The organism is Paenibacillus taichungensis, from assembly GCF_013359905.1.
GTDB lineage: Bacteria > Bacillota > Bacilli > Paenibacillales > Paenibacillaceae > Paenibacillus > Paenibacillus taichungensis.
In genome coordinates, this window is the sequence record NZ_JABMCC010000094.1 from 57,672 (window position 1) to 115,342 (window position 57,671).

The following is a 57,671-nucleotide window of genomic DNA, read 5'->3' on the forward strand; positions in this document are numbered from 1 at the left end:
CTGGCATGAGTGAACAAACCATTGGATATCTTTCGAATTTGATCATGGTGTTATTTATAGCTGTGGTCTCCATACTGGCCAATTTTATAGCCAAAAAAATCGTACTGAAGATTATTATCCAAATCATCAACAACAATCGGTACACGTGGGATAAAATCATCGTGGAGAAAAAAGTGTTCCACAACCTATCGCATCTGGTACCGGCGATAATCATCTATTATTCTGCGTATGTCTTCCCGTCCTATCAAGCTTTGATTGAAAAAGCAGCTTTAACTTATATGATCGTCATAACCATCACGGTATTAAATGCGTTACTTAATGCCTTTGATACCATATATCGTTCTTATGAAGTTTCCAAGATCAGACCCATTAAGGGATACATTCAGGTAGCCAAGATCATTCTTTTCATTATTGGAGGCATTATCGTCATCTCGAGCCTCATTGGACAGAATCCATTGATTATTCTCAGTGGACTCGGCGCTTTATCAGCTGTTCTGATGCTCGTCTTCAAGGACTCCATATTGGGACTGGTGGCGGGCGTGCAATTATCATCGAATGACATGGTGCGTGTTGGTGACTGGATTGAAATGCCCAAATATAATGCCGACGGCGACGTCATCGATATTACATTAAATACGGTAAAGGTTATGAATTTCGATAAAACGATCACGATGATTCCGAGCTACGCGCTCATCTCGGATTCTTTTAAAAATTGGAGAGGCATGCAGGTATCTGGTGGCAGAAGGATTAAGCGAAGCGTCTATATTGATACAAGCAGCATAAGCTTCTGCACCAAGGAAATGATTGGGGAATTTCAGAAGATCCACTATCTTACGGATTATCTCGCGACAAAATTAAATGAAATTAACGAATATAATATGGAACACCATATTAATACGGAAAGCATTGTGAACGGTAGACAGCTTACGAATGTGGGTGTATTCCGAGAATATATCCATCAATATTTGAGGAATCATCCGAAAATTCATAAAGATATGACGTTGATCGTGAGACAGTTAGCGCCTGGTGATAATGGTCTACCACTTGAAATCTATGCCTTCAGCAATGATATCACCTGGGGTGTGTATGAATCTGTTCAAGCGGATATTTTTGACCACATCTTCGCCGTTGCGCCGACATTTGGCCTTCGTGCTTTCCAAAATCCAACAGGTCATGATATCGTGCAACTAAAAGAAAACCCCCAGTATTCGAGAGGATATTGAGATATGTTATTTACCTAATCCAAAATGAATATCAACAGAGGAAGCACCGTAAAGGTGCTTTTTTTGTTCAAAAAGTGACATATACACTATTTACAAAAATGGAAATAATTAATAGTATATTTATATGGGCATGATTTCCAGATTTTATTTTTGAAGCTATATAAAATCGAACTAAATATTTACACGAGAACGTAGAGGACAGAAATAATCTGAAGAAGCGGAGCGTTCGCCTTTATCCCCGGATTTTCCCCTTTGAAAAAGGGAATCCAAAAAAATCTGGGGATAACAGCGATCGGAAGGTTATTCTGTCATCGGAGTGGCAAGTGTAAATTTTTTTAGTTCAATTTATATAGAAATAAAATGTCCGCTTTGAAGATTGGAAAATTTAATGGAGGTGAATTTCGTGGCACGTGTATTAGTTGTAATGATGCCTGCAGAAGGTCATATCAATCCGACGCTCGGAATAATCAAGGAACTGATAGAGAACGGAGATGAAGTCGTCTACTGTTGTACGGAAAAATATCGGACGAAGATTGAAGCGTTAGGCGCACAATTTAAAGCATACTCCTTCAACGAGGCAACCCTGCTTAACAACCCAGATATGAAGCCATTTGAAATCAAGCACCCTTATCAATTTTTATATATGGTTTTGAAAAAAATTATTCAACGGTTTATTCCAGATGTTCTGAATCTGATCGAAAATGAAACCTATGATTATTTAATTTTTGACTCCTTAATAGGCTGGGGAGGACAAATTTTAGGTGAAAAGCTGGGTATCCCAGCGGTATGCTCAACCACCACTTTTGTTTTTGTGGAGCCTCTCGGATTCGGTAATAAAAATCAACTGAAGGATGACGATGAGGAGGTCAAGAAGCTATATAACGGCATCATCGAGATGTCCCAGCAATTAGCTTCCCAGTTCAATGTAGCTGTTCCTTCTCTGTCAGAACTTTCTGGGCATCCAGGACAACTGAAGATTGTTTATACAAGCCGCTATTTTCAACCCATGGGGGACAAGCTGGACGAAAGCTTTGTGTTCACGGGCCCATCTATTACACCTCGTAAGGATGCACCATCCTTCGCAAAGGAATCTCTGCATGCCGTTTATAAACAGGCGGTTTATATTTCGATGGGAACCATTTTAAATAAGGATCTTGATTTTTATAGGCTGTGCTTTACGGCTTTCGGTGATTTGCCTGTGCAGTTTATATTGTCTTCAGGGAAGGACACTGATTTGGAGCCGATTGCTGATCTCATTCCTGACAATTTCATCATCAGACCCTATCTCCCACAATTGGAAGTGTTGCAGGGTGTAGATGCTTTTCTGACACATGCGGGCATGAACAGTACAAGCGAAGCATTGTATTATAATGTACCCTTGGTCATGCTCCCGTTAACCTCGGATCAGCCGCGTGTAGCAGGCCGGGTGCAGGAGCTCGGAGCAGGGGTCATCGTGGATAAAAATAACCTTACACCCGACGTACTGAGAAACGCGGTATTAGAAGTGCTCGGCAATGCCTCCTACAAAGAACATGCTGAGGTTATTGGGAAAACGTTACGCGATGCTGGTGGGTACAAGCAGGCTGCTATGGCCATTCAGAACTTTATGGGTAATCGGTCGTTATCGGCCACGCCGATCTCTTCGCATGAATAAAGAGGCAACTTGCCTCTATTAAAATTAGACGAGAAAGCCACCACCCGGTAGAACGGGTTGGTGGCTTATATTTGATTCATCTGCGTATAGAGGGGTAGAATAAACGAGAGGGCATATCACCTTTTCCATATCGTTTTAGTATATCTTTCGCAAAGGAGAGTTTACCAGATGAATCATACAATTCCGGAATATACGTTGAATGATGGCTTAAACGTACCTGCCATTGGCTTCGGTACCTATAGCTTAAAAGGCGAAAAAGGCGTTAAATCCATAGCGTCCGCAATGGATGCAGGTTATCGACTGATTGACACAGCGTATAACTATGAGAACGAGGCGACTGTCGGGAAGGCCATTAAGCAGAGCTCCGTTTCCAGAGAAGACCTGCTCATTTCATCTAAACTGCCAGGGCGTTACCATGCTTTTGAAAAGGCGATTGTAGCCATCCAAGAATCTCTATACAGAGCAGATCTGGATTATTATGATCTATATCTGATTCACTGGCCGAATCCCAAGCAGGATATGTATGTGGAAGCGTGGCAGGCACTCATTGAGGCGAAAAAACGCGGATATATCCGTTCCATCGGAGTTAGCAATTTCCTTCCGGAACACAATGAACGCCTGATTAAGGAGACGGGAATAGCGCCAAGTCTGAATCAGATTGAGCTGCATCCATTCTTTGACCAAGCGGATCAACGGGAGAAGGATTCGCAGCATGGCATTATTAACGAATCGTGGAGTCCAATTGGTCGTGGTAATGATGCTGTACAAGATATCGTAAAAGATGAGCAGATCCTTCGTATTGCCGAAGCTCATGGCAAAACGGGTACGCAGATTATTTTGCGCTGGCATACCCAGCTTGGGTCAATTCCTATTCCTAAAGCTGGCTCGCTTCAACACCAGCAAGAAAATATCGATATTTTCGATTTCGAGCTGAGCGAGAAAGAGATGGAAGTCATTTCTTCATATAATCGTAAAGATGGACGACTGTGGAATCAGGACCCGAGTGAATACGAAGAATTTTAAATTGCTGAATTTGAATACGTGCCATACACCGTAAGGTGGGGAAAATGAGTATAAAGGAAACATAGCCTCCTATTCTACAGAGATGTAGATAGGAGGCTTTTTGTTGTATTAAAAAAGTGGATGCAATTGGAGCAGGAGTAATATGGGCGAAGTTAGTGATACAGCTAACTACTCAACCAATTCCTTAGATCTCTGCGCCATATCCTGTAAAACGCGAGCCACCCGACTTTTTCTGCCTTTTGCTTTTCTCTGTATTCTTGCGAGCGATCTTTTATACGCTTCCACATCTGTTTGAAGCGCGAAGTGTTTGGCAGCAATCCGCAATGTTTTCTTTAACAATCGTGCGGAAGAACGTGTTGTTCTGGACCGGAAGCCTCTGCGCAAGATTCGCAGCGTTTTTTTGTAGGTTTGGAGGTCAGCTGATGGTGGTACTACGCAGAATAAATTTAGTGCGGAATCATTGAATCCATAGGTTTCGAGCATGATTTTCAGATTTTCTGTATTGAGCACTTCCCCTCGGAAATGTGTAGGATGTTCTTGATGATAACCTACGACCTCCTTCATACAGTAGAAGGGCACTTTCAAACGATGCAGTCTGTAGCCCAGATCCCAGTCTTCAAGCCCATACAGTACAAACCTTTCATTGAAACCTCCAACTCGATTCAGAAGGCTTCGGCGAATGGAAACACACCGCGTGACGAGCAGCATCCATGGAGCCACATCGGTGCTGGCAAATTGTTTGATGACACCAGGCGGTATTTTGGTTGGGAAAATCACTTTGGACAATGTATCTGTCTGATGAATGATATCTTCCGGTGTGACCAGTGGGACGATTTCATTCGCTGCATCAAATTCAGGACGCCATAAGTTTGAAGGGGTAAGGATTGAACGGCAATGATCTTTTTCCGATGGCGAGAAGTCTGGATAGTAGTGGGTATAAGCATCGGCAAAGGAATGTGGAAAACCCGAAACGACGGCTCTGGGATTTTTACGATGATATTGACGCACGGTTCGAATAAATTCGGGTAATGCCAGAAAGTCAGCATCACAGAAGATAACATATAGCCCTTTGGCATGCTGAAGTCCCAAATTCCGGATCGCTGATCTGCCACGTTGCTCCGTCTGCGATACGTAGGTCAAAGGATATGAAGACTGGAATGCTTGGATCTGTTCTTTCGTTCCATCAGTGGAACCGTCATCAGCTACGATGACTTCGAAAAGGTGCTTCGGGTAGGTTTGTGTCTCTAAGGCTGCCAGAGTAAGCGATAACTGATGGGCCCGATTATAGGTTGGGATAATGATGCTGTAGCGGATCGCCATTCCTGTTTCCTCCTTCACGTTGTTGGACGCTCCTTATGAAAAAAACGAACACGCTCAATTAAGAAGTGATATTAGTTTATTCCATATATGTGGCAGCGACTGGTCAAACACCTTATGATTTTGGAAACGGGCTTGATCGATCTCCTTCTTGCGCTCACGCTCACCGTTCAATCTGGAAATATGATCTTGATCTCTTGCATTCATGTGCAAATCCTGCGCAGCATAAGGAAATATCAAATTTTGGATATGTCGGCAAGAATGGACGATAGCCAATATAGCGGGCAAACGGTAACTTTATGGAGAGCGATGACAGAGCTGCTTATCCACGATACACATTCAATGGGGGGACGTGAAGTGATGAAAAGGTCATGGAGAAAACGACTGACAATTGGTATCTGCCTAATGATGAGTATTGCTGCTCTTGGGGGCTGTTCAGGGGGAAATGGAAGTACAGGTGAAGCAGGAGGAGATGGACCTACCCCCATTTCAATCTGGATGTCGATGAATACCAATGCTTCCATCACACTCAAGAGCATGAATGAAATTACGGCGATTAAGGAATGGGAGAAGAAAACCAATACCAAAATCGAATTCCAGCATCCCGCTGTGGGTGCCGAGACCGAACAGTTCAATGTCATGATAGCCTCAAATCAGCTGCCTGATGCCATGTTTGTCAATGGAGATTACGCCAAGCTATTCAATGATGGTATCATCATTCGACTTAACGAACTCATTGATGAATACGCTCCCAATTTGAAAAAGATCCTGGAAGAGAATCCTGAGGTTGCCAAACAGTTAAAAGCCGACAACGGAGATATCTATGCAATACCGCATCTGCGTCTAGGGGAATACAAAACCTTCGGCGGTACGTTCATCCGTCAGGATTGGTTGGATGAGCTAAAGCTGGAGAAACCGGAAACGCTGGAGGAGTGGGAGACGGTACTCAAGGCCTTCAAGGAGAAAAAAGGCGTAGCAGCGCCGCTATTGTTTGGCGCACCACCCAAAATGAGCACGATGGGACCAGCCGCACCGACATATCTGGAGGCTTACGGCATCACTAATAGTACGTTCATGAAAGATGGCAAGGTGGTCTATGGGCCAATCGAGCCGGAATATAAGGAATTTCTCACGATGTTCCATCGCTGGTATCAGGAGGGATTGGTTGATCCCGATTTTGCTACTAATGACCAGAAAACATACGACGCCAAAATTTTGAGCAGTCAAGCTGGTGCATTTTTCACCTTTATTGGTGGAGGTGTAGGCCGCTACCTGCCCGCTCTGCAGGAAACGGATCCGAACGCCAACCTGACTGCCACACAATATCCGGTGCTGAATAAGGGCGATGAACCACTGTTTACCGGACGTTCCTGGGAGTGGAGCAGTAGCGGTGTTGTGCTCACCAATAGCAACAAACATCCGGAGGAAACGGTCAAAGCACTCGATTATTTCTTCAGTGAAGAAGGACATATGCTGAAAAATTTCGGTGTGGAGGGCCTCACCTACACGATGAAGGACGGTTACCCGACCTATACTGATGAGATTTTGAAAAATCCGGACGGCCTGTCGGTTGCTCAAGCCATGGCCAAACATTTTATTGCGAACTATCCCTTCGTTGGGGAGGATGACGATCGGTACAACGAGCAATATTACCAGCTCCAACAGCAGAAGGATGCGGCAGTTCTGTTCTCGAAATACAGCGAGAATACATTGAAGGTGGGCCTTCCTCCGACAAGTCTGACAACAGAAGAATCTACGGAGTACAGCAAGATTATGAGTGATATTGGAACCTACCGGGACGAGATGTTCGTCAAGTTTGTCATTGGGGTTGAGCCGATTGAGAACTTTGACAAGTTTGTAGATCAGATCAACAAGTTTAACGTGAAACGGGCTATTGAAATTCAGCAAGCTGCCCTGGATCGGTATAACGCCAGATAAGGAAGAGATGTCTAAGGGTAATGAAGCCTTTTTACGGCTTTGCTGCCCTGGACGCCCTCTTTGGAATGAAAAAGGAAGGGGATGAAGGAGTTGTCGCACAAGTTTTCCTTGTTATGGCTCAATTACAAAAAGAATAAAGCCATCTATTGGATGGCTCTCCCCGTCGTTTTATATTTTCTCGTCTTCAAATACCTGCCGATGTACGGAGCCATCATTGCGTTCAAAGACTACTCGGTGGGCAAAGGCATATGGGGCAGTGATTGGGTCGGATTGCAGCATTTTCGTGATTTCTTTCAGAGCTATTATTTCTGGCGAATTCTGAAGAATACTCTTTTGCTAAGCTTTTATCAGCTGTTGTTCGGTTTTCCGGCTCCCATTCTTCTTGCTCTTCTGCTTAATGAGCTCAGACATGAAATCTTCAAACGTACGGTGCAGACGATCTCGTACATTCCTCACTTTATTTCCATTGTTGTCATCTGCGGCATGATTGTTGACTTTTCTTCCCGAGATGGACTGTTTAACACTATCATTGGTTATTTTGGCGGTCAGAGCAGTGCGCTTCTCAGTGATCCTGCCAATTTTCGTACCATATATACCGCCTCATCGATCTGGCAGGAGCTTGGTTTCTCCAGCATCATTTATTTGGCTGCGCTTAGCGGCATTAACCCCGAGCTCTACGATGCTGCCAACGTGGACGGAGCGAGTCGGCTTCGCCAGGTGTGGCATATCACGCTTCCCGGCATCATCCCGATGATTATGATTCTCCTTATACTCCGCATTGGAGGATTGATGGAGATTGGGTTCGAGAAAATTATTCTGCTCTATAATCCGAATGTGTATGATACAGCAGATGTAATCTCGACGTTTGTCTACCGCAAAGGGATTAGTGAAAGTGCTGAATTTAGCTATACAACCGCGGTGGGTCTCTTCCAGTCGGTCATTAACTTTGCGCTGCTAATCGGTGCCAACCGTCTGTCCAAGGTGATATCCAATACGAAACTGTTCTAGCCAAGAACGAGGTGAAAGGAGGGATTTCTTTTGCGAATGAAAAGGTCCATTGGAGAGCGGTTGTTTGGCGGTGCGAACGCAATTCTGATGACAGGGCTGATTATCGTAACCTTGTATCCGCTGCTGCATGTGCTGAATGCATCGCTTAGCGACTCAGGTCAACTCATGGCCCATAGAGGCCTGCTGCTTTTCCCCAAAGGAATTACAATGGAGAGCTACAAGCTGGTGCTAAGCAACCCCAATATTCTGTCCGGATACCGGAATACGATATTCATTGTGGTGGTGGGCACAGCGCTTAATCTGCTGTTCACCATTCTGGGGGCGTACACGTTATCCCGCAAAAGCTTTATGCTCCGTAACCCGATTATGCTGGCGATTGTGTTTACGATGTTTTTCAACGGCGGAATCATACCATCTTATCTGTTGATCAATAACACGCTCCATATGGGGAACAGCCTCTGGGCTCTGATTGTACCCGGTCTGATCAGCAGCTATAATCTGATTATTATGCGAACTTCCTTTGCGGAAATCTCGGAAAGTCTACTAGAGTCGGCCCGTATAGACGGGGCAGGAGAGATGCTCATTCTGTGGCGGATCGTCGTACCATTGTCCATGCCCGTCATTGCGGTGATGATTCTCTTTTATGGCGTCGGTCACTGGAATTCATGGTTCAGTGCGATCCTGTATATTCGGGACCGGAACCTGTTTCCACTTCAACTGGTGCTGCGAGAAATTCTGATTCAGAACAGTACAGACTCGATGACCACAGGAGCGACCGCTATGGACAAAGAGGCCATCGGGGAAAGTGTAAAATACGCAACCGTCATGGTAGCGACCCTGCCTATATTGTTCATCTATCCGTTTCTGCAGAAATACTTTGTTAAAGGTGTTATGATCGGAGCAATCAAAGAATAGAGTTGCCTTATCAAGCCATACCAAATAACAAACGGTGAGGAGGAGACGCATGAAGAGAAAAAGCATCCTGTTATCCTGGGGCATTTCTTACATGGTCATTCTGCTCATACCGATTGTGATCGGTGCTGCTGTTTTTGCCGAGTCTCGCATGTTGCTTGAGGAAGAAGTTAATCGTTCCAACATGGTGCTGTTATCTCAGGTACAGGAAACCATTGATAACCAGATTGGTGATATTGGCAGCATTAGCAATCAATTAATGGCTGACTCTCAACTCATGAGCTTCATTAATCATGCATCTGAACAGGATGCCCGCTGGAGAGTCATGGGGATTGATCTGATCAAAAACCTGAAATCTACACGCGTCGGAAACGGCTTGATTAGTGAACTATACATTTATATCAAACAACCCGATATCGCGTTGTCCTCGTCTTCACTTATTCAAAAAAATTATCTATACGACATGTTCTATCAGGGCACCAATGTAACCGAGGAAGCATGGACCCGGCTTATGCATGATTCCGGTAAGAGCATGTACCGAAAGATGGAGGTTCGGAGTGAAGATCGACGGATTGAAGACACGCTGGTCTATATTCAGCCGTTTCCTATTCAGAATGGCGCTGACAGCCCTGCGACCTTCGTTGTTAACCTGGACCCCAATCGATTCCAGCAAGCCATTGATAACGTACGTTTGGAAAAAGAGAGCACCGTGTTCATTCTGGATCACGACGGTCAAACGTTATTTTCTACCGGATCACTTGAAACCCCTTACATGAATGGGGAGGACCTTAATCTTTTCGATGATGCTGGGAAAAGAACGGAAACGATCGATTGGAACGGAGAATCCGTGACCATATCGCAGATTTCTTCCAAGATCCAGGACTGGAAGTATGTATCCATCATACCTACCCGAATCTATGCCAAGAAGCTGACGGTAATCCGCGATATTACGCTTGGAGGCGTTGCTGCAGGACTTATCCTTGGCGGGGTGGCAGCCTGGTGGTTCACCAGACGGAATTACCGTCCGCTGGGACGGATCATGAACATTATCTCGGATAAGGTCAAATGGAAACTGGAGCAGCCAGACGATGAATATGGCATTTTGCAATCTGTTCTGATCCAAGCCTGGGAAGAGCAGGATCAATTTGCGAACAGGCTTAAGGATCAGCAAAGCGTTATACGGAGCAGTCTGCTCTCCAAATTGATGAAGGGAAGGGTACAGGTGGGTGAGGAGTTTGCATCGACCTTGGAACGTTCAGGTATTCGATTTGAGTCGGAGTCGTTTGCTGTATTGCTCCTGCATATTGAGGATGTTGAAGGGCTGTTCCGTTCCAGAGTACGTGAGCAGGACCAGGAGGAGAAGCACCAATTTGTGCACCTGATTCTGACCAATGTACTGGAGGAGATGATCGGTTCAATCGGTCATGTATATTCTGCGGACATTGATGGAAGAATTGCATTCCTGATCAATATTCGGGAGTGTGAGGAGGATACCAGTCATCGGTTAATTCGTGCAGTCGAAGAAGCTCAGCGTTTCATCGGCTCCCGATTCTGCGTGTATTTCTCTGTTGGCGTTAGCCATGTTCATCACCGTATTGCGGAGATCGCAGATTGTTTCCGGGAATCGGAAGAAGCGCTGGAATACAGGCTGATTCTGGGGATCGGTCAAATTATTGACCCGAACCGAATTCGTCGGCCCAAGGAGGAGCTGTATTACCCTCTTGATCTGGAGAGACAGCTCATCAATTATATCGCTACAGGCAATTATGCCCGTTCCACGGAAGTGATGAACGAAATTCTCATGACTAATTTTGCGGGAGAGCCCTTGTCTGTTGAACTGGCTCGCTGTCTAATGTTTGAGTTGATTGGTACCTTTCTGAAAGCTACCGAACAGATCAAGACAGATGACCAGAACGAGATGACACAGCGCAACGATCTGATTCGGCAATTGTTTGCATGTGAGACCTTTGAGGAGATCGAGTCCGAATTGCTGCGGATACTGGAGACGGTATGCCAGACGGTGCATGAGCGCAAGCGTTCCCGCAGTGAGGAATTGAGGGATCAACTGGTGGAATTCATTCATGAGAGTTATGCAGATGTCAATTTGGGCTTGACCCATTTATCTGAGCGGTTTCGTTTTCATCCAACCTATGTCTCCAAGTACTTCAAGGAACAGACAGGGGTCAACGTAATCGATTACATCAACCAATATCGAATTGAGCAATCTAAGAAAATTCTACAGGCAGAGGAACTGACGATCCAGGACGTATCCGAGCGGGTGGGTTTCTTGAACAGCAATTCGTTCATTCGTGTCTTTAAGAAATATGAGGGAATTACACCCGGCCAATATAAGCAAAATAGCAGACTCGTCCAGCAAGAGGGTTGAAGAATATGACTTGCCTAGAGGAGGAACTGGTTCCATGTGGAAAAAAGCTATTGAAGATGCACTTCATGTCACCCGACGTAATATAGATCGATATGATGGGCGCTTTCCCCATGTTAGTAATGGGGATGAGCATTATGTGCTTAACGATAATACGGAGTGGACGGCAGGGTTCTGGTCAGGCATCCTGTGGTTATGCACGGAGTATACTCAGGACCAGAGGTTTCGTGAGGCTGCCGTGGATAGCGTCGATAACTTCCGTCGACGAATGGAGCAGAAAATCATTTTCGATCATCATGATATTGGCTTCCTTTATTCGTTGTCTTCTAAGGCACAATGGATTGTGGAGCATGACGCCGCTGCAAGGAAACTCACGCTGGAAGCAGCTGATATGCTGATGAAACGCTGGCGGGAGGATGCTGGACTGATTCAGGCTTGGGGGCGGAAAGGTGATGTGAATAACGGAGGGCGAATTATTATCGATTGCCTGCTCAATCTTCCGCTGCTGTTCTGGGCGTATGAGCAGACCAATAACGAGGAGTATCGCCGCGTCGCCGAGCTGCATGCGCTGAAAAGCCGCCGTTTCCTCGTTCGTGGAGACGACTCTAGTTACCATACCTTTTATTTTGACCAAGCTACCGGAGAGGCCATTCGAGGGGGGACGCATCAAGGCTACAATGACGGTTCTACCTGGACTCGCGGACAGGCATGGGGGATATATGGTTTTGCACTGTGCAGCCGCTATCTGCAAAGTGCAGAGATGCTGGAGACAGCCAAACGTCTTGCCCGTTATTTCATTGCCCATCTTCCGGAGGATGAAGTAGCGTATTGGGATTTTGATGTCCCGCAAACGTCAGATACGAAACGGGACAGTTCTGCATCGGCTATTGTTGCCTGTGGTCTGCTGGAAATTGCCGGGCGGCTTGATGAAGCCGATCCTGAGCGGGAGGTTTTTCAGAACGCAGCGGAATCGTCCATGAAATCCTTAATTAATCACTACTCCACGCAGGGCTCGGATACAGCCGAGGGTCTGCTGAAGCATGGTTCATACTCCGTAAGAGGTGGAGATTCACCTGATGATTACACGATCTGGGGCGATTATTTTTATCTTGAAGCGTTGATGCGTCTGGAACGAGGTATTCCTGGCTATTGGTACGATCGTCCATAAAGTGATTATGAACAAGTTCCTTGCCGATGAATCAAAATATTCTGGCCCAAAAGAAAAAGCAGCGATTCTTCCGTGACGACAGAATCGCTGCTTTTTAATCTTTATATGTGAATACGTGCTGTTAAATTTGTGCTTTGGGCGCAAGCTCAATGGCGGAACGGATGGCGGCCAACATGCTTTTGTCATCGGCAATGTTTTTGCCTGCGATGTCAAAGGCTGTTCCATGGTCTACAGAAGTACGGATAATGCCGCCTTTGAGACCTACCGTAATGTTCACACCTTCTTCAATGCCCATGACCTTAATTGGTGCATGTCCCTGATCGTGATAACAAGCCACAACGATATCAAAATCACCACGGCCAGCGCGGAAGAATAACGTGTCCGCTGGAAGTGGACCAACGACGTTAATGCCTTCCTGTTGCGCACGTTCGATGCCGGGCTGCAGTTTTTCTTCCTCTTCACCATTACCGAACAGTCCGTTCTCACCTGCATGCGGGTTGATACCACAAACAGCTACACGCGGATTTTCGAAGCCGGCTTTTTTCAACGTATCATGAGCAAGTTTAACCACAGTGTATGTTCTTTCCGGGTTGATGCTCGTAATGGCATCAATCAGGCCCATATGTGTCGTAAGGTGAATTACTCGCAGATTGGGTGTAGTCAGCATCATGGAGAAATCTTCTGTATCGGTCAGATCGGCCAAAATCTCGGTGTGACCTGGATACAAGTGCCCACCCAGATGCAGGGCTTCCTTGTTCAGAGGCGCCGTGCAGATGGAGTGAATGTGCTGTTTTTTCGCTAGATCAATGGCTTTCGCCAGATACTGAAATGCTGCATCTCCCGCAACGGCAGATACTTTTCCATACTCCAGATCGGCAGGAATGAGATCCAGATCAATAACGTCCACAGTACCGAATTCATACTTGGCTTCGGATGGCTCATGAATAGCATTTACCTTCAGGCTCGATCCGATGACAGGCAGGACACGCTCCAATATTTTTGCATCGCCAATGACGAGTGGATTGCAATTGTAGTAGACCTCCTGATGGCCCAATGCTTTCATAATGATCTCGGGTCCAATACCTGCTGCATCGCCCATTGTAATTCCTACAGTTGGTTTCATACGGTAACTCCTCCTTTTAATTTCTCAATCGCATGGATGAAGACGTCGGGCTTGCCGAACCCGCCTGCTTTGGTGATCACGTGCAGATCCTCAATTCCAATAAATTTCGATATCGGTACACCAATTTCAAGCTCATCAAGCAGCTCAAAACCGCTGATATTCCACTTCATACAGATTTGCTTAGCTGTATCTCCGCCCGTCATGGATACACCTTTGAAGTACCCATTCTCCAGCAGCGTGGCACAGATTTCACCTATGGCCCGTACAATTTCATTGCTGACCTCGGTGTGATTAAGTCCTCTGACTTCACCCGTAGCACGGGCTAGTTCAATATCTACCTGTTCGGCGGTCGAATAGAGGACAACGTCATTGCCTTCTACGGCTTTGGCCATCACTTCCTCATACACACGATCGATTTCTTGCTCACGATCTGCCGATCCCGATACGGCTTTGAACGAGTGGAACGGGATGGATGATACGTTGGTTTTCTGTAGCAACTGCTTGAGCTGCTCACGAGAGTTTTTGTTCACACTCCCTACAACAGTGAGGATCGGACCTGGATTTGCCGGAATGTTTAATTCCGCAGACTTGGCTCCCAAACCGTAATGAGTGGGAAGGTAGTTCGCGATCCCTGCTGAGCCTGCCCAGGCAAATGAATAATCCAGCTCACTGGTGATACTCAGAACCTGCTCCAAGTGCACCTCATCCGTCGAGTCGACGAGAATATAAGGAACGCCGTTTGCCTTAAAGGTTTCCAGCTGCGTCTTCACATGATCTGCACCCGATTCAAGATCACTCACCGTAATCTCGCCAACTTCATACTTGGTCTGGAGCTTGAGCAAATCCGGAAGATATGAAAGAGTCACAGGTGTCTTCGGATCATTCGCAATCTCGGTATCGGCCAGTGGAACCCCGTTCAGATAATGTGTGCCATTAAGAATGGTGCGGTTGTTCTTGGGATAGCCCGGGGCAATCATCATGAAGTCCGGTTTGACCACATCGTACAAAGCGTCGATCTCGATCCCGATGTTTCCGCGCATGGTTGAATCCATTTTTTTGAAAATGGTGCCAAATCCGTTCCTTAACAGCAGTTCTGCTGCTCGACTAACCCGCTGATACGCATCCTCCGGTGTGATGGAACGGCTATCGGTATCAAACACGACCGCATCGTAATTACGAATGTTATCTTCGTCCATGTTGAATAGTACGCTTGTCTTTAATCCATGACGGGCAAGCTGCACCCCGCTGTCATTGGCGCCGGTCAAATCATCTGCAATAATGGCTAATTTCATGCAGTCATCCCTCCTTGAAAATCCAAATTAAATATAAGTCCGGTCAGCTAAATTCAATGCATTTATGTGGATGGTCTTTGATTGTATTTCTCGACACCGCCTGATTTCTCCAGCCTTTTGGAAAGGAATCCGATGAAGATCGGCAGTAGAATGGCAGTCGTCACAACACTTGCAGCAATTTGTACTGTAGCAATCTCGGCAATAGGGGCAAAAGAAGCATTTGCCGCCACGATGGCAGCAGGTGTACCTACAGCGTTACCGGCTGTGGAACCTTCCGAAGCTCCGACAATGGGATTCCAGCCAATGGCTTTGAAGAGCAGGTAACCGACGCCGCCAGTAATCAATACAGTAATTACACCCAGCATAATGCCGCTAAGTCCGCCTTGAATGATGGACGAGAAGTTGATTCCCATACCCAGTGAAAAGGCGAAGAATGGAACGAGCTTGTCGCTGCCTTTGTGCAGCCATTCAGCAAGGTTGCGATCCAGGTTACCGATAACAACACCGACGATCAGTGGAAGCAGTACGGCTACAAAAGCCATCGGGGAGAACATGCCGTTGGCGAAGCCCATCGCACCGAAAATAGAGAGTGCAACCATGGTGAGGAACGGTCCATCGCTGAGTGCGAGGAATGGATAAGCAGCCTTGTCATCCTCTTTGCCGTATTGTCCGGCCAGCGCGATGTACAATCCACCATTGGAATTCGTCATTGCAGCGATAATAGCAAGCGGTGCCAAACCAAGGAATAAACCATTGGAATCCGCAAAATAGATGGCGATCAAACCTAATATTGCACCAACTGCCCACTTGAACACAAGCAATGTAACGCCTTTACCAACCGAAGAACCGGCTGTCTTGAACGTAATTTGTGTACCAGCAATCAACAGGAACAGGGCGATCAATGTACTTGAGCTATTCACGAACAGGGCTTCTGTGAAACCCCCGATTCGCAAAGCATTCGGAAAGAATGTGTTAATGGTTGCACCGAGCAACAGGGGAACAACCATCATACCGCCAGGAATACGATCTAATGTTGCTTTAATGTTCATAGTAGTGGCTCCTTATGAAGTAATCGTTTTTATAAAGCGTTTGCAGGGACTATGTTATCCCATATTGTTTATTTTAGCAACACTTAATTATTGTAAATTTCAAGAAATAGTTATAAGTGTTTAAATATGCAACACATATAATCGTAAAAAAAGCGTAAACCTAAAGTTACTCTTTAAGTTTACGCCATAACGTGGCACGGTTAATCCCTAAGCGTTCGGCCGCCTTGGATTGATTATTGTTTTCCTCATGTAGAACGAGTTGAATAATCTCTTTTTCGATTTCTTTCAGCGTACCACTGAGTTTCATCGTATTGGATGAGGGTTGTTCACCGAGCAGATGTGATAAGGTCTCAGCTGAGATCACGTAGTCCTGTTCGTTCAATGCAGCCTGTTTGATAAGATGCCTCAACTGGTTCACTGTCATATACGGAACTTGATTTCTAATTAGCTGCAACGCATCCTCTTTCATCTTCACCGCAACCGTTCCATACTTCTGGTAGTAATCACTGAGGAAATGCTGGATTAGTGGCGCAAGATCCTCCTGCCTGTCTACAAGGCTCGGCATAATGATCGTATTCAGCTCGACATCCAGCGTTCTGTTTGGATTCAATCCCTTTTCCCCCAGGATGAATACCCCGATCTGCCTCTGTAGACAGGTCTGAATGAATGAGATCAATTCCTCATCCTTCGAGCCATCTTCCAAATGATTAATTTCCACGTTGCGAACTTTGGAGAGGGGAATTTTGTGCAAATGGCCTGGAGGAACCTGAGCAAGCTCGATTTGGAGCATCAGCCCACCGCTGGAGTACATCTGATGAATATGTTTTACCAGAAAAGACTTGCCCGAATCCGCTTCACCTAGTAGATAAATGGGTTCATGGTTCTCGTAAACCGCCCGGATATTTTTCAATACGGCCTGCATGGCAGGGGATTCGGCAACGATCGGCTCCATGGATATATCGGTATATGCCGTTATGCCGAATTGTGCAAAAGCATAGGGCTGTCCTTTTTCAAGGGAGTATACTTTATAGGTTTTGTTATTTAACGTTGTTTCATAGGCCGTTACCGTAAGTTGGTAATCATCCACGATGAACACATTCTGAACTTGGGATTGATGGAAATCCAGGTTGGTATTGGTGAGATAAATGTGATTATCAGTGAGTGGATTCTGCTCAAAATCGGTCAAATTCTCAAATACAACCTCGCTCTGCTCGTTTAAAACAAGAAGATTAGGATGCTCTTGGGTAACCAGATTGTTCAGTATGACGGATATCGCGTGATTTTTACTTAAGTACCGATATACCAACTGTGCATCTTCAAGCGCTCTGAGGATGGATTCCTTGCCAGACTGGATCAGCAATCCTTCCATTCCATAGGTTTTGGCTGTATTCACGGTGATAACATCGCCAACAATCTGACGGTACCCTGACGCTTTCAGCTCCAGTAACAGCCGTGCCACATCCTCGGAACTGCGTATAGTATACACCTTTAAAGGCAGTTCCATTAGATCGATAATCGACTGTGCCCCTGAAGTAATGTTGGCAAAGCCAACGATAGCGGTTTGGCCGTTGAACTGGCTTGCGAGCGTTAGCGAACGAATCATGTCATATCCGGACAGCTGCACATCAATGACGGGAATGGTTACGGCTTCCTTGATTAGTTGGGCAGTACCGCCGCGGCTAATCATAATCTCCGCTCCGTTTCGTTCAGCCTGTGCCGCCAATTCGGCGCCTTTCATCAGGTCGCCCACCTCATATTGAATGGCCAACTGGGGGAATAGCGGAATACATTCTTCTATAATAGTAGTCATGGATTCGTAAGGGGCGATAATATGAACTCGTGTACGCATAATTTTCCTGCCTTTTATAAAAATCATTCATAGTTCCTGCTGGTACATCAGACCAGAGGGCTTTCCTTATTATAGCCAACTTGCAGAGGAATGGCATCCCTGCGCCAGCGGAGTTAGTAAAGCAACCCAACAAAGCGCGAGAAAATATTTATTTGCTTTGCGCAAACAAATAAATTATGATCAGATTGGAGGTGATCATTTTTGGCAAGTAATCGAGATGAGCTGGAGAAGTTGGCTTACGGTACGTTAAGAATAGTTAAAGAATTTACGCATGCACAAAATCTTCGGTCAGATCTGGACCGTCTAACGTTTGAGATTCTATTGTTTGTCAAGGAACAAGGAGCTGTGAGGATCACCGATATTGCCAGCAAACTAGATTTGAATCCCTCATCAATCACCCGGAGAATTCAGGGATTGAAACTGTCTGGTCATATCGTTGCGGTCTCAGATCCGAATGATTTACGGTCCAGTTTGGTTACCTTATCTCCATTGGGAGAAGAGGTATTATCTGATTTCCTGAAAGTGAGTATTGATGGTTTGGCACATATCTTGCGCGATTGGAACGACAGTGAGGTTCAGATGTTTGCCGAACAATTATTAAACTATGCGGATTCCATGCGTACATGGCGCCTGGCTAAAGGAGCGGACTCAAATGTCGGCCAAAAATGAAAACCCTGACCAAAGTAAGCAATATGCTAATTCGGGTAAATTCAACGCGAGAATTCATTTGCATAAAACATACAGCACGAATCCATATCCCTGGCCTCTTTGGGTCTTTGATCAATTTCCAAAGAAGGATTATCTCAGGGTTTTAGAGTTGGGTGGTGGAAACGGATTATTGTGGATGGCCAATGCCGAGCGCATTCCTGATCATTGGGATATAACCATTACAGACAAATCGTCGGGGATGCTTCAGGACGCCCAGCGCAATCTTGCTCATCTTGGGGAACGTGCCCAATGGAGTGTCATGGATGCAGAGAAAATTCATTATCCCGATGAAAGCTTTGATATTGTAATTGCGAATCATATGTTATATCATCTTGGGAATTTGGAGAGGGCATTGTCCGAAATCGGGAGAGTGCTTAAGAAGAGCGGGACCTTTTATGCAAGTACCATCGGTTCACGAAATATGGCCGAGATGAAAGAGTTGGTAAAAGAATTTAATCCTGATAGCCAATATGACCGTGTTCTTGGCATGATTGAGTCGAAATTTTCCATGGAGAACGGAAAGCAACAACTTGAACATGCCTTTACTGATGTGCAATTACATGTGTATGAAGACTCGCTTTCCATAACAGACTCAGACGCAATAGTCGAATATGTATTATCCATGAACGGGTTGGAAGGAAATGAACAAGTCATGAGTCTTCAGGAAGCGCAAGCGTTTAAAGTCTTTTTGGATGGGAAAATGAAAGAATCAGATGGGAAGATACACATTAGCAAGGCTTCTGGAATGTTCTCTTGTACAAATGCCAGAATTGTTCATTCTTCAACTAATCCATCCTAATTTATGAATTGAGTTCTAAAGACGGCGTTCTCCGAAAAGCGGGGGGCGCCATTATTGTATTTTGGGAATAAGGGAAATGAAACCTTCAACCTCATATTCATGTATTATAGTACATATGAACTGATCGAAGGAGGAACGAATGATGGGAATCTTATCGAGGTTTAGGGACGTGATGAAAGCGAATGTGAACCATGTGCTGGCTCGGACGCAAGATCCGGAGAAGACGGTGAATGAATATATGCGGAGCTTGAGCAGTGATCTGGGTCAGGTGAAGGCAGAGACGGCTGCGGTTCTCTCGGATGAGAGCCGGGCGAAGAGGGCTTTGGACGAATGCAGTGCAGAGATTAAGAAATTACAGCGGTATGCAGAGAAATCTGCGGAGTCCGGTGATGAAGACAAGGCACGTAGTTTTCTGGAAAAGAAGGCAGAGCAGGCTGAGAAACGGAATGAATTACAAGCTGCCTATGATCGGGCTTCTGCCAAAGCCAAAATGATGAAGCATATGCACGAGAAGCTGGTTGCGGATATGGGGCAATTGGAAGCTCGGCATACGGAGCTGAAGGGCAAAATGGCTGCTGCCAATGCGCAACAACAGGCCAATGAACGGAACGCTTCCGCTGCCAATGCGAGTGCTGCTCTAAAGGCGATGGAAGACAAGGCGAATCAGGCGCTTAACGAAGCTGAGGCTTTGGCTGAACTTCGTGCTGGGGCACAGGAAGATGATTTGGATGTACTAATTGCGCAGTTGGAGCAGCAAATGAATGCCGAAGCGGGTAATAATGCACAGGTGACGCCGACTCCAGAGGAAGAGCTTGCAGCAATTCAGAAGAAATTGGAAGATAAATAAAGATATATTAAGATAATACATTTCGTTAAACATTGAGGTGAGCAAATGCCGGTAATCGAGTACAAGTGTCCCAACTGCGGCAGTGGAATGCTTTTTGATAGTGCAACTGGAGCGTTGTCCTGCCCCAGCTGCGGACGCCAGGATAACATCGAACAGATCCCCGATCCGCTGAAGAAACAGGTGTTCACGGAGAATGAGGTCAAGGAGTATCACTGTAACAGCTGCGGCGCGGATATTGTAACTGAGCCGGAGACAAGTGCAACGACATGCAGCTTCTGTGGAGCCGCCGTTGTTCTGAGTGATCGACTGACGGGAGATCTGGCACCGGCCATGGTCTTACCCTTTTCGATCAGTAAGGATGAGGCCAAGCAAGCGTTCAAAAAATGGTGCAGAAACGGCTTACTGACACCTAGCGGATTCATGACAGCTGACCGGGTCAAGAGCATTACCGGGATATACGTGCCCTTCTGGTTATATGAGTTACATAACAAAATCGAAGTTCATGGCCGTGGCACAAAAATTAGAACCTACACGCAGGGTGATTATCATTACACGGAAACACAGCATTTTGATATTTACCGGAGAATCCGGCTGAACTATGTGAATCTGCCCATTGATGCATCGGAGAAAATGAAAGATGAACTGATGGATAAGCTGGAGCCATTTCCGTATAACCAGTTAAAGCTTTTCAAAACCCCGTATCTCGCCGGGTATATTGCGGAAAAATATAGTTATACGGATGAGGAGCTGTACCCACGCGCCAAGGAAAAAACGAGCTCTTATATCGATTCTTATATTGCATCAACGGTTTCAGGTTATAACAGTGTCAGTTACACAGATAAACAGATCGATACTACGTTAAAAAATGCAGACTATGTGCTGCTCCCGGTATGGATGGTTTACTATGACTACAATCGTTCGCAGTATACCTTTGCCATGAATGGTCAGACAGGTAAAGTGGTGGGTATACCGCCTATTAGCAAAGCTAAAGTTGCCGGATGGTTTGCAGGGATTTCAGCCGTTTCCTTGTTGTCATTGAAACTGGTCTCCTGGATGATGGGAGGTGGATTCCTGTGAGAAAAGGAAAACATTTGGCATGGATGGCAACACTCATTTTATTTGTGATTACCCTCGCTTCTCCATTGATTCCAATGTCAGTAGCATCGGCAGCAGATAGCAAAAACCTGATTTACGATGAAGCTAATCTGCTGAACGAGCAGGAGAAAAGTGAACTGAACGCATTGGCGAATGAGTATGGGGCGGAGAGGCAGACGGATTTTGTTATTCTGACAACGAATAATACACAGAATCAGGATGTACAGCTGCTGACCGAGGATTTCTATGATGAGCACGCTCTTGGGTATGACAAAGCGAATGGAAATGCGGTCATTCTGACGATGGACATGAATAATCGGGAAGTGTATTTGGCTGGATTCTATAAAGCTGAAGATTATCTCGACAACGGTCGGTTGCAATCAATCCGAAGCAGGATTACCTCTGAATTATCTAGTGGGGATTACAAACTCGCTTTTGAGAAATATATTAAGCTTTCCTATAAATATATGGGGTATGAACCTGGTGTGAACCCGAACAATATTTTATTTAACGGTTGGATCCAATTAGGAGTATCTGTATTAATCGGAGGCGTTGTTGTTGGGATTATGACTTACCGTTCTGGCGGACGTGTGACGGTCAACCGGGCGACCTATGAAGATTCAAGTACTTCCAGTGTAATCGATCGTCAGGATCGGTATATTCGTACTACTGTAACCAAACGCAAAATTGAGAAGAACAACAATAACGGTGGCGGAGGAGGCGGTGGGGGCGGAGGTACCAGCCGAGGCGGTCATTCGCACAGTGGTAGTAGAGGATCTTTCTAGCAGGAAAAACAACAACTCAACTTATGTCATGATGATGCAATATACTTACTATAGAAGGGATGGGAACGAGTATGGGATTTTTCAAAAATCAATTTTCAAATGTGGTGGAATGGGAAGAGTTCAGAGATGATATGATTTTCTGGAAGTGGAGTAACCGTGAGATCAAGAAGGGAAGTAAATTGATTATCCGTTCGGGGCAAGATGCGATCTTCCTGAATAACGGCAAGGTGGAAGGGATTTTTGAGGACGAAGGGTCGTTTAATATCGATTCCGAGATCATTCCGTTTCTGTCTACCTTAAAAGGATTCAAGTTCGGATTCAACAGCGGCATGCGGGTCGAAGTGCTATTTGTGAATACGAAGGAGTTTACGGTTCGGTGGGGTACGCAAAGTCCGGTATTGATTCCAACTCCTCAACTTCCAGGTGGAATGCCGGTTCGTGCGAATGGTACGTTTAATTTTAAAGTGAGTGACTATGTTACATTGATCGATAAAATTGCGGGTATCAAGCAGAGCTATCTGGTCGAGGATGTTAAGATCCGGATCACGTCTGTGCTGGATCAGTTGCTAATGAAATGGATTAGCCGTGAGGGTAAGGATATGTTCAACCTGCAGGCGAATGCTTCGGATATTGCCAAAGGAATTCAGGAAGATCTGGATATGCAAATGATGGACATCGGGATCGGAATTACAGGCTTCCAGGTGATGAGCTTCAATTACCCGCAGGAGATCCAGGATATGATTACGAAGACCGCTTCACATGAAATGATCGGCAATTTGCAAAAATATCAGCAGGTCAGCATGACTGATGGCATCTCATCCGGTAAAGTTAAAGGCGGCGGCGCTGCTTCGGATATGGCGGGCATGATGATGGGCATGAACATGGCGAATGAAATGATGAAGAACATGAATCAGAACCAGAACAACCAGAATCAGAATTCGGATCAAAAACCTGCGGCTAATCAAAACAGCGATGCAGGTGCATCTTCTTCGTCTGGAGACAATAAAAAGCCGAACTTCTGTCCAAACTGTGGCGCCAAGAATGAAGGTGCAAACTTCTGTCCAAACTGTGGTCAGAAGTTGGGTTAACCTATATCTAAATATAAGAAGGGCTTACTCTAAGATCATACTTTGGAGTAGGCCCTTTTTTTCATTCTATTTTAAATGGTAGAAAACGGTTGACAACGGAGCATAAATCATTTATCTTTAAATTAAGATATTTAATTTGTATATAAATTACACTCAAAAAACAAATATCTTAATTCCGATTACGAGGAGAGATCAAGATGATGATTCCAACATTGACCAGAATAAATGAACTTTCAAGAAAAGCCAACGCGGCAGGGTTGACGGAGATGGAGAAAGCAGAACAAATTCGTCTGCGCCAGGAATATCTGCAAACCTTTCGCGGTTCGATCAACGATATTCTGCTAAATGTAACCATCTATGATCCGAACGGCGATGACGTCACTCCGGATAAACTGAAACAGGAACAGGCCCAACAAAATAATAACTGAATCAGTTCGGTATATTATCTTAATATTAAGATTAAGATAATATACGTCTATAAATATAAATAAAACACCTATAAGACGATCTACAAATAACCCTTCCCATACAAAAATGATCTATAAACCTAGGAGGAAATGATGATGACAATTCAAACTGCAGGTATTCACCATATTACAGCTTTTGCGGGAGATCCGCAGGCTAATGTCGACTTTTATGCTGGTGTCTTGGGACTTCGGCTTGTGAAAAAAACAATCAACTTCGATGCACCAGACGTTTACCATCTGTACTTTGGGGATGAGAACGGAAGTCCAGGTACCATTATCACATTCTTCCCATCAGCCGGATCACCGCGAGGCAAAATTGGTGGCGGTCAAGTTGGCATCACCTCATATGTGATTCCACCTGGGACTATTGGCTTCTGGCAGGATCGGCTGGAGCAGTATAACATTGAGGTAACCAAAACAAGTCGTTTTAACGAAGAGCTGCTGCAATTCGAAGACAGCGAGGGCTTGCGTCTGGAACTGGTTGAACGTGAAGAGGGCCCAGCCAGCACCTGGGTGCATGAAGGCATTCCAGTGGATAAAGCCATCAAAGGATTTGGAGGTGCCGTGCTGTTCAGCGTCAATCCGCAGAGAACGATGGATGCGCTGAACAAAATACTCGGATTCACCAAAGTAGATGAAAATGAGGAGTATGTACGATTCCGTTCCGTCGGAGATATCGGTAATGTCGTGGATGTTCCTGTCACCCGGATGGCTTTGGGGGCAGGCGGAGCAGGGACGGTCCACCATATTGCGTGGCGTGCCAAAGATTTTACAGAGCACGAGCAGTGGAGAGAAGCTGTACAACAGTACGGCTATCAACCAACCCCAGTTCGGGACCGTCAATATTTTAACGCAATCTACTTCAGAGAAGCGGGCGGAATCCTGTTCGAAATTGCTACCGATCCTCCTGGATTCGCGAAAGATGAGCCTGCGGAGTCGCTTGGACAGAAACTCATGCTGCCTGAGTGGTTTGAGCCATATCGCGCCCAAATTGAAGGCAATTTGCAGCCCATCCAGGTAAGAACGGTAGAGCCTTCGCATTCTATGATGGCACGTTAAAAAAGAGGCAAGAACAAGCAATCTTTTTGATAAGAGTTTAACCAAAAGGAGCATTGAAGGATGATGGAGAAAAAGGTTACCTGGCTGGAGCTGTTCTATGATTTGCTTTTTGTAGCAGCGGTCTCCAAAGCGGGACATGTCCTGCTGCATGCCGAACACGGCGTGATTTCGTTTGAATATTTGATGAAATTTGTTTTAATTTTTATTCCTGTCTGGTGGGCATGGGTCGGTCAGACCCTATTTATTAACCGTTATGGTCAGGATATCTTCATTCATCGAGTATTCCTCATCCTTCAACTCCTGTCTGTTCTGGTGATGACGGCGAGTCTCTCGGTTGATTTTGATCAATACTATCTTCCCTTCTTTGCGGGTTATATCGGTTCGAGGGCATTGACAGCCATTCAATATTTTATGATTCACAATTCCAAAAGCGAACATCAACAAAAAGCCGCCCGTTATCTGGGTGTATGCTTCATCATCGGCATCTTGATCTCAACAGGTTCCCTGTTCTTTGATTCGTGGCTGCGATATGCGATTTTGTACGTGGGAATTGCCGTGGATATCATTCTCCCGCTCATTGGGCGCAAAAATCTGGTGAAGGTGCCGATACACACCCATCATTTATTGGAACGTTTCGCTCTGTTTACGCTTATCCTGCTCGGTGAGTCGGTTGTCAGTATCATTGCCGTGCTGCAAATGGATCACTGGGATGTACGATCTGTTCTGTTCGCGGCATTTACATCCATATTTGTGATTGCGATATGGTGGCAGTATTTTGATAATGTTGAGAAAAAGGTCAGCAAAGAGATCCAGACCGCCGGGCAAGCAATCATCTACGGCCATTTGTTCATCTATATATCCATGAGCATGATTGCCGCCTCCATTCAGCTGTTATACCTGGATGAACTTAATTATGGTTTCATGTTGGCCTTTGTATTTGGTTCAGTTCTGCTGTATTTTCTGTCCACCTCGCTGGTGTTCCACCGATACAGGCATGCTCATCTGCGGCTGCGTCCACGTCACTTGGTGTTTATGCTGGGGATAATGGCTGCGTTTATCGTTGTGGATCTGATCTATCGGGTGCCTAATTATGCAATCGTGGGAGAGAACATGGTGTTCTTCCTTGTCTACGCCAAATTAACGACCTAATGCATAGGTCACACAAGATTAAAAGTCACGGACGAATAACGTTCGTGGCTTTTTTAGTTGGATAATTACAAAATCATGTCCACTGTGAGAAAAAACGTTTAACCTGATTTATTTTCTACTATAGAATCTGTTAATATGAGACTAGATACAAGTGAATCTACCAGATTAACGAATATACATAGTGATTCGTGGAGATGGAGATGACAATCAGGAGGGAAATCATTGAGCACACATCAAATCGGAGTTCCATTGGAAGGGTTTGCAGAGTTTAGCCGCACGGTTGCCGCTGAAGGCGCAGTGCTTTTGAAGAATGAAGGACAAGCGCTTCCAATCCAAAAAGACGAAAACGTTTCAGTGTTTGGACGGATTCAAGTCAACTATTATCGCAGTGGTACAGGCTCAGGCGGCAGCGTTCATGTGGCGTATACAACCAATTTGCTGGATGGTCTGCGTAGCAAAATAGGACTTACAGTTAATGAAGAATTGGCAGCTGTCTATGAAAAATGGATTGAAGAAAACCCGTTTGATGACGGTGGAAAAGTATGGGCGGCAGAGCCTTGGAATCAGAAGGAAATGCCTTTAACGGACGAAGTGGTATCCCAAGCCAGAAGTAAATCCAGCAAAGCAATTGTGGTGATTGGACGAACAGCAGGCGAAGATCAGGATAATGTGGATGCACCAGGCAGCTACCGGTTGACGGAAGATGAAAAAGCGATGCTGAAGCAGGTCACGAATCATTTTGAACAAACGATCGTCGTGCTGAATGTTTCGAACATCATGGACATGAGCTGGTTGAATGATGAAAGTTACGTTCATCCGATCCAAAGTGTCATTTACTCGTGGCATGGCGGTATGGAGGGTGGTAATGCGATCGCCGATGTACTGGCCGGAGACGTTACACCAAGTGGTAAATTGACTGATACGATTGCATATTCCATTGAAGATTATCCTTCCACAAGCAATTACGGGAATGAGTTTAAGAACCTTTATCAAGAAGATATCTACGTAGGCTATCGTTATTTCGAAACGTTTCGACCTGAAAAAGTACAATTTGAATTTGGATACGGCTTGTCCTATACCACATTCACAACCAAGGCTGAAGACGCAAAATTGATCTCTCAAGACGGAGAAAATAGCATTAAGGTGAATGTAACCGTAACCAATACGGGCACGACCTATGCCGGTAAAGAAGTAGTGCAGATCTATTATGAAGCCCCACAAGGTCAATTGGGGAAACCTGCAAAAGCTTTGGTGGCATTCGGCAAAACGAATCTGCTTCAGCCGGGTGAGTCTCAGCGTCTGACTGTGAGCTTCCCTGTAGATTCCATGGCTTCCTATGATGATGCTGGCGTAACAGGACATGCATCGGCGTATGTACTTGAGGCAGGAACATATCGTTTGTACGTGGGAACCAGTGTCAAAAATGTGGAGCATGTCAGCATTGATGGCCAAGATGGCTACGTCGTAGAAACGATTCAACTCGTGGAACAGCTCCAGGAGGCAATGGCACCGACTGAAGGCTTTACGAGAATGAAGCCGGGAGCGCGCAAAGATGATGGTTCTTACGAGTTGATCTTTGCAGATGTACCTACACGTCAAGTATCCATGGCTGAACGAATTGAACAAAGCTTGCCACAAACGCTGGAGCAAACCGGCAATCAGGGCTACAAGCTGAGAGATGTGAAGGCTGGCAAGGTTAGCCTGGAAGCGTTTATCGCCCAATTAAGTGATCAGGATCTGGCAGCAATCGTAAGAGGCGAAGGTATGAGCAGCCCACTCGTTACATCGGGTACAGCTTCCGCATTTGGCGGCGTGAGTGACAGTCTGTTCAATTACGGAATCCCTGTTGCATGTACTGCGGATGGCCCATCCGGTATTCGTATGGATAGCGGGGAGAAGGCTACACAAGTTTCCATTGGAACTTTGCTGGCCGCAACATGGAATGCAGAACTCGTTGAAGAGCTGTATGTGATGGAAGGCCAGGAATTGCTGAGAAATCAGGTGGATGCACTGCTCGGGCCTGGATTGAATATTCGTCGTAGTCCGATGAACGGACGTAACTTTGAGTATTTCTCAGAAGATCCGCTGATTTCCGGTGTATTTGCTGCTGCTTGCACAAGAGGAATCATGAAGGGTGGCTCTAATGCTACGCTGAAGCATTTCGCCTGCAATAATCAGGAGAAACATCGCAGTAAAGTGGATGCCGTTGTATCTGAACGTGCATTGCGTGAGATCTATCTGAAAGGGTTCGAGATTGCCGTGAAAGAAGGCGGTGCGAACTCGATCATGACTTCATACAATCCGATTAATGGACATTGGGCGGCTTCGAACTATGATCTGAACACGACCATTCTTCGTGGGGAGTGGGGCTTCCAAGGTATCGTGATGACCGACTGGTGGGCTATTATGAACGATGGCGTTGAAGGTGGACCAGCAGATCGGAAAAACACCAACTGGATGGTTCGCGCTCAAAACGATTTGTACATGGTTGTACCTAACTATGGCGCAGAAATCAACGGCTGGGATGATAACACGATCGAATCTCTGGAAAATGGGACGTTGACACGTGGCGAGCTTCAGCGCTCGGCTATGAATATTTGTGAGTTCATCATGAATGCACCTGTCTTCTCCAGAAAACATGAGATTGTAGAGAATGTCGCTTCATTCCAAGCGAATGCTTCACTTTCCTCAGAGCAGGCACAAGCGCTGGCTGATAATGCACAGGTCAAACCGGTTGTGGGCGAACCTGTTTACATGAAAGTGGATGAAGCAGGTCAATACCGGATTATTGTACAGATCATGTCTCCTGAGCCGGAATTGGCTCAAAGTGCATGTAATGTCATTCTCAATGATCAATTGATGACGACCATTCAAACCAATGGTACTGAAGGTAAATGGATCAGACAAAAACTTGTTAAAGTGGATTTGGAAGCAGGTTTGTACGAATTGAAGCTGGACTTCACCAAACCAGGTCTGCAGATCGACTGGATCGAATTCAAACAAGTGTAACGCAGGATCGTCTGATCTGTTGTAACTGAACATGACGACTGTTATGATTGTGTTATGAGATCCGGAATTTCTGAACAATCTGGTCAGGAGTGTTGCGAAGGATGAGAAGGTATAATTTTTGGAGCCCCATTCTGCTGATTGCGGTTGCGCTGATTGTCAGAGGCCTGGTTACGAATCTGGGCGTTCTGTTCGGCATGTCGCATGATGCAGCAAGTAATATCGCAATTGTTGCCATGTTGATTGCTGCACTGATCATGTTTAATCGAATGACAAAGGCAAAGCGAAAGTGAACTTATAATATTCGATATCGATCAAGAGAGAGGCACCCTTAGGGGTGTCTTTTTTGTGTATTGACGTTTCATTCATAACGTCTTAGACTGTTTATGAATAAAAACAATAACATTTTTATGATAACGAAAATAACAAATGTGATTACTCCAATGGCTAACCCATCATTTTCCGAAAGGAGACCCATTCATGAAGGTTATGGCGGCATGGTTTGTAGGCAAGCATGAAAAGGCAATGGATGTGTTGAGCAGGATGTGGGGAAAGCAGGAGGGTTCGTGGATCGTTCCGCTGAGATTGGTGAAGTCTTCGTGGAACAGGGATCGAATTGCAATCAGAAAGCTGACTTTCAACGACAGATGAACATAATTAAGGACCGCTGGAGATGCTGTGCTCTGTCGGTCCTTTATGGCATTTGACGGAAAGCGGACAGAGAACCAGCATGAGAGGAGAGGAATCCAGTAAATACAACCGATTGGGTGAAGGCAGCAGCACAGGTCGTGCCATCAGAACGTCAGCTGAAATGGCAGGAGATGGGGTTCTATGCATTTATTCATTTTACCATGAATACGTTTACAGATCAGGAGTGGGGAACCGGGAATGAAGATCCCGATATCTTTAACCCTTCTCATCTGAGTGCCCGGCAATGGGTTCAGGCGTGCAAATCTGCCGGTATGACCGGATTAATCCTCACATGCAAGCATCATGACGGGTTTTGTTTATGGCCAAGCCAGTACACGAATCATTCGGTAGCCGCCAGCCCTTGGCGAGATGGTGCGGGTGATCTGGTGAAAGAGGTTGCCGATGCCTGCCGTGAAGGCGGGTTGAAGTTCGGTATCTATCTGTCTCCTTGGGACCGTCATGAAGCATCCTACGGAGATTCAGAGCGATACAACGAATTTTTCAATAATCAGTTGCGTGAGCTGTTAACCCAATATGGTGAACTTTTCTGCGTATGGTTCGACGGAGCATGCGGAGAGGGGCCAAATGGGAAAAGGCAGATCTACGATTGGGATTCCTATTATGCACTGATCCGTGAGTTGCAGCCAGAGGCTGTAATCTCGGTATGTGGACCGGATGTTCGCTGGTGCGGCAATGAGGCAGGTCACACCCGGACTTCGGAATGGAGCGTCGTACCTGCCTACTTGCAAGATAATGAGAAGATCCAGGAGCAATCGCAGCGGGTGGATGATGGTGAGTTTGCCAGCAGAATTAATACACAGGATGCCGATTTGGGGAGTCGGGAAGTGATCCGGCAGCACGAGGGCAAGCTCATCTGGTATCCCGCAGAAGTGAACACATCCATCCGTCCGGGTTGGTTCTATCATGCGAGCGAGGACGATCAAGTCAAATCGCTGGAGGAACTGCTTAGCATCTATGATGGAGCGGTTGGGGGCAACGCTAATTTTCTACTAAACCTTCCACCAGATCGAAGCGGCCTTATTCACGAACAGGATGTTGAGCGGCTGCAGCAACTCGGAGACTTTTTGCGCAGTACTTATCGGCAAAGTTTGGCTGTTGGGGCGAGCATTCGCGCATCGGATACCATGGGTCAAGAACATGCCGCTACCCAGGTATTGCGTGAGGAATCGGATACTTTTTGGTGCCCATCTGAAGGAACTGAACTGGCTTGGCTGGAGGTAGAACTGCCGGAGGAAACGCGGTTCGACCGAGTCGTTCTCATGGAGCATATCCGTTTAGGTCAGCGAATTGAACGCTTTACGCTGGAGGCAAAGGAAGAGAGTGGTGATTGGCAGGAGCTGTATCGCGGTACGATTGTTGGTCACAAACGAATCTGTAGTTTCGAACCTTTTACCGCCAGAACCATTCGTCTGACCATTCATGAATCCAGATGGTATCCAACGTTGTCCTGGCTGGGTGTATATCTGAGCAAACAAGAGGTGCATGAAGCTGGCGATTGAGCCGTAACATTTGTAGATAAGCCGATTTTGGATTCATCCCATGGAAAATAGAGTAGCAAACGATTATTGGTAATTGTATGATCTTATGGAAAAAGGTATATGTAAGGTAGAGCCACACACCAGCAGGAGAGGATGAGAGGATATGAAAGTAGGACTCAGCACATACAGTCTGCAACAGGCACTGGATGCCAAGGAACTGACTGTACCCGACGCCATCCGTTACATCGCCGAGCAGGGCGGAGAACATGTGGAGATTGTTCCGATCGGGTACAGCCTGATCGACCAGCCGGAATTAATTGACCAGATTCGAGAGGCTGCGCAAGACGTGGGAATTGATATTTCCAATTACGCAATAGGTGCTAACTTCGTTACAGGAGAAGGCCCGGATGCACTTGGAAATGAGATTGCTACTGTTATGAAGCATGTAGATGTCGCTGCCGCACTTGGCGTTACGAGAATGCGCCATGATGTTGCGTTTCGTCCTGCACAGGAAGGTACTGTCGCCCAGTTTGAGGCCGATCTGCCTGTTCTGGTGAAGGCCTGTCAGCGAATTGCTGATTACGCTGCGAGTCACGGCATTACCACAAGTGTGGAGAATCATGGTTACTATGTGCAGTCCAGTGAGCGTGTCCGGCGGTTGGTGCATGAGACGGCACGTGAAAACTTCAGGACAACGTTGGATATCGGCAATTTCCTGTGTGTGGATGAAGACCCGGTTAGCGCTGTGAAAAACAACATTCCTTATGCATCCATGGTGCACGCCAAAGATTTCTATCGGAGACCTTCCTATCGCAATCCCGGAGAGGGCTGGTTCCAGACCGCACACGGCAATTACCTGCGCGGAGCGATTGTGGGCCATGGGGATATCGACATGCCGGAAGTATTCCGTGTGTTGAAGCAGTCCGGTTACGACGGATATATCTCTGTAGAGTTTGAAGGTATGGAAAATTGCAAAACAGCATCCCGAATCGCGATGGATAACGTCCGCCGCTTCTGGGAGGAAGCATAAACTGCTACTGTCCCACTATATAAGTGGAATCAATTTTTATATGTAAGGCTGAAGTAACAGGGGGGGAGTTTGGAACTGTAGGAGCGGTAGCGCCCGCCTTTGTCTGCGGATTTCAACTGCTGAGAGCGGTTGATACAAGAAATTTGTAGACAACAGCGGCCGAAAGTCCAAACATTCACCGTAGTTACGTTAAGCCGATTATCATATGTTTTGAATCAACTGATATGACCATCATTCAACTTATTATGGAGGGGAAAATCCATGTCCAAACTTAAAATTGCCGTTATCGGTGCAGGATCAATTTCCGATTTTCATTTACAAGCGTATGACAGTAATCCTGAAGTTGAAATATACGCCATATGCGACCTGAACGAGGCACGTGCCCAGGAAGCGGCGAAAAAATATAACGCTACTCATGTATTCACGGATTATAAGGAGCTCCTGGCACTACCTGAAATCCATTCGGTCAGCATATGTACCTGGAATGATACACATGCCGAGATCAGCATTGCAGCTCTGGATGCGGGGAAAAACGTACTTTGCGAGAAGCCGCTCTGTCAGACGGTAGAAGATGCGTTAGAGGTAGAGAAGGCTGTTCACCGCAGTGGAAAGCTGCTTCAGGTTGGCTTTGTACGCCGCTATAGCGACAATGCGCAGATTCTGAAGAAGTTCATTGATGAAGGCGAGCTTGGAGAGATCTATTATGCCAAGGCATCCTGTCTGCGGCGTTTGGGCAATCCGGGCGGATGGTTTGCAGATGTGGACCGTTCTGGCGGCGGTCCGTTGATCGATATTGGCGTTCATATTATTGATATCTCCTGGTATCTGATGGGCAAACCGAAAGTGAAAACCGTGTCTGCGAATGTCTCCAATCGATTAGGTAACCGTGCCAATATCCGTAATCTATCGTTCTACCAGGCTGCGGATTATGATGCGAACAAAAACACCGTGGAGGATATGGCCAACGCACTGATTCGTTTCGAGAACGGGGCAAGCCTGCTGGTGGATGTAAGCTTCACACTGCACGCGAAGCAGGATGAAACTTCGGTCAGACTCTATGGCGATAAAGGTGGCGCTGAACTGGAACCGGAAATTTCACTGATCGGTGAGAAATTCGATACCATTTTGAACATGACGCCACAGGTGGATTTCAAATCCCTTGATTTCGCAGGTTCTTTCCGTAATGAAGTCAATCATTTTATCGACAGTGCCCAAGGGCGCAAAGAGACGCTAAGCCCCGTTGAGGATGGCGTTGAAATCATGAAAATCCTCTGTGCCATCTACGAGTCCGCACGAGAAGGACGCGAGATTTCACTGTAGATATGCTGTTTCGATCCGAAAATGGCAACACCGCTCGAAGTAGTGAGGTCTAACAAGTCTATACTTGTTGAACCAAACATTTCGCCAAAACGGACTTAGAACCAATCTGAAGAATGCACTGCTATCGAAATGACTGGGCTAAATATGTCTTTCTTAGTTGAACGAAACATTTACACAATAACGGAGAGGGCAGAACGAATCTGAAGAAGCGAAGCGCTCGCCTTTATCCCCGGATTTTCCCCTTAGGAAAGGGAATCAAAAAAATCTGGGGATAACAGCGATCGGAAGATTGTTGTGACCGCGCAGTGGTCCAGTGTAATGCTATTTATTCAGCGTATGACATCCAATCCAAAGGAGATGAACGGGATGAGCGAAACCAAAGATACGGTGCTGGAACAGGAAGAGCAGGTGGTCGAAGCCGGGGTGCACAACTTTAGCAAAGAAGAGGAATGGGTGAAGCCTGAAGATCCATTGCTGAATGAACGCCTGGAGTGGTTCAAGGATCAGAAGCTGGGGCTGATGATGCATTGGGGGCCCTATTCTCAGCTTGGACTCGTGGAGTCCTGGGCGCTAAGTGACGAGGATGGCGATTGGTCACGCGATGATATCGACTGGACTGACGACATGGAGCATTTCAAGCAAGAATACTTTGATCTCAACAAAACCTTCAATCCGATTCGCTTTCAGCCTGAAGAGTGGGCACAGATGGCCGCTGATAATGGGTTCAAATATTTCCTGTTCACCACCAAACATCATGATGGTTTCTGCATGTGGGATACACATACCACCGATTATCGCATCACGGGCAAAGATACTCCTTTTCATACCCATAAGTATGCGGATATTTGTCGGGCGCTTTTTGACGCTTTTCGTGCCAAGGGGCTCGGGATCTCGGCTTACTTCTCCAAAGCGGACTGGCATACGCCATATTACTGGACACCTGGCATGGAGCGGGGAAGCCATATGTGGCGTGGACCATCCTATGATCCGAAAGCGTATCCATGGCTGTGGGAGAAATTCGTGGAGTTCACGCATGAGCAAATTATGGAGCTGCTGACCAACTATGGACGAATCGAATGTCTATGGCTGGATGCAGGCTGGGTACGTGAAGGCCGTCACGGTCAGGATATCCGATTGGGCGAAGTGGTGGAGCGGGCACGTCAGACAACTCAGCCGTGGCTCCTCGCAGCAGATCGCACAGTAGGCGGACCGTATGAGAATATCGTAACTCCGGAACAGACCATCCCTGAGCATCCAATGAATATTCCTTGGGAGAGCTGTATCACGGTGGGCAATTCCTTTGCGTTTGGATATGATGATCAGTACAAGTCAGCAAGACAGCTGGCACATATACTGCTTGAGGTAGTATCCAAGGGTGGTAACCTAGCGCTGAATGTTGGACCACAACCGGACGGGCGTCTTCCAAAGGGGGCAGTACGAAGTATTAAAGCCCTCGGAGAATGGATCGGTACTCACGGTGAGGGCATCTATGGCACGCGAATTTGCGGACCATACTTCACAGGAGATTGGGCCTTTACACGTAAGGAAGATCTCAACGTATCGTATGCCTTCCGTTTGTATAGAAACGAGAACGAAGCAGTACAATCACAGGTAGTCATTCCATATGTGGAAAAGGTGGAGCGAATTGAACTCGTCGGCACAGACGATGTGCTGTCATTCCAACGGACGGAAGATGGACTTGTTGTAGAGTTGCCACAAGCGGCAGTTACGGAAGTAGCACCTATCACGCTGACGTTCAGATTGTTCACAAACCAATAAACCTACATTTCAAATCCCGAGGGGCTTCTACAGTCCTTCGGGATTTTTTGGGTTGATGATTTTTGCGATATACCTGTGCTAAAGGACGATTTCCCCTTGTCCAGCAAGGGTTTTGGGAATAAGGAGAGGTGGGAGAAAATTGCAAATTGATAAAAGAACACTGCTCAAGGTACTATCGATTTAAGAAAGCGTTACCTGACATTATTACTCACACGGATGACGCTAATACAGAAAAATGAGTCAAAGAAAAGGATGTTTAAGGGATGTAAATGTAATGTATTATTACACTTAAGGTGTAGAAGGAGTGACGCGAATGAGTCGAGCTACGGAAAGCATACCTGCACCGGTGGAGCTCCAGCAAGGAAGAAATTACGCAGAACCCAAGCGACAGCATCCATTTATCAGAAGCCTCAAGAAGCATTGGGAGCTGTATCTACTGGTGCTTCCTCCCGTATTGTATCTGTTGATCTTCAAGTACATTCCAATGGTTGGTGTACAGATTGCCTTCAAAGACTTCAGTGTCGTTAAAGGAATCTGGGGCAGCCCTTGGGTTGGACTGAAACACTTTGAAGCCTTTTTCGAATCCCCGAACTTCTGGCTGCTGATCAAAAATACGATTGGGATCAGTTTCTACTCGTTACTCGCCGGATTTCCCATTCCGATCCTGCTGGCGCTTGCGCTGAATGAGATCCGAACAGGATACTTTAAAAAGACCGTCCAGATGGTCACGTACGCTCCGCATTTTATCTCCACAGTCGTCATGGTATCCATTATCATTCTGATGCTGTCACCGCATGTGGGTGTTGTAGACAAGCTATTTACCTTCCTGGGTTTCCCGATGACCAACTTTATGGGCATTCCCGAATACTTCAAATCCATCTATGTGTGGTCGGGTGTATGGCAGGGCATGGGCTATTCATCGATCATTTATATCGCGGCTCTCGCTGGCGTTGATCCATCCCTCTATGAGGCAGCGAAGATGGACGGCGCTTCAAGGCTTCGTAAAATCTGGCATATCGACCTTCCAACGCTCGTACCAGTCACCGTCATCATGCTGATTCTTAGCTTGGGCAGCATTATGGGCGTGGGCTTTGAAAAAATATATCTAATGCAGAATCCGCTTAACACGAGCGCTTCAGAAGTCATCTCGACGTATGTGTACAAGGTCGGTCTGATTGGGGCCAACTTCAGCTTCTCCTCGGCGGTAGGATTGTTCAACTCCGTGATCAACCTGATCCTGCTGGTTATCGTCAACGGCATTTCCCGCAAAGTATCCCAGAACAGCTTGTGGTAAAGGAGGAGCTCATCCATGTTCAACCTGATGAATCGTAACCGGATCAAGGACCCGCTCGGTGACCGTATCTTCATGACATTCAACTATATCTTTCTGTTCGCTATACTTCTAACGGTGTTTTACCCGCTCTTGTATATCATCAGTTCTTCATTCAGCTCCTCGCGTGCCGTTACATCCGGTCAGGTGTGGCTGTACCCGGTAGACTTTAACATTAAGGCCTACATCTCTATTTTCAAAAGCCAACAGCTCATGCTCGGTTTCTACAACACGATCATCTATACCGTTGTAGGCACATTTATCAATGTGGCGCTAACGGTCATGCTCGCCTATCCGCTATCGCGCAAGTCGTTTTACGGACGAGGTGCCATTATTATTTTCATGATGATCACGATGTTCTTTGATGGCGGTCTGATTCCAACGTATCTCTTGATGAAAGACCTTCATCTGCTGGATACACGCTGGGCGATGTGGCTGCCAGGGGCGCTCGCAGTGTTCCAGGTTATCGTAGCGAGAACCTTCTTCCAGTCTTCCATCCCGGAAGAGCTGGGGGAGGCGGCGGAAATGGACGGATGCCGGGACATCCGGTATTTGATCAGCGTAGTTCTTCCGTTATCAAAACCGATTCTGGCGGTCATGACCCTGATGTATGCGGTGGGCCACTGGAATGCGTACTTTGATGCCCTGATTTATCTTCGTTCCGAGAAGTTGTTCCCGCTCCAATATGTGCTGCGCAATCTGCTAATTCTTAACGCGGCAGACCCAGCAATGTTGGCCAATACGAGCCAGCAGCTAAGAGATCAGGGGTTCGAACAGGTCCTGAAATACGCACTGATCGTAGTTGCCAGCATTCCTATTCTCATCATGTACCCGTTTGTGCAGAAGCATTTTGTTAAAGGGGTTATGGTTGGCTCGCTCAAAGGATGATCTTTGTCATCTGCTTCCGTTACGCCACTTGAAAGGAGGTGGGGGAACACTCCGGCTTCCGGGATAAGGTTTAACACGAGTACGTAATCAGAATGTTATGCCGTTTTCAACAAAAAGGAGGAGTCAGATTGAAAAAATCTTGGATTTCGATGTTGTTTCTGGTCTTTGCTTCGATGGCTTTGTTGTCCGCATGTGGTTCATCCGAGGATGCGGGTACAGGGAGCGACGGTAGCGGGGAGAGCGGTGGCCCGGTAACGATGACCTTCTTTGCCCCACAAGGTAAAGCGTCCATGGAAGAAAATGAGTTCACCAAATTTATCGAAGACAAGTTCGATGTTACCCTGAAATGGGATCTGGCCCCGACGGACGCTCTGCAAGACCGCAGACAGTTGCTGCTGGCGAGTGGCGATTATCCTGAAGTGTTCCTCCATGGCAAGTTCACGACCTCAGACCTTCAAACGTACGGAAAACAGGGCGTGTTCCTCCCGCTGCAGGATCTGATCAAGCAGTACGGTCCGAATCTGACCAAGATGATGGAGGAGAAGCCGTACTTCAAAGAAGCGGTAACTGCGCCGGATGGCAACATCTACGCTCTGCCGATTTTCAATGAATGTTACCACTGTACGTACGCTCAGAAATACTGGATTAACACCGAGTGGCTGGACAATCTGGGTCTCAAAATGCCTACCACGACCGATGAACTTTACACGGTTCTGAAGGCATTCAAGGAACAAGACCCGAATGGCAATGGCAAAGCCGATGAGATTCCACTCACCGGTGCACCCAACAAGTACGTATGGAATGGCAACATCGATGCCTATTTGATGAACAGCTTTATCTATAATGACAACGATAAATATTTGATTGTGAATGATGGAAAGGTTGACTTTGCAGCGAACAAGGAAGAGCGGAAAAAAGGGCTGGAATACATGCATAAGCTGTATTCAGAAGGCCTGATTGATCCGGCTTCCTTCACACAGAACGATCAGGCAATCGGGCAGTTGGGTAACAAGGAAGGGGATGAGGTGGTCGGCTCTATAACGACAGCGCTGGTCAGCTACCTTGTGAACACGTATGACAAAGATATCACCCGCCACCAGCACTGGGACATCGTGCCTCCACTGAAAGGGCCGGATGGTGTGCAGACGACAGGCGCTACGCAAAGCGTAGGTGAGTTCGAGTTCGCCATCACCAATAAAGCGACCGAAGCACAACAGATCGCAGCGATCAAAATTGTAGATTACATGTTCAGTGAAGAAGGTGCCCTGTATGCAGAGTACGGTCCGACAGAAGGAAAGGGCTGGAAGAAGGCGGATGCCGATGAGAAAAACATCAATGGTGAGCCTGCCAAATACAGCTACTATAACCTGCCTGAGCGTGACCCAAATGTTGTAGTCAACGAGAGTTGGTCACAGATCGGAGCACATGACTTGTCCAATACGTTCCGCAATCTGTTTGCAGAAGGTCAGAATCCACTGGAAGCGGAGGGTTACGGTACACGTCTGGCGCAAGCAACCAATGTATATGAACCTTATGCGCCAAAAGAAGTCTATCCTGCGAACGTATTTATCCGTCCTGAAGATACAGAAACCGCTGCGCAGCTCACGACGGCCGTTAAGGATTACGTGATGACCAATATGGCTCAATTCATTATCGGCAGCAAGAGCATCGATAAGGAATGGGACGCGTACGTAAAAGGTTTTGATGGTCTGGGACTCAGCAATTACCTTGAGATTTACCAGCGTGCGATTGAGAAGAATCAATAAAGATTAATGGTTTCTTGAATGAGGCTGTCCCGATGTCAACACAGAAATCGGGATGGTCTTCTCCTTTTGACAACCCCACTTCATCCGATATAATTTACTGAATATTTATGGAAAATTAGCGACCAGATTGGCGCGGTTGTCATTCCAGCTTATGCAAAATGCTCATACGTATAAACAGTGGTGGGGGGCCTCGGAGATGAACAACAGTTGGTTTAGACGTTTGCTGCTATCGTATTTGCCTGTTTTTTTTATCGTGACCACAATCCTGTTTATCATTTTCTTTCAGGTATTCAATGAACAGAACCGGAGAGAAGCACTCAAGGCCAATGAATTTCTGGCGTCACAGGTAACGCAATATTTGGACAATTCACTACGTTCCATCGACTTCAAGGTGCTGCGTGATATTTTGACCAATCCCAACCTGAAAAATTATTATTCGGTAACCGGAAGCAAAGATGTGTATGCCGGAATTCAAGCAGTCCAGGTTATTGATGAATTAAAAATAGAGTATCCACTGATTGATTCCATATATCTGGTGAGATACAACGATGATACGGTATTCAGCAACGGCAAGGCGGTGCCGATTGAGGAATTCCCGGATGCAGCGTTTATTAAAGACAGTCGTGCTGCGGCAACGCAAAAGTGGGTGGGGGCGAGATCCTTTAAGGCATTTCCAACCGAGGAAGGAAAACAGGTCATTACACTCATTCGCGGTGTCGGAAACGGCACGGGCCTTGTCGTTGTTAACGTCGATCTGCCGACCTTGCAGAAATCCATCATGCAGATGTATGACCCTGAGTTCACCTTCGTGAATATCTTCAATCGCTCGGGTGGCAATCTGTGGGACGGAGCAATGCAGGGTGGAATTACAGCAGTTTCTCCCAAAACAGACTCAGGTGAAGTATTCTCCGAGTTTACATCCAGCTACAGTGGCTGGAAGGTACAGACGGGGCTGAACAATGGCAAGATCGTCAAATTTGCCCTGAAGTTTTATAATATCTGGTTTGTTTTTGCCGTTGCCGTTGTCCTGATTGGTGTGGTGTGGGTGATCTATGTAACACGTAGAAATTACAAGCCCATCCAGCAGATTGTCACGTTGATTGAGACGGTGGCTTCGCAGAAACAGCCAGGGGCGGGTTATACGAAGGATAACGAGTTTCGTTTTATCCAGACTACGCTGGAGCGAATGATTGATCAAACCAAGCAATATCAGGAGGAGCATGAAGAGAACCTGATTTTGCAGAAGAAATACTTCTTTCAGGAGCTGCTGGAGGGTACGCGGGACTTTACCGGCAATGAACTGACAGCGGAGATGAGCAGGTTCAAGCTCCCGCAGTTAGAGGATCGATGGGCTGTAATGGTGGTGGAGATCGATCAGTATTCCCGATTCATGGAGGAGTACCACAATCAGGATCAATCCCTCCTGAAATTCGTGTTATCCAGCATTCTACAGGAGAGTGCAAGGCACGAGGGCACCGAAGTGTGGGCTGAGTGGATATCGGATCAGCGTCTGTATGCCATACTCTGGATTCCCGAAATGGAGAAAGGTGAGGAGACCGAGCAGAGACTGCTCTCCGGTTATCTTGACAGGGTTGGGCAGTATTTGAACTTCACCGTAACCATCGGTATTGGAAGAGTCGCAGTGGATGTCCGTGGTCTGAGAGCTTCGCTGAAGGAGGCGGTGCATGCCTTGGAATACAAGGCTGTGCTCGGCATGAATCGTATCATTCCATGTGGGGAGGTACCGAACTCAACGAATGATGTGTATGAATTCCTGAAGACGATCTCTTTGCTGGTACAGGCGATGCGACTCTCGGAAGATGTGTGGGAGAAGCATTTTGACCGCTTATTCGAACAGATCCATGAATCCGTGCTCTCCCGCCAGGAGATTATGAATACGGTCCAATTGCTGTTCCAGCACTATAACCGGGAGTTCGCAGAACTTCCACGAGAGTATCAGGAGCGATGGGCATCTGTATTTACACCACTTCTTCCTAGGTTGGAAGGTTGGGAGACGTTGGATGATTTACGCGCGCTGTGCTGGGAAGGTTTCCGTGAGCTGGCTGATGAGATGCAGACGCTTCATTGCTCCAGAAAACATCGATCTCATATTCTTGAAATTCGCAAGTATATTGAACAGAACTACAACAACCCCGAGCTGTCACTAAATTATCTAAGTGATCTATTTGATATCAATCCGAAATATTTAAGTAAGCTATTTAAGGACGAGATTGGTGAGAAGTTCGTGGATCTTCTGATTAGTCACCGTATTGAGAAGGCGAAACAGCTCATGCTGGAGACGGATAAGGCCATTCAGGAGATCAGTGAGGAAGTTGGGTATACGAATTACAATTCCTTCAATCGGGCGTTCAAGAATGTGGTGGGTGTTGCGCCTAGCGACTATCGAAAAGCCATGTGAGCCCATGCACCAGACTAAGCCGAACTCATAAGGAGAATATGCATATGGACTATAAAGATGCATCGCTTTCCGTTCAGGAGCGGACCCAAGATCTGCTCGGGCGGATGACCACGGAGGAGAAGATAGGGCAGCTGATCCAGCCGATGGGGTGGAAGACTTATGTTAAGGAAGCAGATGGTACGGTTCAGGTTACGGATGAGTTTAAAAAGGAAATCGCAGATGGTGGGATTGGGTCTTTATATGGAACACTTCGTGCTGATCCCTGGACGGAAGTGACGCTGGAGACTGGCCTGACGCCTAGGCAGGGAGCTGTTGCCACCAATGAAATCCAGCGGTATGCCATGGAGAACTCCCGGCTGGGCATTCCCATTTTGTTCGGGGAAGAGTGTTCTCACGGGCATATGGCCATTGGGGCAACTGTATTCCCGGTGCCGTTAGCAGTAGGAAGTGCTTGGAACACGGAATTGTACCGCAAGATGTGTGAAGCGATTGCTGTGGAGACTCGGAGCCAGGGAGGAGCGGCAACATATTCGCCTGTGCTTGATGTAGTACGGGACCCGAGATGGGGACGGACGGAGGAATGTTTTGCCGAAGATCCATACCTGATCGGTGAATTGGCGGTTGAAGCGATAAAAGGTTTACAGGGTGACCGGCTCGATTCTAATCGGACGATTGTGGCGACACTCAAACATTTTGCAGCCTATGGCAGCTCGGAGGGTGGGCGCAATGCTGCTCCGGTGCATATGGGACTACGAGAGCTGCACGAGGTGGATCTGCTGCCGTTCAAGAAAGCAGTGGAAGCCGGAGCATGTTCTGTCATGACAGCGTATAACGAGATTGATGGTGTGCCTTGTACGTCGAGTTCATATCTGCTGAATGATCTCCTACGCGTGCAATTGGGTTTTGACGGATTTGTCATTACTGACTTTGGTGCAATTCAGATGCTTGTCAATGGACACAACACCGCGGAGAACGGGGAGCAGGCCGTTGCTCAGTCGCTTAAGGCAGGGGTGGACATGGAAATGTCCGGGTACATGTACCGCAAGCATCTCGGGCAGGCCCTGTCGCAAGGATTGATTGAAGAGAAGGATCTGGATACGGCGGTAAGGCGGGTGCTGGAGATGAAGTTCAGACTGGGCTTATTCGAACAACCTTTCGTTGATCCTGACTTTGCAGAGCAGGTGATCGGATGTGAAGAACATATTCAGCTGGCGAGAAAAGTCGCGCAGGAGGGAATCATTTTACTCAAAAATGAAGACAACACCCTTCCGCTCGGTAAAACAGGTACAAAACTGGCGGTCATTGGACCGAATGCAAACCACGTCTACAACCAGCTTGGCGACTACACCTCGCCGCAGCCGAGAGGACAGATCGTTACGGTGCTGGATGGGATTACGCGCAAGCTTGGTGCTGACACCGGAAAGGTGCTGTACGCACCGGGCTGCCGGATCAAAGGGGATTCCAGAGAGGGCTTTGCGCAAGCGCTCGCCTGTGCTGAAGAAGCAGATACTGTCATTATGGTGATGGGAGGGTCAAGTAGTCGGGATTTTGGCGAAGGGACCATTGATCTGCGGACGGGGGCATCCGTTGTTACGGATGATCCATGGAACGATATGGAATGCGGTGAAGGGATAGACCGATCGTCTCTGAACCTGATGGGTGTTCAACTGGAACTGGTGCAAGAAGTACATAAGCTGGGGAAACCGGTTATTGTCGTATATATTAACGGAAGGCCCATTGCCGAACCATGGATTGATGAGCATGCCCATGCCATTGTGGAAGCATGGTACCCCGGGCAGGAGGGGGGCAACGCCATTGCAGATATTCTGTTCGGTGATGTGAATCCATCTGGTCGTCTTACCATCTCCATTCCCAAGCATGTAGGTCAGCTTCCGGTCAACTACAATGCCAAACGTACCCGGGGCAAGCGATATTTGGAGACCGATCTGGTACCACAATATCCGTTCGGTTTTGGGCTTAGTTATACAGAATTCAAGTACGAGAATGTAAGAGTTGTACCCGAAGTGATTGGACCAGACGATGAAGCAGAGGTGCAGGTGGAGGTCACAAATACGGGAGCGGTTGCGGGAAATGAGGTTGTACAGCTGTATATTACGGACGTATCGGCTTCGGTCACCCGTTCCGAAATTTCACTGAAGGGATTTCGTAAAATCCATCTAGAGCCGGGACAGACCCAGACGGTGACGTTCCCTGTGCAAAAAGAACATCTAGAGCTGATCGATTCCCGTCTTCAGCCTGTTGTGGAGCCGGGTGAATTCAGACTAATGGTTGGCAGCAGTTCCAGAGACTGTACTGCTTGTAGTTTACACATCCAGAAGGTGGGGGTGGAGGTATGATTCGAATTCAGAGATTCATTCAGGATCTGACTCAGCAGCAATGGAGGGATACTATTGAACTTCCAGAGTGGCAGATGCAGAAAGCCAAGTATGTCCGGCCAGGGGAATATGAGTATGAACAGAAGAATGCGGCTGTTCAAAGCTTGAATCCACTCCATAGTAACCATGGAACGACTTATTTTCTGAGCAAAACCGTAGAGATTCCGGCCAATTGGGAGGAAGATGTGGTCGGATTGATCTTCGAGGCCAGGGGTGAAGGGCTGCTGAAGGTGAATGGCGTGCCTTATCACGGACTGGACCGCAATCATGGGTATGTACCGTTACCGAAGAGCCGTGTGGGAACTACGCCATTGCTGGAGATTGAGCTATTTGATCCCATACCAGAACCACATGACCCCTTGAATCGACAGGCGGTCATCCAGCCGCCAATTCAGGGCATTCGAGCCGCTTTGGTTCGTGTTAATTCGCCTTTACAGAGTCTAATGTATAGCATTACGGTACTTTCGGAATCACTCCGAGCATTACCGGAGAAAGACTTAAAGCGCACCCGTCTTATCCGGGATATTCATCAGGTGATGGATAAGATGTACAACGAGCCGGAGCGCTGGAGTGAAGCGGCGTGGGTGCAGCATTGGGAAGAATGGCTCGCACAGTCGGTGCAGGAGGAAGACCCGGAAGAGTATCGAGACGGATTCATGCATTTGGTTGGGCAATCCCATATCGACATTGCCTGGCTGTGGCCTGTGCGTGAGACTGTGCGCAAGTCCAGCCGCACCTTCTCCACGATGTGTACTTTGATGGATGAGTATCCGGAGTTCGTGTATTCGCAGAGTCAACCACAGCTGTATGCATTCGTGAGAGAGCACTATCCTGAGCTGTACGAACGAATCAAAACCCGAATTGCCGAAGGCCGCTGGGAACTGGTTGGTGGCATGTGGGTCGAGCCGGATCTGAATATTCCGAGTGGCGAGTCGCTTGTGCGTCAGATCCTGTACGGGCAGAACTTTTATCAGGAGGAATTCGGCAAGCGTTCAAACATCGAGTGGCTTCCTGACACGTTTGGCTACTGTGCTTCGCTGCCACAACTGCTCAAGCTGGCTGACATTCCTTATTTTATGACCACCAAGCTCAATTGGAATGATACCAACGTTTTCCCGTATGATCTGTTCCATTGGGTAGGCATTGACGGCACCTCGGTGCTTGCGTATCTCAATCACGGAGTGAATGAGCATACCCGGCCCAAAGATGTCGATGAGCACTGGCAATCCTACAAGCAGAAGGATGTACACCCCGAGCAAATGCTGCTATATGGGCATGGCGATGGTGGAGGCGGGGTAACGAACGAAATGGTTGCGTTCGCAGAGCGATCCCATTTCATGGTTGGGCAGCCCATTAGCAATTTCAGTACAGCAGGCGCGTTTTTCGAAGAAATTTCGAACAACAATCCTAAGCTGCCCAAATGGCATGGCGACTTATATCTGGAACTGCATCGTGGAACCTATACAACTCATGCACGCAACAAAAGGAGCAATCGCAAAGCAGAGGTGTTGTATCGGGAAGCTGAAATCTGGGGGCAGTTTGCCGGAGTTGAAGCAGCACAGGCGAAAAGTGATCTGGATGAAGGCTGGAAGCTGATCATGCTGAATCAATTCCATGATATTATCCCGGGCACGTCCATTCCCGAAGTATACGTAACATCAATGGAAGAGTATACGAAAGTATTCGCTCTGGGGACATCGGCTATGAATGGTACCCTTAGTAGTATTGAGGACCGCATTGCGACAGATGGCTTCGACGGTCTGCCCTATGTTGTATTTAATAGCCTAGGCTGGGAGAGGGGAGAAGTTGTTACGATTACAGGCGACGAGAAACTGAGCGGTTTAGCAGCGTTTGACCATCGGGGTAATCGTCTGCTGAGTGACCTGGAGGCAAATGGAGACGTGCTGACCTTGTCAGTCTATGTCCCATCCATTCCGGCCTTTGGATATGCCACGATATGGCTACGCCAGGCACCGGATGCCAATCTTCCTGCATTGAAACAGGATGAATCTTTTCCTTCTGTCTGGGAAACGGACTTTTACACGCTTGAATTTAACGATGTAGGAGAGATCATCAGATGGTATGACAAAACCATGCAACGGGAGTGGCTGAAACCGAGCGATAAAGCGAATGAGTTACAGTTTTTCCATGACAGGCCAACGTATTGGGATGCTTGGGATATTGATCCGCGGTTTGAATCGCAGCGTGCAGGAGTGGCAGAGCTGATCTCCAAAGAAGTAGTACAGCGTGGAGTAACGCAGGATATCCTTCGGTTTCACTGGAAGTTAAACGAGTCCGAGATTCACCAGGATATCATTCTATATCGTCATCAGCGACGTGTTGATTTCAAGACAAAGGTGAACTGGGCGGAGAGTCATAAGCTGCTCAAAGTGGCTTTTCCCGTTGATTTGGTATCAGCGAAAGCAGCCTATGAAATCCCGTTTGGTGCGCTGGAGCGCCCTACTCATAACAACACCAGCTGGGAGCAAGCCCAGTTTGAAGTGTGTGGTCACCGCTGGGCGGATATCTCCGAGGGCAACAGTGGTGTAAGCCTGCTGAACGATTGTAAATATGGATATGACATCAAGGATCAGACGATCCGTCTTTCTCTACTGCGTGCTCCTAAATGGCCGGATGAACATGCTGACCAGGGTGAGCATGAATTCACGTATTCCCTGCTGCCGCATCAGGGAGATTGGCGGGAAGCGGGTGTGGTACGACGTGCGATGGAACTGAACCACCCGGTTCGGGTTGTTGCAAGTGAACGACACTCTGGCACATTGCCAGCAGAGCACAGATGGGTTCATTTCCATAGTGAACATGTCATTCTGGATACGATTAAGGCTTCCGAAGACGGTACGGGAGCGGTACTTCGTTTCTATGAGTCATCTGGTGGAAGAGAAACGGTTGAGATTCAATGGGCTGACGCGCGTATACAGACGTCTGTAGTCAATCTGTTGGAGGATGATATTAGACCACTAGCTTGTCATGAAGGGAATTTTGAGCTGACGTTCAAGCCATATGAAATTCAAACTGTGAAGCTGGTCTCAGCAGATTAGTCTCAAGAAACCGGATAAGAAATGATCGGAGAAAAAGGAGTGACCGGGTAGGGGTCGAAAATTGTATAGAGCATTCCGTCCATCATGAAGGCTCACCAGGAATGAAAAATCAAATACCGATTTAACGGGAGGGTATGGCATGAAATTAACAAACAAGATTGGCGTGATCGTGGATAGCTTCGGTGTAGGTGTACGTGAAGGATTAAGCAAAGCGAAGGATGTAGGTGCAGAAGGCGTACAGATCTATGCAGTCCATGGAGAGATGGACCCTGAGAACCTCTCTCCGACAGCTCGCAAGGAGTTAAGAAGTTATATCGATTCTCTTGGTCTTGAAATTTCTGCCCTGGTTGGCGATTTGGGCGGTCACGGGTTTCAGGTCAAGGAGGATAATCCGTGGAAAGTAGAGAAGTCCAAGCGCATCGTGGATCTTGCTCTGGATCTAGGTACAAATATCGTCACAACACATATCGGTATTGTTCCGCACGATCCTTCCTCCGAAGTGTATGCCACACTGCATGCCGCATGTGAGGAACTGGGCCAATATGCCAAAAGCGCAGGAGCCTACTTCGCGATTGAAACGGGACCGGAAACGGCAGCAGACCTGAAAGGGTTTCTGGATACCCTGTCGACTAACGGGGTTTCGGTGAATTTTGACCCGGCGAACATGGTGATGGTTACTGGAGATGACCCTGCACGAGGTGTTCATCTGCTCAAGGATTATATTGTGCATACCCATGTGAAAGATGGTGTGCGCCTGAAGGAAGTAGACCCGAGGGACGTATACGGTGCAGTGGGATATGCGCCTATGGATCATGAGAAAATTGCCGAAATGGTCTCTTCCGGAACATTCTTCCGTGAGGTACCGCTGGGCGAGGGCAGTGTGGATTTTGACGCATACTTTGCAGCCCTTCGGGATATTGGCTACAAAGGTTATCTGACGATTGAACGCGAGGTAGGCGACCAGCCGGAACAGGACATTCGCAAAGCGGTTAAATTTATCCAACAATACCGATAGGGAGCTGAGCAGATGAAAGTGGGCCTGAGTACGTATAGCTTGTTGAACGATCTGAATTCGGGTGAAATGACGGTTCTGGATATCATCGACTGGATTGCCGCAAATGGTGGCGAGCATATGGAGATGGTTCCGTATGGCTACACCGTGGAGGACAATCCTGATCTCGCCGACGCCATTCGGGAGCGGGCTGCTTCTGCGGGTATTGAGCTGTCCAACTATTCGATGCCTGCGAATTTCGTGCAGGAGACGGAAGAAGCTTTTGAAGAAGAGATAGCTCGGGTCCAAAGACATGTCGATGTTGTACACCGAATGGGTGTAAAGCATATGCGTCATGACGTAACGGCGTTTACTTTGCCTAAGGAGAAAATGACCATTGCCTGGTTTGAGGAACATTTGCCGCTGATGGTGAAGGGAAGCCAGATCATTGCTGATTATGCTGCACAGTTTGGCATTACAACAACCATTGAGAATCACGGCTTCAGTGTGCAGGCCAGTGACCGTGTGCAGCGTGTGCTTCATGCCGTAGATCGTCCCAACTTCAAAACGACACTCGATATCGGCAACTTCATGTGCGTGGATGAGAATCCGATTATCGGGGTCATGAAAAATCTGCCGTACGCTTCTCTGGTTCACTTCAAGGACTTTTATTTCCGCCCTTATGATGAGCATCCGGGTGAAGGGGAATGGTTCACAACCGCTTACGGCAACTTCCTGCGCGGTGCCATTGTGGGGCAAGGGGATATTCCAATCCGCAAAATTGTGAGGCTGATTAAAGAATCCGGTTATGATGGTAACATTACGATTGAGTTTGAGGGCATGGAGGAATGTAAATCTGCATCCAAAATCGCCATGAGCAACCTGCGCCGATTCTGGGAAGAGGCTTAAGACAATCATTTAGTTTTACATCGTGGGGCCACTTTAAGGAAGTGGCTCTTTTTGCACTTCTTATGTTGGGAAATATACTCGTCTTTGTATTAAATAAGTCATTATTTAGGGGTGCCGAGTCCCGTGATTATGATAAAGTATAATAAAGAGAAGCGCTTTCATCTTTTCAGATCAAGAAATTTATAAATAATATCAATAGAAATGGAGCATGTAGATGACGAACTTATCGCTCGAAATTCAAAATGTGGACGGTGTGGTGCTCGAAACGCGGACGGACAGTGAACAAGTAAATCTTGTGTACAGACAGGCCTATGGAGCAGGGGACAGCATCGTTCTAAGAAGTTCTGATGTAAACGTATATCTGATCATCCAGCTGGAGGATTCCATGAATCCGGCTTTCGTTTATTTAACAGGTGAGGAGTATCGTTATGTCATTCCTTTTGAAGAGAAACGAGTGTCTTATTCACCAAAGTCATTTACGGGTGACAGGCATGTTCTAAGTGCTCGGTTGGCTACACGGGAAGAGATTGAGGCATATAAAAATGTAGCGCTGAATCCGTATGATCAGCATGGAAACGAAAGCTGTTTTCCCCATGCTTCCGCCAACGTGGAGACCCGTGGAGAGTCTGTATTTGCAGCACGTAACGCCATCAATGGCAACAGCGCCAATGATTCACATGGCGAGTGGCCATACGAATCTTGGGGGATCAACCAGCGGGCTGATGCTGCCATTACAGTCAACTTTGGACGTACGGTGTCTATCGACAAAGTAGTCCTGACCTTACGTGCAGATTTTCCCCACGATAACTTCTGGGAGCGGGTTACTCTTACCTTTTCCGATGGCAGCTCCGAGCAGGCCAGTTTGATCCAAACTCATAAACCACAAACGATCGAAATTCAGTCGAAGGACGTGGAATGGGTAACGTTAAGCGAACTGATCAAGTCGTCAGATCCCTCTCCATTCCCGGCATTAAGTCAGTTCGAGGTGTTTGGTCGCGAAGCCTAAATTCATTAACATTAATTGGTTCTCGATAAGGATTAAGTTACGATCATCACAAGTATGGTATAATGGATCTATTCAGCCTGGAAAATGACTGGCTATGGATAGGGGAGATCACTGATCTATGCAGGTATTCGAGGACTGGAACCAGAAAGTGAAGAAAACGTTTAATGCTACGAATCCCGAGGTTGTATTGACGGTATCTGAAGCAGGGAGTTTGCTCGGTCTGACCAAAGATCAGATGAAACTTTATGTAGACAAGAATAAACTAACTAAGGTCCCGATCATGAGAAGTGTTCACCGATACCTCTTGTTGAAAAGTGAAATAGATAGCATCGTAAAAACGCGCTAACCTCATAGGATCGACCGCAGCCATTTTACCGACAGGATTCGGGAGAGTGGTTTTTTTTTTTGCGAAGACACCGAGGATAAAATAAGGATTACAGGACAATCCTACCAATGGATGAACTTTGGGTCCCAGCACCACTGGGAGTTAAATGAAGAGTGGTCAGGGCCTCTTTGGAGAGAGGGCCTTGTTCTTAGAGATGCTTATGGAAATACCTTCTTGTCAATGGACAACCTATTCGTATATACTCTTGTCGCAAGTGGCAGGAATGGTTCAACTACATGATATCAAGGAGATGAAGCACGAATGGCAATTAGCTTGAATGTGTACCTTGTAACAGATGGTAACGGACGTGAAGCAGTGGAATTTTATAAAAAGGCATTTGGAGCGGAAGTGCTGGCACTCCAGACATTTGGCGATGGTCCTTCCAACCCAGATCACCCCGTACCTCCCGAAGCGAAAGACCGCATCATGCATGCTTCCTTGCAGATTGGAAGTTCTGTATTGATGTTATCCGATACATTCCCTGGTATGCCTTATATTGTGGGTAATCATGTGAATGTCACGGTAAACACAGATACTGCCGATGAAGCCAAAGCAATTTTCAACCAGCTGCAAGACGGTGGCGAAGTGAAAATGCCGATCCAGGAAACATTTTGGAGTCCAGCCTACGGTATGGTTATCGATAAATTTGGCGTTCAGTTCCAGATCAGCTGTGTCGCAGCTAACCATCAGTAAATTGAGAGTAGTGTCTCTGCCATATAGGTAAAGCAAAAAAACCTCCAAGACATGAGCAACGTGTCTGGAGGTTTTTTGTGACTCCTGCAAGGAGTATATACTTGCTAATCTGAAAATTAGACCTCTTTCTGAATTTTGGATGGGTTATTGATCTTGTAAGGAACAGGATTTCTGGTCAGTTTCTTCTTGATAATCTTTGCTTCAAAAGTAAGCACATCACCAACCTCAAGCTCCTGCTTCTTGATCGTGGCACTGTGACTGGACCAGGCTTCGCCAACGTCGATAACTTCGGGCTCGGTGATCGTAACGGCTTCATAGATAATGACTTCATCATCATTGTCGGAGAAGTGGTTCGGCACGGTCGTAAATTCCTTTACAACAGCGGACATTTTCACTTTACCCTCCGGCAGATCAATCTTGATCGATTTGGCTTTACCTGCGGTTTTTGCCTTTGGTTTAGCAGCGCTGCTTGTGGCCCCGTTTGCGGGTCCAACATACTCTTCCACCAGACCATCAGGGTCGCCTTTTAGTTCGGAGGAGGTATCATCGTCATCCGTGTCCACATCCAGTTCGGAATCAAAGTCACTCATACCGGATGGAATCTTATCCGAATAGGCAGCAACAGGATCTTGTGCAGCATCAGAGCTAGGGATCTCTTCTAAGTTGGTTGTAACGACTGGTTCATTAGATTTGTCTTTTGCCGTGCCTGCGCCAACCGAACTTTTTACATTATAGCTGGACGCCTGCATTTCTTTCAGATAAGAAGGATGAATACAGTGTTTCTGATCATTGTCCAATTGAATGACTGCTGCCATATGATCGACAAAGCCAATGATGGTGCAAGGCATATTCAGCCCATTCCCTTTATAATAGAACGTTTTGACCTTCGTTGCTTTTTCCGAAAGTAAGCCCCATTCCTGGCACTTCTCAATCAACTCGTCTTCGTTCTCCAAAGCGGTATAATACTGCGGTTCGATCATAAAAGCATATGCCATAACGAATTTCCGCCTTTCCCATCAGTTCTTCATGTTCATCGTTGCCAAATTACACTCAGTGTATCACAAAAGTGGACCCTTCGATGAGGAATATAAAAGCGCCTGAATAGGCGCCTATGGTATAATTTTCGGTAGACAACGGGTGGGCATTACCACAATGAAGTCATAAACAAAAACCCACCGTTAAACCAGGTTGAACGCCTGTGGTGGGATTTGCTCTGCATCTGAACAGACGCGCGCCGTGAGAGGATTTTACCTCTCCATATTGTCTATTCTTATGTTACCATAGGCATTTTATACAGGCAAATGAGTGACTGTTCCTACATTAAAAGTTAATATTTTTTTATAAATATCTTCAAGGAGGATGATCTCCATGGGCACAAAAGTGAATCCTCAAACTCTATGGCTTGGGGTAGGTATTGCCATTGGAACGAGTATTGGTGTGGCAACAAACCAGATCGCCCTGGGGGTTGCCTTTGGTGTGGCATTGGGCGTCGTGGTTGGATCTGTCGTTAGCAAACGTGCAGGCTCGGGGCTGGATGATATGCTGAGTGAACATGTCAAGGAATTGTATAAGCAGGAGGAATGGGAAGAGGTACTTGAGCGGTCCCAGGATCATCCGGTGCTACTTCTGAAACACAGTACGACTTGTCCAGTCAGTGCGAGAGCATACAGGGAGTTTATGGCCTTTGTGGGCTCGAATGCATCAGATCCCGCACAAAAGATGGAGTACCGGATCGTCAAAGTCATCGAAAGCCGCTCGCTTTCCCGCCGCATTGCGGAAGATACCGAGGTTCACCATGAATCGCCTCAAGTCCTGCTGCTGGACGGTGGCCAAGTTATTCAACATACGTCACACGGGAAAATTACCCGGAAGAGACTGCTGCAATGGGCCCAGAATCCGTTTGGATAAAGGGCACCCAACATACATAGACCCGTTTCCTTCAGCTGATCGCTGAGGGGAACGGGTCTTTTTTACGCTTTTTTTACACCCTGGCGTGGATTTCTTTACCCCCTTTTTACAGCGTTTCGTATTACGATTTCATATGTAGAAGGTTGCAAGAACGGTAGAGAGAGGGAGGGGAGCACATGGTGAATGATGCCACGATAATTGGGCTGGTTGTGCTGTTGTTTGTGGTGTTCTGGGGATTTGTGAAATTTTGTGAGAAAGCATGAATGTATAGGGCGTGAAAGGGGAGAAGCCGTATGATCGTCATCGGCATGATTGTGCTCGCACTGGTAGTCTATCTTGGTTACGTGCTAGTGAGGCCGGAGAAATTCTGATGGTTGCTTGGGGCACGAAACCAGAAGCACTCGGATCGTCGATTTTAGGGAGGAAATGCGGATATGAGTAGCGGTTTATTACAAGTGGCGGTGACGCTGCTGATCATCATACTACTGGTGAAGCCAGTGGGGAGTTATCTGGTGAAGGTGTTTGACGGCAAACGAACAGGACTGGATCGGATATTTGGTGGGCCTGAGCGATTGCTGTATCGATTGATGGGGGTGAAGGAGAACGAGTCGATGGGTTGGAAAAAGTACCTGTCAGCCGTACTCATCTCAAACTTCGTCATGCTGTTATTGATGTTTCTGGTGCTGCGGCTGCAAAAGTATTTGCCGCTCAACCCGGATGGCATTGGCAATATGCCTCCGGCACAGGCCTTTAATACAGCTGCATCGTTCATGACCAACACGAACTGGCAGTCTTACACGGGCGAGAACGCACTGTCGTATCTATCACAGATGCTGGCCGTGACGTTTCCGATGTTCACCTCAGCGGCTACAGGCTTCGCGGTCGCTATTGCCTTCATTCGCGGCCTGGTAGGCCGCCGGGATGAACTGGGGAACTTCTACGTCGACGTGGTACGGTCGATTACGAGAATCTTTTTGCCGCTGAGCTTCATTGTGGCGTTGTTCCTCGTATTCCAGGGTGTGCCGCAGACACTGGCGGGAGCGGTGAATGCAACCACACTGGACGGGGCACAGCAGACGATTAGCCGCGGGTTGGTCGCTTCGCTGGAGTCGATCAAACACTTGGGTACCAATGGTGGAGGCTGGTTCGGAACCAATGCCGCGCATCCATTTGAGAACCCCACAGCGTTGTCAAACCTGGTGCATATCGTCTGCATGATGCTGCTTCCTACTGCGCTGGTTTACGCCTTCGGCATCATGGTGAACAACCGGAAGCAGGGCTGGACGCTGTTTGCGGCCATGAGTTTACTTTTCCTCGTAATGCTGACCACGGTATTTGTTTCGGAATATCGCGGTGTGCCGGCGCTGGATGTGGTGGGAATCCAAGGTAATATGGAAGGCAAGGAAGTCAGGTTTGGAGTATCCGAATCGGCGCTTTTCACAGCGGTGACTACAGCAGCTACAACCGGGTCAGTGAACAATATGCATGAGTCGCTCACCCCGCTTGGTGGCATGGTTGCACTGGCTGAGATGATGCTCAACAACGTATTCGGCGGTAAAGGAGTAGGTTTGCTCAACGGATTGCTCTATGTGATTCTGGCTGTGTTTATCTGTGGATTGATGGTTGGGCGAACTCCTGAATTTCTTGGTAAAAAAATTGAGGGTAAGGAAGTGAAGCTCGCATCTATCGCGTTGCTCGTTCATCCTTTGATTATTCTGGCTCCGACCGCGCTGGCGCTTATGCGCCCTGAATCTGTCGCTTCAATTTCGAATTCAGGCATGCATGGTCTGACCGAGGTGTTATATGCCTTTGCATCCGGGGCTGCCAATAATGGATCGGCGTTTGCCGGGCTGAATGCTAACACGGACTTTTACAACATCGCCATTGGTGTGGTAATGCTGCTTGGAAGATACATTTCCATGATCGCGATGCTCGCCATTGCCGGATCACTGGCCACCAAACGGGTTGTTCCCGTAACAACGGGTACACTGCGTACACACACGCCTCTTTTTGCAGGCATTCTGGTGATGATGATTGTGGTAGTTGGAGCGTTGACGTTCTTCCCATCACTGGCGCTTGGACCGATTGCAGAACATTTGGCGATGATCCGATGATGGACGGTACGGTGATCGGATATGGGAATAGGAGCAAGGACGTAAAGTACGGAGGTGGATTATCACAATGAATGTTGTAGAACGAAAGAAGGAGCAGACAGTGGAAGGATTAGACAGAGGCATCATCAGAACCCAGGTTAAAGGAACGAGAGGTTCGGGGACGGATCCCGGTACGCCCAAAAGAACCAAAACATTAAGTCGGGACATTCTGCTCCAGGCATCTTTGGATGCCTTCAAGAAGCTGAACCCGGTCGTCATGATCAAAAATCCGGTGATGTTTATCGTCGAAGTCGGCACACTCATCACATTGCTGTTATGTATCAATCCCGATCTCTTTGTTGCATCCGAAGCAGGGCGAGGGTACAACATCGCGGTATTTCTCATCCTGTTGTTCACGTTGCTGTTTGCCAACTTTGCTGAAGCACTGGCAGAGGGACGGGGCAAAGCTCAGGCAGATACGCTGCGCAAGACGAAATCGGACACCACTGCGAAGCTGGTACAGAAAGACGGAACCATCAAGCAAGTGTCTTCGACCCAGTTGAAAAAAGGAGATATCGTCCGTATAGAAGCAGGCGAACTGATTCCCACGGACGGTGAGATTATTGAAGGGCTGGCCTCTATCGACGAGTCCGCCATTACCGGGGAATCGGCTCCCGTAATCAAAGAGGCGGGCGGTGACTTTTCCTCCGTTACAGGAGGCACGCGGGTTACTTCCGACTATATCGTGATGCGTGTGCAGACTGATCCGGGGGAGTCATTCCTCGACCGGATGATCTCACTCGTTGAAGGTGCACAGCGCCAGAAAACGCCGAATGAAATTGCGCTGACCACACTGCTCGCCGTGTTGACGCTGATATTTCTGATTGTCATCATGACCATGGTGCCAATGGCGAATTATTTGGGCATCCGGCTTGATCTGGCTACCCTTATCGCGTTGCTTGTCTGTCTGATTCCGACGACGATCGGCGGGTTGTTATCCGCGATTGGTATTGCCGGGATGGACCGTGTCACGCAGTTCAACGTACTCGCCATGTCGGGTAAAGCGGTGGAAGCGGCAGGGGATATTGATACGCTGATTCTGGACAAAACCGGAACAATTACGTACGGCAACCGCATGGCCTCGGAGTTTATTCCCGTTCAGGGCGTATCTGCACAAGAGATGACCCGGGCTGCGCTGCAAGCTTCCGTAGTGGATGAGACACCAGAGGGACGCTCGGTCGTCGAATTGGCTGGTAAGCAGGGGGAGAACTGGGCGGAGACAGAATATGCAGATGCAGAACATGTGAACTTCACCGCAGAGACCCGCATGTCGGGTCTGAATCTAAGCGGTGGGAAGCAGATTCGCAAAGGTGCGGTGGATGCAATCAAACGCCATATTTCCTCCCGTGGAGGACGGATACCCGGCGATTTGGACGATATAGCTAACCGAATTGCAAAGGCTGGGGGTACACCGCTTGCTGTTGCGATTGATGACCAGATTTATGGTGTGATCTATTTGAAAGATACGGTGAAGCCGGGGCTGAAAGAGAAGTTTGCGGAGATGCGAGCCATGGGTATCAAGACGATCATGTGTACAGGGGATAATCCCCTGACGGCGGCGACCATTGCGCTGGAAGCGGGTGTGGATGATTTTATTGCCGAAGCCAAGCCGGAAGACAAGATTACTGCGATCAAAAAAGAGCAGCAGGAGGGCAAGCTCGTCGCCATGACCGGCGACGGAACCAACGATGCTCCTGCTCTGGCGCAGGCCGATGTAGGCCTGGCGATGAATTCGGGCACCATGGCGGCCAAGGAAGCGGCCAACATGATCGATCTGGATTCTGACCCGACCAAGCTGTTGTCGGTGGTCTCCATTGGCAAGCAATTGCTCATTACCCGCGGTGCACTGACGACATTTTCGATATCCAATGATATTGCCAAGTATTTCGCCATCATTCCGGCCATGTTTATTCTGGCCATGCCGCAGCTTCAGGCACTCAATATTATGAATCTCGCTTCACCACAGTCCGCGATTCTGTCAGCGCTGATCTTCAACGCCATCATTATTCCACTGCTAATCCCAATCGCCATGCGGGGTGTAAAGTATCGGGCCATGTCAGCGGAGCGGCTTCTTGGACGGAATGTGTTTATCTATGGTGTGGGCGGTGTAATCGTACCGTTTATCGGAATTAAGCTGATTGATCTGGTACTGTCGGGGCTTCACCTGGTATGAGGTTTTAACTCTAGATTTGAATAACATTTACACGAAAACGTAGAGGGCAGAACAAAACTGGAGAAGCGTAGCGTTCGCCTTTATCCCCGGATTTTATCCCTTGGGAAAGGGAATCAAAAAAATCTGGGGATAACAGCGATCGAAAGGTTGTTCTGACCGCGAAGTGGTCTAGTGTAGAGTCGTTTGTTAAATTTAACTAATAATAAATTCAGGATGTGATTCATATGAAACAGGTACTGCCCGCCATTCGGTTGTCTATCGTGCTTATGCTGATTTGCGGTATTATCTACCCGCTGGCTACAACTGGAGTGGCACAGCTGCTCTTCTCAAATCAG

Annotated in this window: 46 protein-coding genes (2 of these 46 cut by a window edge); 40 read left to right on the forward strand and 6 right to left on the reverse strand. The window is 47.2% G+C overall.

Annotated features, from left to right (window positions below):
* The 3 genes from HP548_RS03320 to HP548_RS03330 all read left to right on the forward strand — a co-directional run.
* Positions 1–1,223: the 3' portion of a mechanosensitive ion channel family protein gene (locus HP548_RS03320; RefSeq protein ID WP_076291977.1), read on the forward strand. Its footprint begins 31 nt before the window's first position; 1,223 of the gene's 1,254 nt are visible here — the last part of the coding sequence; its start codon lies beyond the left edge, outside the window; its stop codon occupies positions 1,221–1,223.
* Positions 1,224–1,626: 403 nt separating this feature from the next.
* Complete coding sequence (locus HP548_RS03325) at positions 1,627–2,877, forward strand: macrolide family glycosyltransferase (RefSeq protein ID WP_175380886.1); 1,251 nt, start codon at positions 1,627–1,629, stop codon at positions 2,875–2,877.
* Between the two features lie 168 nt (positions 2,878–3,045).
* Positions 3,046–3,900 (forward strand): aldo/keto reductase, encoded by an 855-nt coding sequence (locus HP548_RS03330; protein ID WP_175380887.1) that lies wholly within the window; start codon positions 3,046–3,048, stop codon positions 3,898–3,900.
* A 168-nt stretch (positions 3,901–4,068) separates the two neighbouring features.
* Here the strand turns inward: HP548_RS03330 and HP548_RS03335 are convergent, their stop codons facing one another.
* Positions 4,069–5,220 (reverse strand): glycosyltransferase family 2 protein, encoded by a 1,152-nt coding sequence (locus HP548_RS03335; RefSeq protein WP_076291974.1) that lies wholly within the window; start codon positions 5,218–5,220, stop codon positions 4,069–4,071.
* Between the two features lie 246 nt (positions 5,221–5,466).
* Here HP548_RS03335 and HP548_RS03340 point away from each other — a divergent pair, with 246 nt between their 5' ends.
* The 5 genes from HP548_RS03340 to HP548_RS03360 all read left to right on the forward strand — a co-directional run bounded on the left by HP548_RS03340 (position 5,467) and on the right by HP548_RS03360 (position 12,626).
* Positions 5,467–7,155: an extracellular solute-binding protein gene (locus HP548_RS03340; RefSeq protein ID WP_246317895.1), complete on the forward strand. Its 1,689-nt coding sequence runs from the start codon at positions 5,467–5,469 to the stop codon at positions 7,153–7,155.
* An 81-nt stretch (positions 7,156–7,236) separates the two neighbouring features.
* Positions 7,237–8,163 (forward strand): ABC transporter permease, encoded by a 927-nt coding sequence (locus HP548_RS03345; RefSeq protein WP_076291973.1) that lies wholly within the window; start codon positions 7,237–7,239, stop codon positions 8,161–8,163.
* Positions 8,164–8,193: 30 nt separating this feature from the next.
* The gene (locus tag HP548_RS03350) at positions 8,194–9,078 is read left to right on the forward strand and encodes a carbohydrate ABC transporter permease (RefSeq protein ID WP_072735774.1); all 885 of its coding nucleotides are present in this window, start codon (positions 8,194–8,196) and stop codon (positions 9,076–9,078) included.
* Between the two features lie 49 nt (positions 9,079–9,127).
* The gene (locus HP548_RS03355; RefSeq protein ID WP_175380888.1) at positions 9,128–11,461 is read left to right on the forward strand and encodes a helix-turn-helix domain-containing protein; all 2,334 of its coding nucleotides are present in this window, start codon (positions 9,128–9,130) and stop codon (positions 11,459–11,461) included.
* Between the two features lie 34 nt (positions 11,462–11,495).
* Positions 11,496–12,626, forward strand: a complete 1,131-nt coding sequence (locus HP548_RS03360; RefSeq protein WP_175380889.1) for a glycoside hydrolase family 88 protein — start codon at positions 11,496–11,498, stop codon at positions 12,624–12,626.
* A gap of 121 nt (positions 12,627–12,747) precedes the next feature.
* On the opposite strand, the gene pdxA is transcribed toward HP548_RS03360, so the two are convergent.
* The 4 genes from pdxA to HP548_RS03380 all read right to left on the reverse strand — a co-directional run bounded on the left by pdxA (position 12,748) and on the right by HP548_RS03380 (position 17,966).
* Entirely contained in the window at positions 12,748–13,749 is a 1,002-nt protein-coding gene (gene pdxA, locus HP548_RS03365; RefSeq protein ID WP_175380890.1) for a 4-hydroxythreonine-4-phosphate dehydrogenase PdxA, read from the reverse strand.
* Positions 13,746–15,041, reverse strand: a complete 1,296-nt coding sequence (locus HP548_RS03370; protein WP_175380891.1) for a four-carbon acid sugar kinase family protein — start codon at positions 15,039–15,041, stop codon at positions 13,746–13,748. Before HP548_RS03370 ends, pdxA begins: the two co-directional genes overlap by 4 nt.
* Positions 15,042–15,103: 62 nt before the next feature.
* A complete protein-coding gene (locus HP548_RS03375; protein WP_064641229.1) occupies positions 15,104–16,090 on the reverse strand; it encodes a 2-keto-3-deoxygluconate permease in 987 nt (328 codons plus the stop codon).
* A 166-nt stretch (positions 16,091–16,256) separates the two neighbouring features.
* Positions 16,257–17,966, reverse strand: a complete 1,710-nt coding sequence (locus HP548_RS03380; protein WP_246317896.1) for a sigma-54-dependent transcriptional regulator — start codon at positions 17,964–17,966, stop codon at positions 16,257–16,259.
* A 174-nt stretch (positions 17,967–18,140) separates the two neighbouring features.
* Between HP548_RS03380 and HP548_RS03385 the strand changes: the two genes are divergently transcribed.
* From HP548_RS03385 to HP548_RS03515, 27 genes are all read left to right on the forward strand, one after another.
* Positions 18,141–18,608, forward strand: a complete 468-nt coding sequence (locus HP548_RS03385; RefSeq protein WP_076291968.1) for a MarR family winged helix-turn-helix transcriptional regulator — start codon at positions 18,141–18,143, stop codon at positions 18,606–18,608.
* A complete protein-coding gene (locus HP548_RS03390) occupies positions 18,592–19,446 on the forward strand; it encodes a class I SAM-dependent methyltransferase (RefSeq protein ID WP_175380892.1) in 855 nt (284 codons plus the stop codon). The genes HP548_RS03385 and HP548_RS03390 overlap by 17 nt, the downstream gene beginning before the upstream one ends.
* Before the next feature lie 142 nt (positions 19,447–19,588).
* A complete protein-coding gene (locus tag HP548_RS03395) occupies positions 19,589–20,293 on the forward strand; it encodes a PspA/IM30 family protein (RefSeq protein WP_175380893.1) in 705 nt (234 codons plus the stop codon).
* A 45-nt stretch (positions 20,294–20,338) separates the two neighbouring features.
* Positions 20,339–21,370 carry a TFIIB-type zinc ribbon-containing protein gene (locus HP548_RS03400; RefSeq protein ID WP_175380894.1) on the forward strand — a complete coding sequence of 344 codons (1,032 nt, stop codon included), beginning with the start codon at positions 20,339–20,341 and terminating at the stop codon, positions 21,368–21,370.
* 23 nt (positions 21,371–21,393) lie between these two features.
* Positions 21,394–22,173, forward strand: coding sequence for a TPM domain-containing protein (locus tag HP548_RS03405; protein WP_175380918.1), 780 nt, complete (start codon positions 21,394–21,396; stop codon positions 22,171–22,173).
* A 71-nt stretch (positions 22,174–22,244) separates the two neighbouring features.
* Positions 22,245–23,261, forward strand: a complete 1,017-nt coding sequence (locus HP548_RS03410; protein ID WP_063566468.1) for an SPFH domain-containing protein — start codon at positions 22,245–22,247, stop codon at positions 23,259–23,261.
* Positions 23,262–23,461: 200 nt separating this feature from the next.
* Complete coding sequence (locus HP548_RS03415; protein ID WP_063566529.1) at positions 23,462–23,689, forward strand: DUF896 domain-containing protein; 228 nt, start codon at positions 23,462–23,464, stop codon at positions 23,687–23,689.
* Between the two features lie 135 nt (positions 23,690–23,824).
* Entirely contained in the window at positions 23,825–24,787 is a 963-nt protein-coding gene (locus HP548_RS03420) for a ring-cleaving dioxygenase (RefSeq protein WP_175380895.1), read from the forward strand.
* A 60-nt stretch (positions 24,788–24,847) separates the two neighbouring features.
* Entirely contained in the window at positions 24,848–25,936 is a 1,089-nt protein-coding gene (locus HP548_RS03425; protein ID WP_175380896.1) for a low temperature requirement protein A, read from the forward strand.
* A gap of 222 nt (positions 25,937–26,158) precedes the next feature.
* Complete coding sequence (locus HP548_RS03430) at positions 26,159–28,945, forward strand: glycoside hydrolase family 3 C-terminal domain-containing protein (RefSeq protein WP_175380897.1); 2,787 nt, start codon at positions 26,159–26,161, stop codon at positions 28,943–28,945.
* Positions 28,946–29,046: 101 nt separating this feature from the next.
* Positions 29,047–29,235 carry a hypothetical protein gene (locus HP548_RS03435; RefSeq protein WP_024629467.1) on the forward strand — a complete coding sequence of 63 codons (189 nt, stop codon included), beginning with the start codon at positions 29,047–29,049 and terminating at the stop codon, positions 29,233–29,235.
* 187 nt (positions 29,236–29,422) lie between these two features.
* Positions 29,423–29,593 carry a hypothetical protein gene (locus HP548_RS03440; protein WP_175380898.1) on the forward strand — a complete coding sequence of 57 codons (171 nt, stop codon included), beginning with the start codon at positions 29,423–29,425 and terminating at the stop codon, positions 29,591–29,593.
* 170 nt (positions 29,594–29,763) lie between these two features.
* Positions 29,764–31,152, forward strand: a complete 1,389-nt coding sequence (locus HP548_RS03445) for an alpha-L-fucosidase (protein ID WP_099859185.1) — start codon at positions 29,764–29,766, stop codon at positions 31,150–31,152.
* A gap of 142 nt (positions 31,153–31,294) precedes the next feature.
* Positions 31,295–32,161 carry a sugar phosphate isomerase/epimerase family protein gene (locus tag HP548_RS03450; protein WP_099859159.1) on the forward strand — a complete coding sequence of 289 codons (867 nt, stop codon included), beginning with the start codon at positions 31,295–31,297 and terminating at the stop codon, positions 32,159–32,161.
* A gap of 261 nt (positions 32,162–32,422) precedes the next feature.
* Entirely contained in the window at positions 32,423–33,481 is a 1,059-nt protein-coding gene (locus HP548_RS03455; RefSeq protein ID WP_099859158.1) for a Gfo/Idh/MocA family protein, read from the forward strand.
* 366 nt (positions 33,482–33,847) lie between these two features.
* A complete protein-coding gene (locus HP548_RS03460; RefSeq protein WP_099859157.1) occupies positions 33,848–35,260 on the forward strand; it encodes an alpha-L-fucosidase in 1,413 nt (470 codons plus the stop codon).
* Between the two features lie 313 nt (positions 35,261–35,573).
* On the forward strand, positions 35,574–36,554 hold the full coding sequence (locus HP548_RS03465) for an ABC transporter permease (protein ID WP_024629462.1): 981 nt from the start codon (positions 35,574–35,576) through the stop codon (positions 36,552–36,554).
* A 15-nt stretch (positions 36,555–36,569) separates the two neighbouring features.
* Positions 36,570–37,478, forward strand: coding sequence for a carbohydrate ABC transporter permease (locus tag HP548_RS03470; RefSeq protein ID WP_246317897.1), 909 nt, complete (start codon positions 36,570–36,572; stop codon positions 37,476–37,478).
* A 128-nt stretch (positions 37,479–37,606) separates the two neighbouring features.
* The gene (locus HP548_RS03475) at positions 37,607–39,244 is read left to right on the forward strand and encodes a type 2 periplasmic-binding domain-containing protein (RefSeq protein ID WP_175380899.1); all 1,638 of its coding nucleotides are present in this window, start codon (positions 37,607–37,609) and stop codon (positions 39,242–39,244) included.
* Between the two features lie 196 nt (positions 39,245–39,440).
* Positions 39,441–41,663, forward strand: coding sequence for a helix-turn-helix domain-containing protein (locus HP548_RS03480; protein WP_175380900.1), 2,223 nt, complete (start codon positions 39,441–39,443; stop codon positions 41,661–41,663).
* A 44-nt stretch (positions 41,664–41,707) separates the two neighbouring features.
* A complete protein-coding gene (locus HP548_RS03485; protein WP_175380901.1) occupies positions 41,708–44,020 on the forward strand; it encodes a glycoside hydrolase family 3 N-terminal domain-containing protein in 2,313 nt (770 codons plus the stop codon).
* Positions 44,017–47,118, forward strand: a complete 3,102-nt coding sequence (locus HP548_RS03490) for an alpha-mannosidase (protein ID WP_175380902.1) — start codon at positions 44,017–44,019, stop codon at positions 47,116–47,118. Before HP548_RS03485 ends, HP548_RS03490 begins: the two co-directional genes overlap by 4 nt.
* 139 nt (positions 47,119–47,257) lie before the next feature.
* Positions 47,258–48,133, forward strand: a complete 876-nt coding sequence (locus HP548_RS03495) for a sugar phosphate isomerase/epimerase family protein (protein ID WP_063566456.1) — start codon at positions 47,258–47,260, stop codon at positions 48,131–48,133.
* A 12-nt stretch (positions 48,134–48,145) separates the two neighbouring features.
* Entirely contained in the window at positions 48,146–49,018 is an 873-nt protein-coding gene (locus tag HP548_RS03500; RefSeq protein ID WP_175380903.1) for a sugar phosphate isomerase/epimerase family protein, read from the forward strand.
* Positions 49,019–49,232: 214 nt separating this feature from the next.
* Positions 49,233–50,024, forward strand: a complete 792-nt coding sequence (locus HP548_RS03505; RefSeq protein ID WP_175380904.1) for a carbohydrate-binding protein — start codon at positions 49,233–49,235, stop codon at positions 50,022–50,024.
* Positions 50,025–50,142: 118 nt separating this feature from the next.
* Positions 50,143–50,370: a hypothetical protein gene (locus tag HP548_RS03510; RefSeq protein ID WP_053782996.1), complete on the forward strand. Its 228-nt coding sequence runs from the start codon at positions 50,143–50,145 to the stop codon at positions 50,368–50,370.
* A 300-nt stretch (positions 50,371–50,670) separates the two neighbouring features.
* Entirely contained in the window at positions 50,671–51,102 is a 432-nt protein-coding gene (locus HP548_RS03515) for a VOC family protein (protein WP_076291950.1), read from the forward strand.
* Between the two features lie 116 nt (positions 51,103–51,218).
* Here HP548_RS03515 and HP548_RS03520 read toward each other — a convergent pair whose 3' ends face one another.
* Complete coding sequence (locus HP548_RS03520) at positions 51,219–52,097, reverse strand: hypothetical protein (protein ID WP_076291949.1); 879 nt, start codon at positions 52,095–52,097, stop codon at positions 51,219–51,221.
* A gap of 373 nt (positions 52,098–52,470) precedes the next feature.
* Between HP548_RS03520 and ytxJ the strand changes: the two genes are divergently transcribed.
* From ytxJ to kdpC, 5 genes are all read left to right on the forward strand, one after another.
* Positions 52,471–53,010, forward strand: coding sequence for a bacillithiol system redox-active protein YtxJ (gene ytxJ / locus HP548_RS03525; protein WP_175380905.1), 540 nt, complete (start codon positions 52,471–52,473; stop codon positions 53,008–53,010).
* A gap of 308 nt (positions 53,011–53,318) precedes the next feature.
* Positions 53,319–53,381: a potassium-transporting ATPase subunit F gene (locus HP548_RS03530; protein ID WP_231952816.1), complete on the forward strand. Its 63-nt coding sequence runs from the start codon at positions 53,319–53,321 to the stop codon at positions 53,379–53,381.
* A gap of 63 nt (positions 53,382–53,444) precedes the next feature.
* The gene (kdpA, locus tag HP548_RS03535; RefSeq protein WP_175380906.1) at positions 53,445–55,124 is read left to right on the forward strand and encodes a potassium-transporting ATPase subunit KdpA; all 1,680 of its coding nucleotides are present in this window, start codon (positions 53,445–53,447) and stop codon (positions 55,122–55,124) included.
* Positions 55,125–55,191: 67 nt separating this feature from the next.
* Positions 55,192–57,336, forward strand: coding sequence for a potassium-transporting ATPase subunit KdpB (kdpB, locus tag HP548_RS03540; protein ID WP_217504598.1), 2,145 nt, complete (start codon positions 55,192–55,194; stop codon positions 57,334–57,336).
* 224 nt (positions 57,337–57,560) lie between these two features.
* Positions 57,561–57,671: the start of a potassium-transporting ATPase subunit KdpC gene (kdpC, locus tag HP548_RS03545; protein WP_175380907.1), read on the forward strand. It continues 450 nt past the right edge of the window; the window shows 111 of its 561 coding nt (coding positions 1–111); the start codon lies at positions 57,561–57,563; its stop codon lies off the right edge, out of view.

What these genes read in the sequence shown, in the direction of transcription:
- HP548_RS03425 (WP_175380896.1), top strand. Translation starts at nt 24,848, where the DNA reads ATGATGGAGAAAAAGGTTACCTGGCTGGAGCTGTTCTATGATTTGCTT.
- HP548_RS03490 (WP_175380902.1), top strand. Translation starts at nt 44,017, where the DNA reads ATGATTCGAATTCAGAGATTCATTCAGGATCTGACTCAGCAGCAATGG.
- HP548_RS03515 (WP_076291950.1), top strand. Translation starts at nt 50,671, where the DNA reads ATGGCAATTAGCTTGAATGTGTACCTTGTAACAGATGGTAACGGACGT.
- HP548_RS03460 (WP_099859157.1), top strand. Translation starts at nt 33,848, where the DNA reads ATGAGCGAAACCAAAGATACGGTGCTGGAACAGGAAGAGCAGGTGGTC.
- HP548_RS03480 (WP_175380900.1), top strand. Translation starts at nt 39,441, where the DNA reads ATGAACAACAGTTGGTTTAGACGTTTGCTGCTATCGTATTTGCCTGTT.
- HP548_RS03340 (WP_246317895.1), top strand. Translation starts at nt 5,467, where the DNA reads ATGTCGGCAAGAATGGACGATAGCCAATATAGCGGGCAAACGGTAACT.
- HP548_RS03380 (WP_246317896.1), bottom strand. Translation starts at nt 17,966, where the DNA reads ATGATTTTTATAAAAGGCAGGAAAATTATGCGTACACGAGTTCATATT.
- HP548_RS03375 (WP_064641229.1), bottom strand. Translation starts at nt 16,090, where the DNA reads ATGAACATTAAAGCAACATTAGATCGTATTCCTGGCGGTATGATGGTT.
- HP548_RS03410 (WP_063566468.1), top strand. Translation starts at nt 22,245, where the DNA reads ATGGGATTTTTCAAAAATCAATTTTCAAATGTGGTGGAATGGGAAGAG.
- HP548_RS03395 (WP_175380893.1), top strand. Translation starts at nt 19,589, where the DNA reads ATGGGAATCTTATCGAGGTTTAGGGACGTGATGAAAGCGAATGTGAAC.
- kdpA (WP_175380906.1), top strand. Translation starts at nt 53,445, where the DNA reads ATGAGTAGCGGTTTATTACAAGTGGCGGTGACGCTGCTGATCATCATA.
- HP548_RS03485 (WP_175380901.1), top strand. Translation starts at nt 41,708, where the DNA reads ATGGACTATAAAGATGCATCGCTTTCCGTTCAGGAGCGGACCCAAGAT.
- HP548_RS03470 (WP_246317897.1), top strand. Translation starts at nt 36,570, where the DNA reads ATGTTCAACCTGATGAATCGTAACCGGATCAAGGACCCGCTCGGTGAC.
- HP548_RS03390 (WP_175380892.1), top strand. Translation starts at nt 18,592, where the DNA reads ATGTCGGCCAAAAATGAAAACCCTGACCAAAGTAAGCAATATGCTAAT.
- HP548_RS03450 (WP_099859159.1), top strand. Translation starts at nt 31,295, where the DNA reads ATGAAAGTAGGACTCAGCACATACAGTCTGCAACAGGCACTGGATGCC.
- HP548_RS03330 (WP_175380887.1), top strand. Translation starts at nt 3,046, where the DNA reads ATGAATCATACAATTCCGGAATATACGTTGAATGATGGCTTAAACGTA.
- HP548_RS03435 (WP_024629467.1), top strand. Translation starts at nt 29,047, where the DNA reads ATGAGAAGGTATAATTTTTGGAGCCCCATTCTGCTGATTGCGGTTGCG.
- HP548_RS03495 (WP_063566456.1), top strand. Translation starts at nt 47,258, where the DNA reads ATGAAATTAACAAACAAGATTGGCGTGATCGTGGATAGCTTCGGTGTA.
- HP548_RS03455 (WP_099859158.1), top strand. Translation starts at nt 32,423, where the DNA reads ATGTCCAAACTTAAAATTGCCGTTATCGGTGCAGGATCAATTTCCGAT.
- HP548_RS03415 (WP_063566529.1), top strand. Translation starts at nt 23,462, where the DNA reads ATGATTCCAACATTGACCAGAATAAATGAACTTTCAAGAAAAGCCAAC.
- HP548_RS03370 (WP_175380891.1), bottom strand. Translation starts at nt 15,041, where the DNA reads ATGAAATTAGCCATTATTGCAGATGATTTGACCGGCGCCAATGACAGC.
- HP548_RS03520 (WP_076291949.1), bottom strand. Translation starts at nt 52,097, where the DNA reads ATGGCATATGCTTTTATGATCGAACCGCAGTATTATACCGCTTTGGAG.
- ytxJ (WP_175380905.1), top strand. Translation starts at nt 52,471, where the DNA reads ATGGGCACAAAAGTGAATCCTCAAACTCTATGGCTTGGGGTAGGTATT.
- HP548_RS03440 (WP_175380898.1), top strand. Translation starts at nt 29,423, where the DNA reads ATGAAGGTTATGGCGGCATGGTTTGTAGGCAAGCATGAAAAGGCAATG.
- HP548_RS03505 (WP_175380904.1), top strand. Translation starts at nt 49,233, where the DNA reads ATGACGAACTTATCGCTCGAAATTCAAAATGTGGACGGTGTGGTGCTC.
- HP548_RS03510 (WP_053782996.1), top strand. Translation starts at nt 50,143, where the DNA reads ATGCAGGTATTCGAGGACTGGAACCAGAAAGTGAAGAAAACGTTTAAT.
- pdxA (WP_175380890.1), bottom strand. Translation starts at nt 13,749, where the DNA reads ATGAAACCAACTGTAGGAATTACAATGGGCGATGCAGCAGGTATTGGA.
- HP548_RS03420 (WP_175380895.1), top strand. Translation starts at nt 23,825, where the DNA reads ATGACAATTCAAACTGCAGGTATTCACCATATTACAGCTTTTGCGGGA.
- HP548_RS03335 (WP_076291974.1), bottom strand. Translation starts at nt 5,220, where the DNA reads ATGGCGATCCGCTACAGCATCATTATCCCAACCTATAATCGGGCCCAT.
- HP548_RS03405 (WP_175380918.1), top strand. Translation starts at nt 21,394, where the DNA reads ATGGCAACACTCATTTTATTTGTGATTACCCTCGCTTCTCCATTGATT.
- HP548_RS03345 (WP_076291973.1), top strand. Translation starts at nt 7,237, where the DNA reads ATGAAGGAGTTGTCGCACAAGTTTTCCTTGTTATGGCTCAATTACAAA.
- kdpB (WP_217504598.1), top strand. Translation starts at nt 55,192, where the DNA reads ATGAATGTTGTAGAACGAAAGAAGGAGCAGACAGTGGAAGGATTAGAC.
- HP548_RS03360 (WP_175380889.1), top strand. Translation starts at nt 11,496, where the DNA reads ATGTGGAAAAAAGCTATTGAAGATGCACTTCATGTCACCCGACGTAAT.
- HP548_RS03355 (WP_175380888.1), top strand. Translation starts at nt 9,128, where the DNA reads ATGAAGAGAAAAAGCATCCTGTTATCCTGGGGCATTTCTTACATGGTC.
- HP548_RS03445 (WP_099859185.1), top strand. Translation starts at nt 29,764, where the DNA reads ATGGGGTTCTATGCATTTATTCATTTTACCATGAATACGTTTACAGAT.
- HP548_RS03500 (WP_175380903.1), top strand. Translation starts at nt 48,146, where the DNA reads ATGAAAGTGGGCCTGAGTACGTATAGCTTGTTGAACGATCTGAATTCG.
- HP548_RS03400 (WP_175380894.1), top strand. Translation starts at nt 20,339, where the DNA reads ATGCCGGTAATCGAGTACAAGTGTCCCAACTGCGGCAGTGGAATGCTT.
- HP548_RS03465 (WP_024629462.1), top strand. Translation starts at nt 35,574, where the DNA reads ATGAGTCGAGCTACGGAAAGCATACCTGCACCGGTGGAGCTCCAGCAA.